50 protein-coding genes and 5 pseudogenes are annotated in these 56,014 nt (G+C 61.2%); 18 read left to right on the top strand and 37 right to left on the bottom strand.

Going from position 1 to position 56,014, the window contains the following annotated elements:
- Positions 1–223: 223 nt before the first annotated feature.
- The 4 genes from RSW2DRAFT_RS14040 to RSW2DRAFT_RS18805 form a co-directional block, all read right to left on the bottom strand.
- Positions 224–1,837 (bottom strand): histidine decarboxylase, encoded by a 1,614-nt coding sequence (locus RSW2DRAFT_RS14040; RefSeq protein WP_198008111.1) that lies wholly within the window; start codon positions 1,835–1,837, stop codon positions 224–226.
- Positions 1,838–1,918: 81 nt separating this feature from the next.
- Positions 1,919–2,212, bottom strand: a complete 294-nt coding sequence (locus RSW2DRAFT_RS17245) for a DMT family transporter (RefSeq protein WP_232209693.1) — start codon at positions 2,210–2,212, stop codon at positions 1,919–1,921.
- Positions 2,213–2,235: 23 nt separating this feature from the next.
- Positions 2,236–2,436, bottom strand: coding sequence for a hypothetical protein (locus RSW2DRAFT_RS18380; protein ID WP_050786823.1), 201 nt, complete (start codon positions 2,434–2,436; stop codon positions 2,236–2,238).
- A gap of 206 nt (positions 2,437–2,642) precedes the next feature.
- Complete coding sequence (locus RSW2DRAFT_RS18805; protein WP_394295242.1) at positions 2,643–2,801, bottom strand: EamA family transporter; 159 nt, start codon at positions 2,799–2,801, stop codon at positions 2,643–2,645.
- A gap of 221 nt (positions 2,802–3,022) precedes the next feature.
- Between RSW2DRAFT_RS18805 and RSW2DRAFT_RS14030 the strand changes: the two genes are divergently transcribed.
- Positions 3,023–4,570, top strand: coding sequence for a winged helix-turn-helix domain-containing protein (locus tag RSW2DRAFT_RS14030; protein ID WP_008032057.1), 1,548 nt, complete (start codon positions 3,023–3,025; stop codon positions 4,568–4,570).
- Between the two features lie 191 nt (positions 4,571–4,761).
- Here RSW2DRAFT_RS14030 and RSW2DRAFT_RS14025 read toward each other — a convergent pair whose 3' ends face one another.
- The 5 genes and pseudogenes from RSW2DRAFT_RS14025 to RSW2DRAFT_RS18575 all read right to left on the bottom strand — a co-directional run.
- Entirely contained in the window at positions 4,762–5,307 is a 546-nt protein-coding gene (locus RSW2DRAFT_RS14025; RefSeq protein ID WP_008032054.1) for an integrase core domain-containing protein, read from the bottom strand.
- Positions 5,308–5,793: 486 nt separating this feature from the next.
- Positions 5,794–6,525, bottom strand: a complete 732-nt coding sequence (locus tag RSW2DRAFT_RS14020; protein WP_008032051.1) for an ABC transporter ATP-binding protein — start codon at positions 6,523–6,525, stop codon at positions 5,794–5,796.
- On the bottom strand, positions 6,522–7,577 hold the full coding sequence (locus RSW2DRAFT_RS14015; protein WP_008032050.1) for a FecCD family ABC transporter permease: 1,056 nt from the start codon (positions 7,575–7,577) through the stop codon (positions 6,522–6,524). Before RSW2DRAFT_RS14015 ends, RSW2DRAFT_RS14020 begins: the two co-directional genes overlap by 4 nt.
- A complete protein-coding gene (locus tag RSW2DRAFT_RS14010) occupies positions 7,574–8,377 on the bottom strand; it encodes an ABC transporter substrate-binding protein (RefSeq protein ID WP_008032048.1) in 804 nt (267 codons plus the stop codon). The genes RSW2DRAFT_RS14015 and RSW2DRAFT_RS14010 overlap by 4 nt, the downstream gene beginning before the upstream one ends.
- 274 nt (positions 8,378–8,651) lie before the next feature.
- Positions 8,652–8,864 (bottom strand): annotated as a pseudogene (locus RSW2DRAFT_RS18575) (copper chaperone PCu(A)C); the annotation flags it as partial.
- A 367-nt stretch (positions 8,865–9,231) separates the two neighbouring features.
- Here RSW2DRAFT_RS18575 and RSW2DRAFT_RS18040 point away from each other — a divergent pair.
- Positions 9,232–9,471, top strand: coding sequence for a hypothetical protein (locus RSW2DRAFT_RS18040; protein ID WP_156790735.1), 240 nt, complete (start codon positions 9,232–9,234; stop codon positions 9,469–9,471).
- 19 nt (positions 9,472–9,490) lie between these two features.
- Here RSW2DRAFT_RS18040 and RSW2DRAFT_RS18375 read toward each other — a convergent pair whose 3' ends face one another.
- Positions 9,491–9,847 carry a DUF2946 family protein gene (locus RSW2DRAFT_RS18375; RefSeq protein WP_008032045.1) on the bottom strand — a complete coding sequence of 119 codons (357 nt, stop codon included), beginning with the start codon at positions 9,845–9,847 and terminating at the stop codon, positions 9,491–9,493.
- Positions 9,848–10,043: 196 nt separating this feature from the next.
- Between RSW2DRAFT_RS18375 and RSW2DRAFT_RS13995 the strand changes: the two are divergent.
- A pseudogene (locus tag RSW2DRAFT_RS13995) lies at positions 10,044–10,331 on the top strand (IS110 family transposase); the annotation flags it as partial.
- Between the two features lie 644 nt (positions 10,332–10,975).
- On the opposite strand, the gene RSW2DRAFT_RS17520 reads toward RSW2DRAFT_RS13995, so the two are convergent.
- From RSW2DRAFT_RS17520 to RSW2DRAFT_RS13970, 6 genes are all read right to left on the bottom strand, one after another.
- Positions 10,976–11,257 carry a M23 family metallopeptidase gene (locus RSW2DRAFT_RS17520; RefSeq protein ID WP_083800704.1) on the bottom strand — a complete coding sequence of 94 codons (282 nt, stop codon included), beginning with the start codon at positions 11,255–11,257 and terminating at the stop codon, positions 10,976–10,978.
- A 287-nt stretch (positions 11,258–11,544) separates the two neighbouring features.
- Positions 11,545–12,414, bottom strand: a complete 870-nt coding sequence (locus RSW2DRAFT_RS13990; RefSeq protein WP_008032038.1) for a CPBP family intramembrane glutamic endopeptidase — start codon at positions 12,412–12,414, stop codon at positions 11,545–11,547.
- Positions 12,415–12,485: 71 nt separating this feature from the next.
- Positions 12,486–14,036, bottom strand: coding sequence for an amidase family protein (locus tag RSW2DRAFT_RS13985; RefSeq protein ID WP_008032036.1), 1,551 nt, complete (start codon positions 14,034–14,036; stop codon positions 12,486–12,488).
- On the bottom strand, positions 14,036–15,466 hold the full coding sequence (locus RSW2DRAFT_RS13980; RefSeq protein ID WP_008032035.1) for a S10 family peptidase: 1,431 nt from the start codon (positions 15,464–15,466) through the stop codon (positions 14,036–14,038). The genes RSW2DRAFT_RS13985 and RSW2DRAFT_RS13980 overlap by 1 nt, the downstream gene beginning before the upstream one ends.
- 49 nt (positions 15,467–15,515) lie before the next feature.
- On the bottom strand, positions 15,516–16,511 hold the full coding sequence (locus RSW2DRAFT_RS17235; protein ID WP_156790733.1) for an SH3 domain-containing protein: 996 nt from the start codon (positions 16,509–16,511) through the stop codon (positions 15,516–15,518).
- Positions 16,512–16,548: 37 nt separating this feature from the next.
- The gene (locus RSW2DRAFT_RS13970; protein ID WP_008032030.1) at positions 16,549–18,492 is read right to left on the bottom strand and encodes an alpha/beta fold hydrolase; all 1,944 of its coding nucleotides are present in this window, start codon (positions 18,490–18,492) and stop codon (positions 16,549–16,551) included.
- A gap of 432 nt (positions 18,493–18,924) precedes the next feature.
- Here RSW2DRAFT_RS13970 and RSW2DRAFT_RS13965 point away from each other — a divergent pair, with 432 nt between their 5' ends.
- The 4 genes from RSW2DRAFT_RS13965 to RSW2DRAFT_RS17230 all read left to right on the top strand — a co-directional run bounded on the left by RSW2DRAFT_RS13965 (position 18,925) and on the right by RSW2DRAFT_RS17230 (position 21,881).
- Positions 18,925–19,215: a hypothetical protein gene (locus RSW2DRAFT_RS13965; protein ID WP_008032029.1), complete on the top strand. Its 291-nt coding sequence runs from the start codon at positions 18,925–18,927 to the stop codon at positions 19,213–19,215.
- Positions 19,216–20,196: 981 nt separating this feature from the next.
- Entirely contained in the window at positions 20,197–20,325 is a 129-nt protein-coding gene (locus tag RSW2DRAFT_RS18740; protein ID WP_008032025.1) for a hypothetical protein, read from the top strand.
- A 10-nt stretch (positions 20,326–20,335) separates the two neighbouring features.
- Positions 20,336–20,800 carry a hypothetical protein gene (locus RSW2DRAFT_RS13955; protein WP_008032022.1) on the top strand — a complete coding sequence of 155 codons (465 nt, stop codon included), beginning with the start codon at positions 20,336–20,338 and terminating at the stop codon, positions 20,798–20,800.
- 121 nt (positions 20,801–20,921) lie between these two features.
- On the top strand, positions 20,922–21,881 hold the full coding sequence (locus RSW2DRAFT_RS17230; protein ID WP_050786821.1) for an SH3 domain-containing protein: 960 nt from the start codon (positions 20,922–20,924) through the stop codon (positions 21,879–21,881).
- A 99-nt stretch (positions 21,882–21,980) separates the two neighbouring features.
- Here the strand turns inward: RSW2DRAFT_RS17230 and RSW2DRAFT_RS13945 are convergent, their stop codons facing one another.
- The gene (locus tag RSW2DRAFT_RS13945) at positions 21,981–22,292 is read right to left on the bottom strand and encodes a hypothetical protein (RefSeq protein ID WP_008032018.1); all 312 of its coding nucleotides are present in this window, start codon (positions 22,290–22,292) and stop codon (positions 21,981–21,983) included.
- Positions 22,289–22,729 carry a hypothetical protein gene (locus tag RSW2DRAFT_RS18035; protein ID WP_198008110.1) on the bottom strand — a complete coding sequence of 147 codons (441 nt, stop codon included), beginning with the start codon at positions 22,727–22,729 and terminating at the stop codon, positions 22,289–22,291. The genes RSW2DRAFT_RS13945 and RSW2DRAFT_RS18035 overlap by 4 nt, the downstream gene beginning before the upstream one ends.
- A gap of 150 nt (positions 22,730–22,879) precedes the next feature.
- Between RSW2DRAFT_RS18035 and RSW2DRAFT_RS13940 the strand changes: the two genes are divergently transcribed.
- Complete coding sequence (locus RSW2DRAFT_RS13940) at positions 22,880–24,559, top strand: tetratricopeptide repeat protein (protein WP_008032016.1); 1,680 nt, start codon at positions 22,880–22,882, stop codon at positions 24,557–24,559.
- Positions 24,560–24,642: 83 nt separating this feature from the next.
- Here RSW2DRAFT_RS13940 and RSW2DRAFT_RS17225 read toward each other — a convergent pair whose 3' ends face one another.
- Positions 24,643–25,626 carry a helix-turn-helix transcriptional regulator gene (locus RSW2DRAFT_RS17225; RefSeq protein WP_008032015.1) on the bottom strand — a complete coding sequence of 328 codons (984 nt, stop codon included), beginning with the start codon at positions 25,624–25,626 and terminating at the stop codon, positions 24,643–24,645.
- Positions 25,627–26,004: 378 nt separating this feature from the next.
- On the opposite strand from RSW2DRAFT_RS17225, the pseudogene RSW2DRAFT_RS18570 reads away from it, so the two are divergent.
- Positions 26,005–26,267 (top strand): annotated as a pseudogene (locus RSW2DRAFT_RS18570) (IS110 family transposase); the annotation flags it as partial.
- 541 nt (positions 26,268–26,808) lie between these two features.
- A complete protein-coding gene (locus RSW2DRAFT_RS13925; RefSeq protein ID WP_008032011.1) occupies positions 26,809–27,075 on the top strand; it encodes a hypothetical protein in 267 nt (88 codons plus the stop codon).
- Here the strand turns inward: RSW2DRAFT_RS13925 and RSW2DRAFT_RS18370 are convergent.
- The gene (locus RSW2DRAFT_RS18370; protein WP_008032010.1) at positions 27,050–27,238 is read right to left on the bottom strand and encodes a hypothetical protein; all 189 of its coding nucleotides are present in this window, start codon (positions 27,236–27,238) and stop codon (positions 27,050–27,052) included. The two genes, RSW2DRAFT_RS13925 and RSW2DRAFT_RS18370, sit on opposite strands and share 26 nt — an antisense overlap.
- 9 nt (positions 27,239–27,247) lie before the next feature.
- On the opposite strand from RSW2DRAFT_RS18370, the gene RSW2DRAFT_RS13920 reads away from it, so the two are divergent.
- Positions 27,248–27,847, top strand: a complete 600-nt coding sequence (locus RSW2DRAFT_RS13920; protein WP_008032008.1) for a DUF3489 domain-containing protein — start codon at positions 27,248–27,250, stop codon at positions 27,845–27,847.
- Between the two features lie 15 nt (positions 27,848–27,862).
- Here RSW2DRAFT_RS13920 and RSW2DRAFT_RS13915 read toward each other — a convergent pair whose 3' ends face one another.
- Entirely contained in the window at positions 27,863–28,465 is a 603-nt protein-coding gene (locus RSW2DRAFT_RS13915; protein WP_008032006.1) for a DUF1989 domain-containing protein, read from the bottom strand.
- Positions 28,466–28,850: 385 nt separating this feature from the next.
- On the opposite strand from RSW2DRAFT_RS13915, the gene RSW2DRAFT_RS13910 reads away from it, so the two are divergent.
- Positions 28,851–33,098 (top strand): RecQ family ATP-dependent DNA helicase, encoded by a 4,248-nt coding sequence (locus RSW2DRAFT_RS13910; protein ID WP_008032005.1) that lies wholly within the window; start codon positions 28,851–28,853, stop codon positions 33,096–33,098.
- 308 nt (positions 33,099–33,406) lie between these two features.
- Here RSW2DRAFT_RS13910 and RSW2DRAFT_RS13905 read toward each other — a convergent pair whose 3' ends face one another.
- On the bottom strand, positions 33,407–37,018 hold the full coding sequence (locus RSW2DRAFT_RS13905) for a DEAD/DEAH box helicase (RefSeq protein WP_008032003.1): 3,612 nt from the start codon (positions 37,016–37,018) through the stop codon (positions 33,407–33,409).
- Positions 37,019–37,933, bottom strand: coding sequence for a hypothetical protein (locus RSW2DRAFT_RS13900; protein WP_008032001.1), 915 nt, complete (start codon positions 37,931–37,933; stop codon positions 37,019–37,021).
- A gap of 643 nt (positions 37,934–38,576) precedes the next feature.
- Between RSW2DRAFT_RS13900 and RSW2DRAFT_RS13895 the strand changes: the two genes are divergently transcribed.
- Complete coding sequence (locus tag RSW2DRAFT_RS13895; protein WP_008031999.1) at positions 38,577–39,893, top strand: phospholipase D-like domain-containing protein; 1,317 nt, start codon at positions 38,577–38,579, stop codon at positions 39,891–39,893.
- A gap of 56 nt (positions 39,894–39,949) precedes the next feature.
- Here RSW2DRAFT_RS13895 and RSW2DRAFT_RS13890 read toward each other — a convergent pair whose 3' ends face one another.
- The 6 genes from RSW2DRAFT_RS13890 to RSW2DRAFT_RS13865 form a co-directional block, all read right to left on the bottom strand.
- On the bottom strand, positions 39,950–40,462 hold the full coding sequence (locus RSW2DRAFT_RS13890; RefSeq protein ID WP_040672267.1) for a hypothetical protein: 513 nt from the start codon (positions 40,460–40,462) through the stop codon (positions 39,950–39,952).
- Positions 40,463–40,768: 306 nt separating this feature from the next.
- Positions 40,769–41,425 carry a hypothetical protein gene (locus RSW2DRAFT_RS13885; protein WP_008031997.1) on the bottom strand — a complete coding sequence of 219 codons (657 nt, stop codon included), beginning with the start codon at positions 41,423–41,425 and terminating at the stop codon, positions 40,769–40,771.
- Positions 41,422–42,372: a helix-turn-helix domain-containing protein gene (locus RSW2DRAFT_RS13880; RefSeq protein ID WP_008031995.1), complete on the bottom strand. Its 951-nt coding sequence runs from the start codon at positions 42,370–42,372 to the stop codon at positions 41,422–41,424. The genes RSW2DRAFT_RS13885 and RSW2DRAFT_RS13880 overlap by 4 nt, the downstream gene beginning before the upstream one ends.
- Positions 42,369–42,761, bottom strand: a complete 393-nt coding sequence (locus tag RSW2DRAFT_RS13875; RefSeq protein ID WP_008031993.1) for a hypothetical protein — start codon at positions 42,759–42,761, stop codon at positions 42,369–42,371. Before RSW2DRAFT_RS13875 ends, RSW2DRAFT_RS13880 begins: the two co-directional genes overlap by 4 nt.
- Positions 42,758–42,997: a hypothetical protein gene (locus RSW2DRAFT_RS13870; RefSeq protein ID WP_008031991.1), complete on the bottom strand. Its 240-nt coding sequence runs from the start codon at positions 42,995–42,997 to the stop codon at positions 42,758–42,760. The genes RSW2DRAFT_RS13875 and RSW2DRAFT_RS13870 overlap by 4 nt, the downstream gene beginning before the upstream one ends.
- Positions 42,997–43,254, bottom strand: a complete 258-nt coding sequence (locus RSW2DRAFT_RS13865) for a helix-turn-helix transcriptional regulator (protein ID WP_008031990.1) — start codon at positions 43,252–43,254, stop codon at positions 42,997–42,999. Before RSW2DRAFT_RS13865 ends, RSW2DRAFT_RS13870 begins: the two co-directional genes overlap by 1 nt.
- Before the next feature lie 585 nt (positions 43,255–43,839).
- Here RSW2DRAFT_RS13865 and RSW2DRAFT_RS13860 point away from each other — a divergent pair.
- Positions 43,840–45,123, top strand: coding sequence for a tyrosine-type recombinase/integrase (locus RSW2DRAFT_RS13860; protein ID WP_008031988.1), 1,284 nt, complete (start codon positions 43,840–43,842; stop codon positions 45,121–45,123).
- Between the two features lie 25 nt (positions 45,124–45,148).
- Here RSW2DRAFT_RS13860 and RSW2DRAFT_RS13855 read toward each other — a convergent pair whose 3' ends face one another.
- From RSW2DRAFT_RS13855 to RSW2DRAFT_RS18025, 4 genes are all read right to left on the bottom strand, one after another.
- Positions 45,149–45,748 (bottom strand): hypothetical protein, encoded by a 600-nt coding sequence (locus tag RSW2DRAFT_RS13855; RefSeq protein ID WP_008031985.1) that lies wholly within the window; start codon positions 45,746–45,748, stop codon positions 45,149–45,151.
- 422 nt (positions 45,749–46,170) lie between these two features.
- Positions 46,171–46,593, bottom strand: a complete 423-nt coding sequence (locus RSW2DRAFT_RS13850) for a beta-N-acetylhexosaminidase family protein (RefSeq protein ID WP_008031983.1) — start codon at positions 46,591–46,593, stop codon at positions 46,171–46,173.
- Between the two features lie 369 nt (positions 46,594–46,962).
- Positions 46,963–47,172 (bottom strand): hypothetical protein, encoded by a 210-nt coding sequence (locus RSW2DRAFT_RS13845; RefSeq protein WP_008031982.1) that lies wholly within the window; start codon positions 47,170–47,172, stop codon positions 46,963–46,965.
- Positions 47,173–47,199: 27 nt separating this feature from the next.
- Entirely contained in the window at positions 47,200–47,436 is a 237-nt protein-coding gene (locus RSW2DRAFT_RS18025; protein ID WP_008031980.1) for a hypothetical protein, read from the bottom strand.
- Positions 47,437–48,032: 596 nt separating this feature from the next.
- On the opposite strand from RSW2DRAFT_RS18025, the gene RSW2DRAFT_RS13835 reads away from it, so the two are divergent.
- Positions 48,033–48,227, top strand: coding sequence for a hypothetical protein (locus tag RSW2DRAFT_RS13835; protein WP_008031977.1), 195 nt, complete (start codon positions 48,033–48,035; stop codon positions 48,225–48,227).
- Positions 48,228–48,496: 269 nt separating this feature from the next.
- On the opposite strand, the gene RSW2DRAFT_RS13830 is transcribed toward RSW2DRAFT_RS13835, so the two are convergent.
- The 4 genes from RSW2DRAFT_RS13830 to RSW2DRAFT_RS13810 all read right to left on the bottom strand — a co-directional run bounded on the left by RSW2DRAFT_RS13830 (position 48,497) and on the right by RSW2DRAFT_RS13810 (position 53,298).
- The gene (locus RSW2DRAFT_RS13830; RefSeq protein ID WP_008031975.1) at positions 48,497–48,685 is read right to left on the bottom strand and encodes a hypothetical protein; all 189 of its coding nucleotides are present in this window, start codon (positions 48,683–48,685) and stop codon (positions 48,497–48,499) included.
- A gap of 687 nt (positions 48,686–49,372) precedes the next feature.
- Entirely contained in the window at positions 49,373–52,063 is a 2,691-nt protein-coding gene (locus RSW2DRAFT_RS13820; RefSeq protein ID WP_156790728.1) for a sensor domain-containing protein, read from the bottom strand.
- A gap of 445 nt (positions 52,064–52,508) precedes the next feature.
- Positions 52,509–52,829 (bottom strand): H-NS histone family protein, encoded by a 321-nt coding sequence (locus tag RSW2DRAFT_RS13815; RefSeq protein ID WP_008031971.1) that lies wholly within the window; start codon positions 52,827–52,829, stop codon positions 52,509–52,511.
- 205 nt (positions 52,830–53,034) lie between these two features.
- Entirely contained in the window at positions 53,035–53,298 is a 264-nt protein-coding gene (locus tag RSW2DRAFT_RS13810) for a hypothetical protein (protein ID WP_008031969.1), read from the bottom strand.
- Positions 53,299–54,142: 844 nt separating this feature from the next.
- On the opposite strand from RSW2DRAFT_RS13810, the pseudogene RSW2DRAFT_RS17515 reads away from it, so the two are divergent.
- The 3 genes and pseudogenes from RSW2DRAFT_RS17515 to RSW2DRAFT_RS13795 form a co-directional block, all read left to right on the top strand.
- A pseudogene (locus tag RSW2DRAFT_RS17515) lies at positions 54,143–54,337 on the top strand (integrase core domain-containing protein); the annotation flags it as partial.
- A gap of 200 nt (positions 54,338–54,537) precedes the next feature.
- Positions 54,538–55,449, top strand: coding sequence for a lipid A-modifier LpxR family protein (locus RSW2DRAFT_RS13800; protein ID WP_008031967.1), 912 nt, complete (start codon positions 54,538–54,540; stop codon positions 55,447–55,449).
- A gap of 184 nt (positions 55,450–55,633) precedes the next feature.
- Positions 55,634–56,014, top strand: a pseudogene (locus tag RSW2DRAFT_RS13795) (Hint domain-containing protein); the annotation flags it as partial.

Genomic DNA, 56,014 nt, shown 5'->3' with positions numbered 1-56,014 from the left:
TACCTCAACGCCACCTCAACGTTTGACGAGTCCCCCTTACGCGGGGGCCTTTTGCGTTCCGGCAGTGTACGAACAGCGTGTCGGCATCTTGTGGTGATCGAGTTCCGCGCCATCTTACGACCATCCCGAGCTCCCGCTTTTGCCACGGATTAGCTCGAGGCCCGGGCATGGTGTCGAACATGCCAAAGCAACGCACTGCATGCCCTGCGTAATCTCTTGCCCACTAAGTCGTAAGTTTGGCCCCTTGAAGCATGTATGCCGATGGACTTGATTTGTGACCTCCTGTGACCCTCTGATGCCGCCACCACGCCATATAGGCATCTAGAAACCGCTGCACTTGCTCTTCACCAACATTAGGCATGATGATCGCGTGTGCTTGGCCTGCCACGCATGACAGCTGGTACCGCATCACGATTGCCGCATCGGGTTCGGGAAAAAGGACAGTCAGCGAGGAGGGGTTGTGGAGCACAGGGACGCCCTCGAGGCGCATCGATGTGGCGAGGCCGCTTGCCCGACGCAGGCAGGCGTGCACGTCACTCCGAAAGCCTTCGATCCCATGGCCCATCAGCCGAGTCCACAGTGCCAGCACTGCATGGCCATTGCGCGAGCCCATAAGAGTGGTGTCGTCCGATCGAAGGTAGGCGATCGCATTGGCGACCCGTGCGACATGAGCACGGCGTGTGATCAGCACACCACACGGCATGGGCGTACCTATCATTTTGTGGCCAGAGGTCGACATACTGTCGATCCCGTGGCGGAATGTCGGACGCAGTCTTTCCGGCACGTCGTCAAGGAACGGAAGCACCATGGCATTCAACGCTCCATCCACATGAACGAACCGGCGCGCAGCGTCGAAGCCTGCACTTTGAAGCCGGATCATCGCGCCAGCGATATCGTCATGTGCGCCCTTTACCGTCGTGCCACATGTCAGCGCTAGGATAACCCCCTTCTTGCGATTGAGACCTTCGAGAGCGACGGATAGGACATCCGTGAGGATTGTGCCGTCTGCGTCGCAGGACACGCCTATCGTCGGGATCCGCAGGATACGCGCGGCCTTTGGTATAGAGTAATGCGCCTCGGCGCTGTGGACCAGCACCGCCTCGGGTAAGGCCTCGCGGGCAAGATAGAGAGCCCAGAAGTTGCCTTCCGTGCCGCTGGCCCCGACCGATCCCCACCAGTCGTCCGGATTGTCGCACTCCCAAAGGCGCATCAGCCAGGCAACCACCTCGCGCTCCAGGTCGCAAACTTCCGAGCCGTAGCGCGATCCGACATAGGGATCGCCAAGATTGTTGATCAAGTAGTTTGCAAGAATGGGCGGCGCGCTGGCGCGGCATGTCAAATTGTACGGATAGCCCAAGTGATCGTCATGCGCGGCCTGCATCCGACGTTCGACGGAGTTCAGCACCGAAGCCATACGTTCCGCGGGATGAGGAGCCCATGTGAATACGGAGGACGCGGAATACTGCTGCTCGGTAAAGATGCGACGGTCCTCGTCAAAGACGGTTTCGGTGATATAGCCGCGACGGTTGTGGAGAATGCGGTTCGGTCCCATGGTTGGCCTCATTCCAGATTGAAATCGCCTGGCGCTACCGGGCTTGCCAACAAAGGTGCAGGTGGGGAGGAGGAGAGTCCTGAAACGGTGCTGAAAAATTGCCGAAATCAAGCCGAGGCTGCTCGCGGGGGTTTGTTCCACCACCCAATACTGTTGAAGCGCCTGATCGCTTTGCCAAATGGGGTCAAGAGGGGCGCACAGTTGCGGCAGCAAGTCTTCTGGCTGAGCATTCAGGCAGGAATGAATTGCGTCTTTCGGGCTTTCGGCAAACAGTGGCTTCGCCAACACCAATGCTAGCAGCATGCAGATTAGAGCAAATATCCGTATCAAGTCATCTTCTGATCCGATGTGGATGCGAAGCGGTCGTCATGTCAGGGCCCCGGGTACTGCGGCATGTTTCGGATTACCGGCAAATGCCAAATGGAAAATAGCCGCAAGAATCAAAGCGGCGCCAAGCATTGCCAAAGGCGTGACCCGTTCGCCCAGAATAATCGCGGCGGCAAAGGTGACGAACGCTCCTTCAACACTGACAATGACGGCCGCATGGCTCGCAGAAGTATAATGTTGTGCGATCGTCTGAAAGCCAGAGGCCAGAGCCGTCGAGCCGATGCCGAGAAAGGCAAGCTCCGGCGAAGCCGCCCAGACTGATTCAAACGACAACGTACCCCAAAGGCCCCCGATCGCTAGGGTGATGCCGCTCGCCACCAGAATTGAAAGCTGGCAGTTAGAACGGGCTGGCCAAAAACCTGCAGGTGGCGACCCGGATCCAACATCCAGACCACATAGATCAGGGTCGAGACCAGCGCGGCAAGATCGCCCTGACCAAAGGTATTCACACCCCCGCACAGCAGATACACGCCCGCCAAGGCCAGACCAGCCGCCATCAAGACCCGCAACCGGGCCGCTTGCCGAGCACCAGCCAGTCCAGCAAGGGGGTCAAGATGGCTGCGATGTTTACCAAGTACCCCGCATTGGTGACCTTGGTCGACGAATAGGCCGCCTGCTGGACGATCAATGCTGTAGCAAAGATGACCGCCACACGCGCGGCGCCAAGCAAGAATCCGGGGCCAATGGCGACATCGCGCGCGCGTCAAACCAGTGGCAAGACCAGAATCCCTCCAATCAGGCAGCGCAGACCAACGGCGCTGAAAGGGTCCAGATGCACCAACTCTGTCTTTTGAGCGACATTTCCGAAGCCCCACAAAAGCGACGCGTCAATCAACAACAGGTTGGCATGACGGCGCGACATCGGTCCCGGCCTTGATCCGGGTGCAAAAAAGGTATGCCTGAGCATGCCTTGGCCTAAGTTGTTCCGTCCTGAAAGGCGGCTGAAATAGTTCTAAAACTGCGGGCCGCATTGCCCTTGCGGATGGCGCTAAACTTCGCCTGTGGAGTTCTGGGTCGTACATTGACAGGTTGGCGCAAAACCATGTTACCGTATCATCGGGAACTTTGGGCGAGGGTCCTTTAGTGGATGCTGGTACATTTGTGGTACAGTTTGCCGAGGTGACCCTGGATATGGGGCGCGGGCGGCTGATAGGGCGCGATGGTGACGTGGCGCTGCGCCGGAAGTCCTTTGTCCTGCTTTGCTATATGACTCAGCATGCAGGTCAGGTCCTGACCAAAGAGCGGCTGATGTCGGCGGTATGGCCCGAAGTCACGGTGTCGGACGACTCACTCACACAGTGCGTGCATGACGTGAGGCGCGCCTTGGGCGGTTCGGGCGCGTCAGAACTCAGAACCGTGCAGGGCCGGGGCTACTTGCTGGTTTTACCTAATCAGGGCGGCAATCGGCCCATCGCCGCCCCGACCAATGGTATGGTACCGACCCAGCTGCGGCCCGGCAGCGTCGCCGTTCTGCCGTTTGCCTATGACCCTGCGGTTCTGCCGGATGAACGGATCTGGCTGGACGGGGTCGTCAACGATGTGATCAGCCAGCTCGTGCGGCTGCGCAGTCTTGACGTCATTGGACGCGACAGCGCCTTCGCCCTGCGGGACGTGTCTGGCCTGCAGGCTGGCGTGACGCTTGGTGTAGCTTATGTGCTTGCTGGATCGGTTTTCAGAGCCGACCGCGACGTTGTTCTGCGTGTCGATCTCGTCGCCACGCGGTCTCAAAGTATTGTCTGGACTGACGAGTTCCGGACTACCGGGCTTGAGATCGCAGGCTTGATCACAGTGCTTACCGACCGGATCCTTTCAGTCGTCCTGAACGGAATAGATTGGTCCGAGCGCAATCTGGCCCGGGCGGTTCCGGATCATGCCCTGACGGCATGGCAAGCCTATTTCCGCGGTCTGGACGCCTTTGCCCAATACGGCGAAGAACCCCTCCTTCGCGCGCGACACTATTTTGCGCTCGCCACAAGGATAGACCCTTCCTTTGTGTCGGCTTTTGCGGCTCTTGCAGAATGTCAGGCCACAATCGCCCGGGCGCCTTTCTGTCAAGATCAGCCGGCCGAGCGCGCGGCGGCCCAACGCTCGGCTGAACAGGCTCTGCATCTGGACGAAACGGCCCCGGCTGCGCATTTCGCTTTTGCGCATACCCGCTGGTTGCTTGGCGACGTCGACGCAGCCTTTCGCCATGCAAGGCGCTCGGTGGAGCTTGGGCCAGGTTATGCGACGGGCGTGGCCGAAGTCGGTTTTCTTGCGGCCTTGAACGGCCCCCCCGACGAGGCCCTGCACAACTTAGCCCGGGCCGAGCTGCTCAATCCAGTCAGCCCGTTCCTCTCCTCGCTATACATCGACCGTGCAACGGCTCATTTGCAGCGCGGCGAGCTGGAGCAGGCGGCCCACTGGGCCCAAATCGCTGCCGCGCGGCCCGGCGGCTATGCGCTTTTGTGGGTGGCCTGCGCTATCCTGCTGGCAGCATCCGGCAAAGTCGACGCGGCCAACCGGATCGTCGCGACCTTGCGCAAGGACAACGCGCCTCATGACTGGATGCGCTTTTTCAACCCACCCTTCAATGTGCAAGGTCCAGCGCGGCATAGAATGCTGGATGCCTTGGCGGTTCTGGACCTTTAGCTGCGCCGTGACGGAAGGTTGCTGCCGGTCAGACTGTCAATTCACCTCGGGCCACTCCCGGGGAAATTTGATCCCGTCGCCAATTGGTCCCTGGACTCATCGGGAGGCTTGCGCGGGAGCACCACCAACGGTCGCAATGCCATTGGCGGCACGGCAATCCCCCCATTTTTGGTGGGGTGCATTCGTAGAACTTACGCGGCCATTTTCAGTTTCCGTGCGGGTGTGATGCCGCCTATGCCCATTTTCGGGCGGTCGTTGTTGTAAGTCCACAGCCATTGCGTGGCTTGATCTTGGTCCTCCTTGATGGTCTCGATGATGTATTGGTCCAGCCATTCGTGCCTGACGGTGCTGTTGTGGCGCTCGATGTAGGCATTCTGTTGGGGCTGCCCGGACTGGATATGCAGGAGGATAACCCCATGTTTCTCGGCCCATTTCATCAGCTTTTCACTGATGTATTCCGGGCTATTGTCAACCCGAATGGTGCCAGGCTTGCCGCACCATTCGATGATGCGGTCGAAGCTCCGGATCACGCGCTCGGCAGGCAGCGAGAAGTCGACCTCGATGGTCTTCATCTGGGTGATCAGGGACGCATCCATGCCCCCATACATCGCCCGCCATTTGTAAATTGAGGCGTTGCTCATGCCATGCTCGCGGCACAGTTCGGCCACCGGCACACCGCCTTCGGTCTGCCGCAGGATCGCGATGACCTGTGCCTCAGTGTGTCTGCTTGGCTTCATTCAAAATCTCGTCGCTCATCTTGCCGAGAAAATTCTACCTATGCAGCCCCTTGCTTTCAGGGGGGATTACCGTCCGACGCGAGGGCCCTTTCGGGAATTCCCACCAACGAATTGAACGCAATTCTGGCGCGTAACGGCCAAATCGTGGCTCTGTGCTTCGATTCCCTTCAGTTGCCGGTTTGCAGCGTGACGGTAAGGCGCAGCGCGCCGTGGTTTCCGTTCTGAAAGGCCGGAGTGTCGGAGCCTGCGTGTCTCTGACCGGGGCCATGTGGTCTTCAAATGCGGTCAGTCTCTGAGGCGCCCGGCGGGCAATTTCGCCAGACGATAGCGGGCTGCAAGCCAGTCGCTGACGGCGTGGCGGCTCTTTTCGACGTTGCGGAGAATCAAGAAGATCAACGTCGTCGCGGCCCCCTCGGTCGGAAACCAATCCCGTTTTAACAGCGCCTTGCGCATTTGGGGGCAGGACAGGTTTCTGTTCAGGCGCGCTCAGTGTGGAACGATCACGCAAAATCCATCCCGTGCGCGCAAAAGCTCCGGCGTTATGTTCCACGACTCCGTGATCTGCCGCGATGTCAGCACGGTTTCGTTGTCACCGATCACAAGCCTTTGACCCTTGTCAATCAGCAACAGCCGGTCGCAGAACCGCGCGGCCAGGGTCAGGTCGTGCAGCGCCAGTGCCACCACCGCGCCTTTGTCTTGGGCATAGGATTTCAGGTGCCGCAGGATGACAAGCTGGTGGTGCAGGTCCAGCGCCGATGTCGGCTCGTCCAGCACCAACAGCCGGGGCGCGCGCAGGATGCGCTGCGCCAGCAGGACCATTTGTTGCTGGCCGCCTGACAGGCGATCCATGCTGCGCCCTTCCAGATGCGCCAGCCCAAGGTCGGCAAGCACGGCGCCAGCAGCCTCCAGATCGGCGGTGGCGATGCGCCAGCCCAGGGCCTCGCGTTTGCCCAGCAGAACGGCTTCCAGCACCGACAGTCTCGCGTTCATCTGAAAGGCTTGTGGCATATAGCCGATCTGCCGGTGTGAAAGCGGTTGGCCGTTCCACCGGGCGTGCAGGACGTCGATGCCGGCAAGGCTGCGAAGCAAGGTGGATTTCCCGGCACCATTCGGTCCGATGACACCCAGAACCTGGCCTGCGGGGACGGCGATCTGCATCGGCTGCAGGATCTGGCTGCGGCCCTTGAACACAGGCGGCAGGTCTGCGGTCAGGCTCATCGCGCACCTGTGGGTTTCAGGGTCAGGATCACGGTCAGCAGCATCGGAATACCGGCAATCGCGGTGATGATGCCGACCGGGATCACCGCACCGGGAGAGATCAGCTTGCCGATGACCGAGGCCGCGACAAGGATCACCGCCCCCATCAGGGCGGCTGTCGGCAAGGCAAAGCGGTGATCTTCGCCAACGGCGGCGCGGGCGATATGCGGGGCGATCAGGCCGACAAAGCCGATGGTGCCGGTAAAGCACACAGCACCGGCCGTCAGCGCCGCCACCAGCAGGAAGCTGCGGCGGCGCAAGCGGTTGACATCCAGCCCCAGGCTGGCGGCATTGGCATCGCCCATCCGCAGCGCCGTCAGGTTCCAGGCATCGCGCAGCACGAAGGGCAGGCAGATCAGCAGTATGGCGCCGCAGACCTGCACCGAGGTCCAGCTTGCCTTCAGCAGGCTGCCGAACAGCCAGAACACGATCTGCTGCAAAACCTCGGGCGAGGCCATGAACTGCACCAGCGACTGCAGCGATTGAAAGAAGAACAGCACGGCGATGCCCGCCAGCACCAGCACCTCGGGGATGGCACCCTTGGCACGGGCGATCAGATAGATCAGCGCGGCGGCGGCAAGGGTCATGGCAAAGGCGGCAAGCGGGGTTTGCAGCCATTGCGGCAGCCCCCAAAGCCCGCCGAACAGGATCGACAGCGCCGCGCCAAAGCCTGCCGCAGCGGAAAAGCCCAGGGTGAACGGGCTGGCGAGGGGGTTGCCAAGGATGGTCTGCATCATCAGCCCGGCCAGACCGAGCGATGCCCCGACCAAGGCCGCCATCAGGCTTTGCGGCAAGCGGATTTGCCACAGGATCGCCGCCGCCGCACGGTCTTGCCCGGCAGGTCCAGCCCAAAGGGCGGCGTTCAGATCGGCCAGCGACATCCCCGACGGCCCGGTGACCAGATCGGCGGCCAGCAGCAGGCCAAGGGCAGCGGCGGCGGCCAGCACCGCCGCCGCGCGCGCCCTGATCCGGCGGGCATAAAGCCCGCCAGAGGTTTGGGCTGCATCGGTCATTGCAGCTTCTGCACGAAGATGCCGTCCAGCGGGATCGGCAGCCATTCGGCATAGTAAGCCGCGAGTTCGGCCTGCGGATCGACATCGGCAAAGGCGGCGGGGTGCAGCACCTTGCCCAGATAGCGGGCAAACACGAAATCCGAAAGCGACCGCGCGCCGCCGTGATAGATCGCATGCACTTCGCCCGATGTGACGGCGGGCAGGTCGGCCCAGCCGGGGCGAGTCAGGTAGGCGGCCATCTTTTCCTGCGCCGCTGCGGCATCGGCGCCAAAGCCCACGCGCACCGCCTCGGGGGCCGACAGCCATTCCGAACCGGCCAGCAGGATCACTTCGGGCTGCTGCGCCAGCACATATTCCGGTGCCAGCGGCCCCCAGTTCTCGATCTGGCCCTTGGCGATATTGGCGCCGCCCACCAGGTCAATCACCCCCGCCCACATGCCGTTGCCATAGGTGTTGCCCACCTCGGCCGGGCCTTTCTTGGCCAGCTCGACATAGACCTTGCGCGGAGTATCGCCCGCCGCCGCGACCCGCGCCATGGTGTCGGTGATCTTGCCTTCATACAGCGCGGCCAGTGCCTCGGCCCGGTCTTGCGCGCCCATCAGCGTGCCGATCACCCGGGTTGACGCAAGGTGCGCCTCCAGGGTCTGGGCGTTGTAATCGACCACGACCACCGGGATGCCCGCGGCCTCCAGTTGCGCCACGCCTTCGCCCAGCGCATCGAACTGCCAGCCCGCCAGCAGCGCCACATCGGGGTCGGCGGCAATCGCGGCTTCGACGCTGAAGGTGCGCCCAACCGGCAATGGCGACAGTGCCGTGAACCGAATTCGGGGCCACGGTCAGCGGGGCCTCGGGCGTGTCGAACTGCGCCTTCAACAGGGCCTCGATATCCGTGACGGCATCGCCTGTGGCGACCGGTGCGGCATGGCCGGCATCGTGGCCCGCCGAATGGCCCATGGCGGAATGGTCCATCGTGGCGTGATCAACCGACCCCTCCGCCAGATCGACCATGAATTCGATCTCGACCCGCCCGCCATGTTCGAAGATCAACGTGGCGGGCATCATGTCGCCGACCTCCAGCGAGCGGGTCAGGCCCATCAGCATGATGTGATAGCCGCCCGGCTCCAGCATCACCGTGTCACCGGCGGGAATATCCAGCGCCTCGACATGTTTCATGCTGGCCACGCCGTCGGCACTGAATTCAGTGGTGTGCAGCATGGCCTCGGCTGCAAAACCAACCTCGACGCCCAAGAGCCTGTCGGCTTGGTCGCCTTCGTTGAAGATCGCCATATACCCCGCCGCTACCTGGGCCTGGGCCACAGGTGCGGGAATGTTGGCATGGATGATCTGCAGATCGCCGACCCTGACCTCGTGGGCAAAGGTGGAACTGGCCAACAGCAGGGCGGCGAGAGTGACAAGGGAACGTTTCATGTCGTTATCCTCCGGTGAAAGAAAAGTCCCCTTCGGCAAGGGCGCCGAAGGGGAAGTGCGGTGCCGTTCCGCGGCAACGCGAGACGGCACCGGCAATGGGTGCAGGTGCGGGACGCCTCCTGTCCTGCCCCCCAAAGAATGGCGCTGGTGACCGCACCCGATCGGCCCCGGCAGAACCGTTTGCGGGCCAGGGGTCGGAAAAAGCGGGATTGGTCAGGCAAGCCGGATGGACCACCCGACAAGGGCAGCTGCTGTCTTCGGCTTTGACACCTGCGGCCTTGATGAAAATACCTTGCTGGATTTCCGCAGTGGAAAGCGGCTTGCTCACGATCTGACCGGCAAAGCTGGCAGTCACCGCCCTGTCGGCCAAGGCGGAGAGTCGGCAAAAGCCGTAGCGAAAGCGATGTATGTCATGGGCTTACCCTCGGGAAATGCCGACGCACATTGGCGCGGCAAGTTGGATTGATCGTTGGAAATTCAGGCGATCAGGCCAGAGGGGGGGCACGCACCGGTGTGGCGGGATTGGTGGTGCGGCCAAAAACGCGCGCCTGGGCTGGCACAAGCACGACTGCGGCATAGCGCAGTTCAATGTCGACAGGACTTGCGACAGGCTCGGGAAGCATGACCGACGATACAAGGTGGCAGGCCGGGCAATCGCCCATGCTCATCCCGCCGCCCTTTTCGCCCGGCTCGGCGCAAAGATCGCTGGCAGCCAATCCCATGCTGCCAAGGTATTCTGCCTTCGCAAGATCGGCGCTGCTCACGGCCGGGCGATGAGAAAAACCGAGTGTCAGGAGGCTTGTCACCACCAGCAAGACCATTGCGGTCTTTGCAAACGCCAACAGGATGCTCCTGACCATGCGTCCTGATATCAGATGAAAAAACCTGAGGCAAACAGATGTCGATCGCACCGGGTTGAACGCCCGAATATCTATTTCCGAAGCTTGACATCGCATCGGCACTGATGATGTGACCGCCCCCCCCGACGGCATCAATGTGCCAAGATGGGTTTGCGGGGATCCACAAAGGAGGACGATCATGTCTGAGATTACCACGGTCGGGCTCGACCAGGCGAAGTATTTGTTTCAGGTCCGCGGGGCTGACGGGGCGGGTCAGGCGGTGCTGCGCAAGAAGCTGAGGCGGGATCAGGTTCTGGCGTTCTTTAGCAATATCCTACCCTGTGTCGTTGCCATACAAGCCCGCGGCGGCGCGCGCTTCCAGAGCCGCGAGATCGGCAAGCTTGGCCACGATGTGCGGGTCATTCCACCTGCCGACGTCAAGCCCTTCGCCAAGCGGCAGAAGAACGCCACTGAGGATGCCGGGGCGAGACGCAAGGACTGGCGGTTCCAGTGGTATGGCCGGACTGGCTGGAGATTGCAGCACCGGTCAGTGTGGCCTTGACCCGGCCGCTGCTTATCCCCCGGCCCGCTGGACCTTCCTGACCGACCCGGTCAGCTTTGTGCGCCGCCACCAGAGCCTTAGCAGCGCCAAGGCCATGTTTCTGCTGCGCAACGTTGAACCGAAGGTTTGATCTTGCCGGATAGCAGCGGAACCTGCCGACTCCGGCGTCAGGATGGCAAATGGAGGATAAGCCATTATATTAAATATATATTATTTTTGCAGCCACATCCGAAAGCCCCTTCGGCGTCGCGTTTGAGACAGCGTTTTGCGGGTGGGATGCCGCTTGTGAAGCAGTAGCCAAGAACGGTCACTTTGATCAGCATCCCGACCCAAGAGGTCACTGGCTCCTCTTGCTGTGCGGGGTGTTGATTTTCACCCAGAACTGACCCGGGTAGGCGTATAATTTTCATTGAGATTTGACCCATGTGACCCTTCTCCCGCGCGGTGAGCGACGGGGGGCAACGGAGTGATCCACATGGGACTTTTGAACGTCATTCGAACGCTGCGTTTGCGGCATGGGCTTGCGATCTGCGAGATTGCCCGACGCACTGGCTTATCCCGCAACACAATCAAGAAGCATCTGAAGGCTGGGACGGTTGAACCGCAGCCGGCATGCCGCCGAACGGGGCATTGGGTGGGCCCGGCAACTGGGCGTGCATGTGCAGATGCGGCTCGCTGCTTTCGCCGGAATTGCCAACCTCACCGATCGGTCTGCCGGTGGCGAGGGTGTCACCTACCGCGACCTGCAGCGATCCCTGCCGGAAATGCGCTAGCAGAATGCCGCGGTCACCGCAGCGCAAGAGCACGTGATTGCCTGCCGGATAGCGTTCGTCCACCTCCGGGACGGCCATGTCGGGCGGCCTCCCTCGGCCAGAACGACCTGGCCTGCGTAGGGGGCAAGGACCAGCGTGCCGAAGATCAGGTATCGGGCGGGATCGGCGGGCATGATGCCGCTTGTGCAACTGCCGCCGCGTTGAATGGCATTCCCCGACTCTGCCAGAATTGTCCCTGGATTTGCAATGGCTCCAGAAGCGCCATTACATCGTCTCCGGCAGCGTGGCCGATCCGGGCTTGATCCAGGCCACCATAAAGGAACCCGACTTGCTGACGGGGGATAGCCGTATGCAGCAAGGATCTGTCAGCGGCCGATGCTCCACATCGGGGACAAAATCCGGCTACGCCGGATCGCCTGCCAGAGCAGGGCCACTCCGGTTGCGGTGCACAGCAGAAACGCAACGACCGAGGCTTCGACGCCGAACTTGCCGCCCGTCATCAGTTCTGGCCCCTCAATCACGGCTTTCACAAGGCCCGGGGGCATTTCAATGCCGGATACCGTGCCCGAGAAGATCGCAGCCTGCGTAAAGTTCCACGACATATGGAAGCCAATCGACAGCCAGAGACGGCGGGTCACCATATAGGCTGCAGCCAGCAGCACACCGGCCTCGATCGCGATGAACACGGCCCCGATCACTGTTGCATCTTGATTGCCAAGATGGCGAGCGCCGAAGAACGCCGAGGTGGTTATCAGCGCGATCCAACTGCCAAGGTATTCTTCAGTGACGCGGAACAGGACGCCGCGATGGATCAGCTCTTCAAGGAAGCTGGAGCTGATCGCCATCGGGACCATCGGCAGCATGAGGGTCCAGGCGTTCAACCCCTCGATCCGGTAGTGGCCCAGCAGAACAAGAATAAGGATACAGGCTGAATAAAGGCCAAAGCCGAGCAGAAGGCCCAGTCCGAACTCGCCGCCCAGTCCAGACAAGAACAATTCGGACACCTGGCGATTCTCGACGAACCGGACGAAGGCCCAATAGATCGCCAGTGCCAGCGCGACCATCAGCAGGACAAGCACAAGAGCGGTCGGGATCGAGTCCCTGTTGTTCGCCATGAAGCCGTTGCTGATCCCCATGCCCAGAAACAGGATGCCGCCCAGCAGCGGAATCCGGATCAGCGGGAAGTTGAGGATCGCGCGGATGGTCGAAAGGACAGAGCTGGTTTGGGCATTCATCTCGTGGCAATCCGTTGGAGAAGTTGAAGGACTGGAAAAGGCTTTCGGCAGAGTTCGTTGACTCCACAGCGTCAGGGCAGGTCTGGCGGAATGTGCGCGCGAGTCGCCTGCTCGAACGCATAGGCATAGGAAAGAAGCTGCGCGTCCTGCCCCTTCTTGCCGATGAGCGTCACGCCCACCGGTTCACCCGAGTCCTTGCGCCCGATGGGGACAGTGATCGCCGGATAGCCCGCTGTCGCGTAGAACACCGAATGCAGGTTTGCCATGCTGACCAGCACCTCTACCCCGCCATGCGCGGCAAAGGCGGCGTCGATCGCCTCGGTCATGACCCTGTGCATGTCGGCGGTCAGCTTTGCATAGTCTGCGGCGGAAAGTTCGGCGGTCATTGGCGCGAACTTTTCCAGCATATCCTGGCCAAAAGGCATGCGGCGCTTTGGATCTTCCTTGTTGTAGGCGATCAAGTCCTCCAGCGTCACGACAGCCGGGTTGTGCGCGGATACGACGGGCATCATGTCATAGCGCATGCCCGCGCTGAGGTAAGTGAAGAACTGCTGGATGACATCCAGGGGAACGTCCAGGGTGACCGGGGCCGTATCAGCGCCGAGCAACACAAAGGCCGCGGCCGTGCGCGTAATGGCTTCGGTCCCCATGCCAGCATCGGCGATGTCCGCCAGCAAGACCCCCACCCTGACCCCCGTCAGCGCATCAGCCGAAAGGCCCGCGGCATAGTCCACCTCTGCCGTGTCGGCGGCAGCGAGAAGTAGCGCCGCGTCCTGCACCGTGCGCGCGATCGGGCCGGGGCCGTCATTGCTGGCGATCAGCGGCACGACGCCTTCGGTGCTGACCAGCCCGGCCGAGGGTTTCATACCGACGAGACTCATCACCCCGGCGGGCGAGACAAGCGAACCTGCCGTCTCGGTCCCGATGCTGACGACGGAGAAATGTGCGGCGACGCTGATCGCCGATCCGGAACTGGACCCATATGTTGGCCAGGGGCCAAGGGGGTTGACGCCTTGCCCACCAACGGCACCATTGCCGCCCGACGGGTAGCCCGTCGCAAAGGAACCGGCGAATTCCGACAGGCTGGCCTTGCCGATGATGACCGCCCCGGCGGCGCGAAGGCTGGCGACCAGTTCGGCATCGCCCTTTGCGACGCGGTCAAGCAGGATCTCGGCGTTCGCGGTCGTGTGCATCAGGCCCGCGGTGCCGATATTGTCCTTCAGGGTGATCGGGATGCCATCCAACGTCCCAAGCGACTGCCCCCCAGCGCGGCGCGCGTCAGCGGCACGGGCGTCATCCAGCGTGGCGGGATTGATCTCCAGCATGCCGCGCAAGCCGTCATCCAGGCGCTGGATGCGCGCCAGGTGCCACAGGGTCAGCATCTCGGAGGTCAACTCGCCCGCAGCCATCGCGGACTGGATGTCGGCAATGCCTGCGGACAGCAGAAAGGCGTCAAGCTCGGCCGGCGGCTGAAACGCGGCCATGTCCTTGGCAAAGGGAGCAAAATCCAGCGGGCGAAGCCGTTCGATCCGCAGACCCGCGATTTTTGCGGCCACGTCGTCAGCCTGGGATGCAAGCGGCGTCAGCATCGCGAGGGCGAAGGCGAGAACAATCGTGCGCATCAGTTGGCCCCTTCATAGAACTTGCGAACATCGGCAGCGAATTCGGCGCGACTGGCCTTTTGGAGATAGAACATGTGACCGCCGGGATAGACCCCGAAGTAAAGCCGTTCGCGTGCACCCGGTGTGACGACCGACTGTTCCAGAACATACTTTGACAGAAAATAGGGTGTGGCGAGGTCGTGCATCCCGTGGACCACGAGCGCCCTCAGATCCGGGTTCTGCGTCAGCGCAAGCGCCAGGTCGTCCGGTCCGCCGGCCTTGGAACTGCGGTCCCAGGCCAGATTGACCGCAATGCTCAGCGGGATGTAGCTTCGGTCGGTGACATAGCCAAGTTCACCCCGCACATAGTCCATGAAGGGCGGAAGCAGCACCCCCGTCAGGACGGCCAGCGACCGGTCCATGACGTTCAGTCCGGCAAGTTCGGGGATGGGGTTCTCGGACGCGATCGTCCCGTCATAGCGGTCTATCATCAGGCCCTTGTTCTGCAGGATCGTGGTTGCGAAGTCCTGGTCGCCGATGCGGGCCCGCTTGCGGGCGACGTATTCCGGATCAAGACCGATCATCCCGGCAACAGTGTCATAGAAGGCCTTGGTGCTGACCTGGTCCGACCGCCCCAGTCTGACAAGACCGCTTGCAAGCTCGTTCAAGGCGAAACGCTCGAACTCCTCCAGCGCCTCGGTGCCAGTCGGCTCTCCATTCAGTCCGTAATGGGCGGCTATCGCGGCCTGGGTCGGGAATAAGGTGATGGGACGCAGGATCGAATAGCGCGTGTCCGGGATCTCGGTGTGCAGCGCCGGCGAGATCAGGATCGCCATGTTCAGATTGATGCCGTAGTCCTGCGCGAGAATCTGCGACAGGCCTGAGACGCGCTGCCCGCCATAGCTTTCCCCCGCCAGCGCCTTGGGCGAACCCCAGCGGTCGTTCGCGGTCAGCCATTGCCGGATGAACCAGGCGATGGTGTGCATGTCGCTGTCCACCGCATAGTATTTCTCCGGGTCGCCCGGCTGGCCGTCCGGTCCGGGCAGCATCCGGCTGTAGCCAGTGCCGACCGGATCTATGAACACCAGATCGGTAAAGTCGATCCAGCTGTCGGAGTTCTTCTCCAGCGTCGCAGGGACAGCGGGAAAGGTGCCGTCCCCGGGTGTGGCGATGGTCAGCGGGCCCACGGCGGCAATGTGCAGGAAGATGCTCGCCCCGCCCGGCCCGCCATTGACTAGAAATGTCACCGGGCGGGTCGCGGGGTCGGCTCCGTTCTTGATGTAGTCGACATGGAACAACTCGGCATCTGGGCGCTCGGGGTCTTCGCCGATCGGCATCATTCCGGCACTGGCGTTCCAGGTCGGTGCCTCTTGGGCCGTGACTGCGCCGGCCATCCACAGAAAGGCGGCAAGCAGGGCGCAAAACAGACGAGACAAAGGGAGATAGGTCATGGTCGCAGTCCTTGTTATTGCGATGTTTGAGACGGCAAGTTTCGCAGGGTTAACCGCCGGAAATGACAGCCTCGGGGATCTCGTATCTTTCCTCACCGAAGCGAACGGTGAACAGGTCATCGACCTTCTCATGGCTCAGCGCTTCGGGCGAATCTGCCGAAACCGGAACGCCACCTTCGAACAGGAGGGCACGTTCGCGGCCATCGCCCAGCGCGACCCAAACGCCCGCGTTGCCGGGGCCGTCACGGACCACGCCGAACAGGCAGGGCCGCGTCGGCTGGCCTGCGACGGTAGCGCAGGGCACCTCGCCGGTCGCGTCGAAAGGCACGCCATTTCCGACCGGGCCGCCTGTGGGCACCTCGGGTGCGGTTGGCGCAGCGGCCTCGGTCAGGTAGCGGCCGACGACCCAGCCCTGCTGGCCCGACCCGTCAAACCTCACGCTGCACCAGCGGTGCGGACCAGTCATCCGACAACCGCGGTTCTGCGCAAGCTGCCCGTTCGCCGCGCCGATCAGCACCGGATATCGGGTGTGCGGCCCGGAGTGGATGTTGAGCATGCTGCCCTCCTGCAGGCCGGTCACTCGCCACCAGTCAGGCCCCCCAGCCAGCCCGTCGGCGAAATCGCCCCCAGCCAGCCCGATACCTAGCGTATAGGCCGCCGTCTCGTCGCGCCGGGCGGCCGAACGCATGAGATAGACCTGCACCACATAGTCGCCAGCGGCGGGCAGCGTCACGTCGGCGACCGCGCCCGAGGTCGCGCCGATGAACATCGCCTCTGCGGCACCCTTCGGCATGATGTTGAAGTATAGCCCGCCGTTGTCGGACAAAAGATCGACCGACAGGATCTGCCCCGCCACGCCGCTGACGGTGTATTCGGCGCTGTCATCGCCGGTGATCTCTCCCGATAGGACGATCCCGGCTGCGGTGGAGGCAGCGTCGACGGTTTCGGCGCGGATGTCCTCTGCCACCGCAGGCAAGGCGCCGACAAGGAGGGCCGCGGTCAGGACGGGGAATAGCAATCGATAGGGGTGCATTCCTTTCTCCATTCAAGTGGCCTTCCCGGACGTGCCGGGAGCCGCGCGATCAGTCTTTGGGCAGAATGAACTTTGGCCTCAGCATGTCGATGCAGTCGGTCGCCAAGGCATCCCCGGGCCTTTCAACGAAAGCCAGCCCGATATCCTTGGCACATTGCGAAAAGACCAACGCCGCATGTCCGGCCTCGGGGAAGCCGAGCGCGGTTGCCCGGCTCAGGCCCTCGGCGGCCAGCAGCGCCTCTTCGGTCGATGTCTGGGTATCGTTGAAGCCGTAAAGCACCAGCGTGGGGATGTCGCTCGTCACCGCGTCGTGAAAGCCTGGGAAGGGCAACGCCGGGGGGATATAGGGGCAAAGATCATAGATGCTGCCGTCAACATTGTCGGACTTGGCAAGGAACTTGAACTTCAACCCGTCCACAACCTGCTGCATGGTTTCGCGTGTGTTGAAGGGGATATCCTCGGTGCAGGCGACCACCATCAGGTCAAGCATGTCGACGATGGGCTTGTAGAGCGTGCGCGCCTCTTTGGAAACGGCGGCAAAGACCTCGGCCACGTCGCCGTCGGTCAACTGGTCCAGAAGCGCTAGCGTCGGGTCGATGTCTGCGGCCGACAGGTGATCGACGATGAGCGCGCGCAGGGTGGCGCGTTCGGGGGTCTGGTGCGCCAGCGCCGCATAGGCACTGGCAAAGCGCAGCATCTCTTCCTTCGAGCGGGTGGCGACCATCGCGTCGGTCATCATCTTGTCCAGTCGCTTGGCAAGGCTGGTCACATCGCGCGCTGACTTCGCCAGCGAATCCGACAGCGAGGCCAAGGCATAGCCTTTGAACATCTCATCGCGCTTGGCCGCCGTCGCCCCTTCCAGCAACATCCGCGCGATCACGGTCTGATCCGGGGCCATCTTGTCGGCAAAAGGTTTCAGCATCTCGCCCCCATCCGCCGCCCGGGCAGAGGCACCCGAGGACAGAAGGTCATAGGTGCCGGTCTCTCCCCGATCCCATTCCGTAACGATCAGGGGAATATGGCCGGTGGTGTTTGGCCAGTGGCCAAAGGCATTTCGGTCCTCGAACAGTTTGATCAGCGCTGCGACATTGATCTCGGGACGGCCGCGCGCCGCCGGGATCGGGTTCTTCGCCAGCTTCACCGCGACGCGCTGGATCGTGGACTCTAGGTCGGGGAAGGCCGCCGCGCAGGCCGTGTCGGCTGCGCACTGGTTAATGACCTGCTGCACGCCTTCCTGCACTGGCAGGATGTTGGTGTCATAAGCGCGGGCATTGGGCGGAAAGACGCTGTCGATCACCACCGAACGCACGCCCTCGGGCGCCGAGCGCATGACTTCCAGCGCAAGCTTGGTGCCGTAGGAAATGCCGTAGATGTTGTAGGTGCCGTATCCGAGGGCCTGCATGACGGCCCGGACGTCCTTCGCGTTCTGCACCGTGTTGTAGGCCGACAGGTCGCGGCCGTTGTTCTTCAATTCGCCTGTGCACTTGGCGAAAATCTCTTCCATCTTGTTGCCGAGAGTGGCGGGCTGAAACAGGTCCACGATGCTGTCCTCGAAGGTCGAGAAGCAAGTGACCATATCCGATGAAATCCCCGCCGCGCGCTGGTCGAACGTGACGACATCGCGGCGCGCCCGGTGGCCCTCGAAAATCGGCACGACGATGCCCGCCAGATCGCGCACGGCCCCGCCCCCCGGGCCACCGTGCAGATAGATCAGCGGGTCGGGCGCGGGGCTTTGCGTATGCGCCTTCAGGACCGCGAAGCTGAGCGCGATCCGTGGCCCGTCCGGCTTGTCGTGGTTTTCTGGCACATCGATGCGACCGCAGATCAAGGTCTTACCTTCGACCTCGGCGGCGGGAAGTGGGCGAGGGCAGGCCTCGACGGTCACCGGGTATTCGGCCATCGCTCCTCCGGCTGTGATGACCGGAAAGGCCTTATCCGCCGGCTCGGCGGTCAGAAGCGCCAATACCGTGGCGATGATCTGGTCCGGCGTCATTTCATACTCCTTCCAAGGTCGCCAAGGATGCCACCACGCGACGACTTCCGCATAGTGGACCGCCGCATCAGTTCTATTGGACCGACTCTTCAGCCTGAGACCCAGCTCAGGTCATCCATTTTCGTCGGTAGCCTGTCTTCAAGTCGTCTGACCAATTTGGTAGCGCCGAGCGGGTGTCCGGTGCTATCCAGAATGCGAAATTTGCCGCACCTACCGCTTCGGCTGCCATCGAATGATCCGGCCAAATAGTCTCGTCCAGGAAAGCTTGGGCACGGCCTATCTAGCAGACGAAAGGAATCCGAAAGTGCGGCGACGGTTTCGCAGGGGCCCGCGCGAATTCGCATAGCGGATAGTGAACAGTGGCGAATCATCGTATCACCGTGTCTTGGCTGTGGCTCGGCTTCGGCCTTTCCAATGACGGGAGACCCTCGCATGCGCACGATCCTGTTGTCCTCGGCACTTGTCCTGATCACGCCGGCTGCCGCTCTGGCAAAGGTGCCCTTTTTCAATGCAACTTGCGGCGGTGGAATTGAAGTCCATGCCGACGAGGGCGGGCCAGTTTACATTAACGGGAAGGAGGCCAAGCTGAAGATGGTCGGCGACGCCTATGAGGCGAAACTCGGCAACGATTCCATCGACTTTTTCACCAACCCCGATGGAACGGTCACAGCGTCCTGGACTGGCAAGCACGGCGCCAACGGAATCTGCCAGGTGGACGAATAGACCGGACGAGAAATACGCGGCAAGCTGCATCCTGGTGGGGAGGTGGCGCGATCCTGTTAGCTATTTTTTGACCGTGGAGGACACGCTGACCGTTGAGGGAGATCGGATCGGCGTCCGACGGATTGCGCTGTCGCACCAGCGTATCGCTGGCAGAACTTCGAATGTGTAGCGGGCGACCTGCGGGAACCGGCCCGGATTTGGTAAGCCGCAGTCCATCAGCGCCGAGGTGACCGAGCCCACGTCGCCTTGCGACAGGATCCTCGCGCGCACCTGGTCCAGGCGCCCCCGCGCCAGGAATGTGCGAGGCGAAACGCCGTTCCCCGAGCGGCCGGACGGCTACACACTGGACGCGTTACCCAATACTCAACGGCAGGCGCAGCAATCGACAGCGCTTCGTCCGCAAATGTCTGCATGATGCTGCAGGCCAGGCTGACACGCTGGAACTCGCGCTGACCGCCGTAGAACCGCGTCCTGGCGCTTGCCCTCCGGCAAAACGCGCAAGGGAATGGTTCGATTGACTTCTCCCAATGCGCCAAGGGCATCGGCACGGCGTTCATTGAACGCCCGGAGGTCGCGCCGGATGCCACCTGCCCGGCCCATCTGAAACCCAGATTCGTGCTGCCGCAGGGTTCGAAGTGACAGAGAAGCGGTGCGTGGGGCGTTCTGCCACCCCGGGGACTTTTTTTCGGATAGGCGAGATCGCCCTTTTCTGCGGGTTTTCGCGTTTCGGATAGCCGCCCGACATCAGATGAAACACTCTTGTAGGCGCCGTAGTGCTCGCTGCGGCGCGTGCAACCTCTTGTTCCTGGGGGAATACAGATGCGAATTACGCCGATGTTGCTTACTCTCGCAGTCGTTGCCGGGCTGGCAGCACCCAGCCCAGTCCTCGCCAACAGAAATACCGACGCTGCCGCAGCCGGGCTCATCCTCGGTCTGGCGATGAGGTCGGCCATCGACCGCAACCGCCGTGAGCGGGCACAAATGCGAGAGCCTGATCAGGTGTTCTTTCCGGCCGATCTGCCCGGTGTCACCTGCTACACCCGGGCGCAGCAGTGCTACCGCAACGGGCACTATTCGGCGCGCGCCACCCGCGAAGTCTTCTGGAACTGAGGAGAATACCATGAACCGTTTCACCAGATTTTCCGCCCTGGCCCTGCCGCTTCTCGCGACCACCGCTGGTCTTGCCCAAGCCACCGATCCGGTGCCTCCGGCCGTGGCCGCCGACCTTGCGGTGTCGGCCTATGTAACCCATATCGCCGATACCACGCTCAGCCCCGAACAAGTTTCCGGGTTGAAATCCATTGCGCATCAGAAGGCAACGGCTTTCAGTTGCGAGGCCTTCGATATCGACGACGCCAAGTATCAGGAGGCGTTCGCCGCTGTCTATCCGCCCGCGGCCGAGTTTGACGTCAAGCCCGAAGCAGACCAGTTGAAGCTGCACTCGATCGTCATGGTGACTTTGGGCAGTTACATGGGATCACAATTGACACTTGCCTCGATGGACACCGCCGCCTTCTGTGCCAACGCCGAAGAAGAAAGGGCAGATCCCGCAGCACCCGGCCTCATATGGGCTGCCAAGCCCTGAGACCGGATTCTGACCGCGCCCGGCTTTGCCTCGTGTTGGGCGCGGTCAATTTCGCCATTGTCAGAAAGGTCAACAGATGAACGGCTTGAGACAGGCAAGAAGTGCAACTCTGGCTCTGCTGATGTTGCTGGCATCATCGCCAATCCAAGCGCAGGACAGCCAAAGAGTCAGCTTCCCGCGCGGTGACGATGGCGCCACCCTGACCGGTCGTATCCGTGGCTACGAGGATGTGACCTATCTGCTTGGCGCCTCTGCCGGTCAGCAGTTACGGGTCGAAATGTCGACCAGCAACGCAAGTGCCTATTTCAACGTCACGGCGCCCGGCGCGGACGCGGCGATGTTCATCGGCTCGTCCGAGGGTTCCAGCATGACGGCGGTGCTTCCCACGAGTGGTGACTACCGGGTTCAAGTCTATCTGATGCGCAATGCCGCACGGCGCAACGAGGTAGCGGATTACACGGTTTCGCTGCGGATCACCGGGGCGGCTTCGGCGGGTGATTATGCGGACGGCGATGCTGGCGGTCCGGATTTCTGGAAGGTAACCGGATTGGCCACGGGCGACACGCTGAACCTGCGCGCCGGGCCTTCGACCGGCGATGCGGTTCTGGGCCGACTGCTGGCGGGTGCAGTGGTGCGCAACCTGGGCTGCCGCGGCGGCACCGGCCAACGGTGGTGCAAGGTTGAAAGTGGGGGCCTGCGCGGCTGGGTCGCGGGGCGTTATCTTCGCGAAACCGCCAGCCCGGCGCCCGTGCCACCTGCCACCAGGCCGCGCCCTGTCGCAAATGGCGTGCTGGGCAACGGCGAGCCGTTCACCGCCACGGGCAAGGTCCCCTGCGCCATCAATAGAGGCCAGCCGACCGGGCAATGCGCCTTTGGTGTGATCCGCCCCCTGCCAAACGAGGCGAACCTGTGGATCGCCATGGGCAACGGCAAAGAGCGATATATCCTGTTCCAGGGCGGCATCCCTGCCTTCACAGATGCAGATGCTGCGATGACCTATGAAAAGGATGCCGATCTGTTTCTGATCCGCATCGGCACCGAACGCTATGAGATACCCGAGGCCGTGCTCAACGGCGGCTGAGTCTGGCCAAGTTGACCTTCAGGGTCCCCGTTTTGGCAAGACCCATTTTTGCCTTCGGTCTAGCGACGCAGGCGCAGGCCCGGAATTGAGTGCGCGGTGTTACCAGACAGTGCCGCCACCGGGCGAAACTTCTCCTCGGAATTGCCAATAGTGGAAAAGTTTCCGCGCAAGATCGGGTGGCAGATCGAGGCGATCATTGCCCGCCGAAGGCAATGGCACCACCAGCCCCAGATCCATCCTGATTTGTATGATCTGGAACAGCTTCGGCGCAAGCAAAGCCAAGGCGACCTCGCCGGAATAGCTGATTGCGCAAACCTCGGGAAAATCCGGAAAGGTCATCTCGACTGTTTCGCGATGCATGTTGGAGACGTGATAGGGGTAGGATATTCTTGCGGTGGTGTCGGTGTTCATTCCGGTTCCAGTTCTTTCATTCCTGCAGTTTCCGCCTCCCCTGCGAGCGCCGCCAACTTCGCGTCGTCACCGCTAACCCCGCCTTCCATCGATGTAGAGATTCGCGCCATACCTTCGGAAACATCCAACGCCAGCAATTCGACCTGCTGACATGCCGAGTGCGCGCCAATAGATCTGAAATGATCTGAAAGACTACCGAGTGATTGAAACACCCTCTCAAAAAGCCCGTCAATTTTGCCAGGGCTGGATTCTCTCTCGGAACTTGCCTGCAACAATAGTGGTGCATTGGCTTTTCCCGCTCGATCAGTCAGAGGACGCACCCGTTGATAGGTTGAAAACTGCAATACCTGTGACGCGAATGGGGTTTGGAAAGCCGATTGGCATTCTTGTGGCTTGGGGCTATCGGAATAGGGTTGAGAAGGCTTTGGCTCGTCCATGAGATCTAATTCCACGCAAGCGTCGTACGCGAGCAATAAATGCGTCTTGGTTCCCTGTTGCGGAAGCACGTGCAGGTACAATCACAGACGCGCGGGCTGGCCTTCTTGCTGGAAATATGATATATTCAAATAGAATCAAAGGCTTGATCAATGACTGAGATTCTAGAATCGGACAGACTGACGCAGCTGGAAACCCGGGAACAGGTCATGCGCCTTGTTTCCGCTGGGGCATTGTCGCCAGACTCGCGCTCCTTGGCCTTGCTGGAATATCTGCTGCATCACTGGCACACGAAGGGGCCGGGTGTTCCGATCAAGGCCTATGGCATCGCCGTCGATGTTCTGGGGCGCGGAGCGGATTTTGATCCCTCAACCGACAGCATCGTCCGGGTCGAAATCGGTAGATTGCGCAAACTTTTGGCATTTTACTATCAAGGCCCGGGTCAGGGTGATTTGATCCGGATTGGCATCCCGCGCGGCCAGATCATGCCGGAAATCACCCTCCTTAGGGAAATTGCGAAATCCGGTAGCAGCCCGGAAACCGGGCCGCAGATCGTCGCCCGTCTTGGCAGACCCTATCCGTTGATGGCTGCAGTGCTGATCGGAGCCAGCGTCGCGATTGCATCCATCGTGTTTTTGAACAGAGACAGATTGTTCGGGGCGCCCGAATTTCCTCATTTGGCTGTCTCTGCAGTAACCAACCAGACGGTGCATCACGACCTGGATTTCCTGAGCAGCGGTCTGGAAAATCAGCTGATCACAGAGTTGTCGCACTACCGCAGCCTGCGCGTTCTTTACGGCGAATCGCCGCAAATGGCCTACAGATCCGCTCCCGAATATCTGGTTCGGGGCGCGCTGAACCAACGCGGAACGCAGATTGATATGGCAATACATCTCGTCAGGACTGCGGATCAGTCTGTTGTCTGGTCGTCGATATCCAATTTTTCCCCGGATGACCCGGACCTCGCAAGCAATGTCGCGGCTGCCTTGCGCAATATCGTTGTGCAGATCGCGGCACCGTCTGGTGCATTGAATGCCGAAGAGCGCAACCGGCTGGCGACATTTTCGCGGTCTTGGAAAGCTGCCGCACCTGCCGCCTACATCTGCTACCTGCATTGGCAGAGCTTTGATCTGACCAAAGCGCCCGAAGATGAAACCTATGCGCGCAACTGTCTGAAAAAGCTTACAGATGCCGGTTTGCAGAATGGCTCGATCTGGGCGGCACAGGCGTTCATGGTTTTTTTCGACTGGACCCGCAGCGGTGGCGGCGGCTCCGATCCGGCGCTGGAGAAGGCGCTGGCAGCTGCATCACGGGCAATTGCGCTGGACCCGACCAGTTCAGAAACACACGAGGCAATGGCGTCAATCCTGCTGGCGCGCGGTCAGCCGGACGCTGCACTGGAATCGTTGCGCCGGGCGGTGGAGTTCAATCCTTCAAATCCCGAGCTTCGGGTCAAGATCGGGTGGCAGCAGTGCCTTTCTGGCCAATGGGACGATGGTAGCGCGCAGATCCGGAATGCGATGGCGGAACTGTCATCGGAACCTGGCTGGTATCGGATACCACTGGCGCTGGATGCATTCCGCCAGGGCGATTTTGCGACTTCCCTGGCGGAATCGCGGCTTATCGCTGCATCGGGCGATCGGCGTGGGCTGGTGCTGGCGCTGGCGGCCGCGCGCGCCCAGGACGATGCCGAGGCGGAAATCCACTTTGCGGCCGAGCTTGAGAAGATCCGCCTGACGCCAGCAGCAGCGCTGTCGGAAATCCGCGCGGTTTTCGATCAGCCGATGCTATTCACGAAGTACCAGGCCATTCTGGCGAAATCTGATGGCTGATCCGGTGCATCCAGGGCTAGGGACGCCGCCGCAAATGGCAAGCTGTCCGAAAGTACCACTTTTGTTGCCCCGTAGCCCCCCGATCAATTTGCGCGGCGTTTCTGATGGGCCAGAGTTTCGCTCGGAGTCTCGCCGTAGGTTTCCCTGTAGGTTTGAGCAAAGCGGCTGAGGTGAGCAAATCCGCAGTCGAGGGCAATGGTTGTCACTCGAGCATCCTCGGCGCTATCCAGCAGCCGCGCACGCGCCCGGTCCAAACGCATCCGGTTCAAGACAACCCTGGGGCCAGCCGCCCGGACTTGCTGGAACGCAAGCTGGAGGCTGCGCAACCCTACTCCGAGTTCCTGAGCCAGCGCAGCCATCGAAAGATGCTCGTCGCAATGCTCCCGCATGATTTCCTCGGCCTGCCGGACCTTGGCTAAGGCCGACGTGTTGTGACTGCCACCGCCAAGACCATCGTGCAGATCGGCGAGAAAATCGCCAAGCATTTCCTCCAGCAACACTTGGGCAGCACCCACGGCGCGCGGCGATATCTCAAGGTTCTTGCTGCCATGGAAGTCGGCAACACAGGCCAGAAAGGCCGAAAGCCGCCTGATGTGCGGATTGGTGCCGGAAATTGCCAGCGCATCGGGAACGCTGACCCGCGGCTTGCCATCGCGGGCGGCAATGTCCAAAAGCTCAACCACCCGCGCCTGTTGCACCATCAATACCAATGCCTGAAAGCTTCCAACCTGCGGCCGTTCCACCCGCGTGCGCCTCGAGTTTGGCGCGAACAGCACTGCCGACCCGGCCGTTACGCGGAAATCTTTCGCTGCCACCTGGGATTTCACCTGTCCGCTTTGCGGCAGGAGCAGGGTCACGTGAACGTGCTCGGTCAGATCGACCAGATGCCCGGTTGAAGTGACACGGCTGACCCGAGCACCCACGGCTCCAAAATCTGCAGTCTCGACGCGCAACTTGCCGCGCTCTTCCAGCATGGAAAAGCCGCTGGTGACGCTGAACATCTGCGACGGTTGCGAACAACCCTCGGATTTGCTGACGTCATAGATGGACGATCTGATACCAGACATTATTGCTCCGTATTTCTACGCGCGCAACAGTTGCAAATAACCTCAACCCAAATCCCTCAACCACGAGGATAGTGGCACATTCTGTAGGAAGTAAAGAAAAGCCTCGGCCTTCTATCCGTATTGCCTCGAGTTCGCGCAGAAAAAGACCGTTCTGCACTTTTTTGTGCACAAGATTTTTCCTTTGGGTTGGCTTTCGATCGCTTGATCGGGCGCGACACCACAAATGAACTATATCCTGATAGTGCAGTGAGCAATCCGACCATCCGGAGCACCATGTTCTGGTGGCGATTGGTCTGTTCGGATCCGACGATGTGGCCGCCCACTGATGGCACCAATGTGCCATGTTGGGTCGTCGAGGATCCACAAATGAGAGTGGTCATGTTGGAGATTGCATTGGTCGGGCTCAACCTGGTGAAGAATGTACTCCATGCGCACGGAACTGGCTCGTCAGGGCAGGCGGTGCTGCCAAGGAAGTTGCGACGTGATCAGGTGATGGCCATATTCAGCCAGTTACAGCACTGTGTTGTCGCAATGGAAGCCTGTGGTTGCGCCCATTTCGCTGCGTGTACCATCGGATCTGGCGTCGCGAGATTGGCAAGTTTGGTCATGGCATTCGGCTCTTCCCGCCTGCCTACGTGAAGGCCTCGATCACCATGTGGCTTCTGGTCATGCTGACGCCTGTCAATTTCCTGTTCTCGCTGCAAGCAGGGCTGGAGGTGCCGACCGGGAGCATCCTGTGGCTGCTGATTTTGGGGGGCATCATCATGTACTTTGCCCAGCACTGCCTGACCCTCAGCTACGCCGCCGCCGATGCAGCCTTTGTGCAGCCCTTTGATGACCTGAAACTGTTCTCAAACATCCTGATCAGCTGGATCGTTCTGTCCTTCGCCCCGGACACGACCTACTGGCCCGGCATCCTGATGGTCTTTGCCGGTTCCGCTTACCTTTTGTGGAGCGAGCGCAGACCACAGGTCCTGGGTCGGCAGGTTCAGGCGCTGTAGGATTCAGCGGAAGACTCCTTGCCTGCGGGCAAGGGTCAGGTCGATGTAAACCTGTATCCATGTTGAACACCTCGATAAATCAGAAAACACTGATATTGCGTTGAATTACCTTCACTCAGAGCCGCACTGGAGCGATGCTGAATACACGAAAACGATTCAACTCACCCCCGGAGACCCCACCATGACCACCCGCCGCGCCAACGCTTCCAACGGTGAGACCGTGTCAGCCACCGGTTCGAGGAACCGGTCGAACGCCTTTGACGCTTTCATGACCACCAAATTTCAGATCGACGCGATGCTGGAACGGCTGGCCGCCCTGAGCGACAACCACTTCAACGGTCACCCCGACGAGATCGACTGGGGCGATGTCGGCACCCTGAACCATTACGTCAGCCTGCTCAGCCAGATCTCCGACAGCGCGTTCAAGGAGGGCGAACATGCCGCTTGATCCCGCCCAGCGCCGCCAGATCGAACAGGACGCCTTCACCATCGCATGGTAGACCAAACACCTCGGCGCCTACGAAGGGGCCATCGCTCTGCTGCGCGAATTTGCCGATCTGGAACGCGACGACTATGGAGACGTGATCCTTGGGGCCAACAATAAGGGCCATAACGACCTCATGTCGCGCATCACCGCATTCCTTGCCACCCACGACGAGCAAGAGGAAACTGCCGTGACGAAACTCACCGAAACCCAGACTCTTATTCTTGCCGCCGGGACCCAGCGCTCTGGCAACATCGCCTTGCCGTTGCCTAAGGGGCTGGCCGGTGCTGCTGCGAAGATGGCGGTTGGCAAGATGATGGAACGCGGCTGGCTGCAGGAAGTTGATGCCAACATGCACCGGAATGAGCCCCTTTGGCGAGAAACGGGCGATGGGCACGGGACGACGCTGGTGGTCACCGCAGCAGGGCTGTTGACCATCGGGATCACATCGGCGACAGCCAATTCCATGTCAGCCACCCGGGGAAGCGCGAAGACAGAACCCGTGGCAATACCGCCGACGCCGCGCGCGGGCACCAAGCAGGCACTGTTGATCGAAATGCTGCAACGGCCTGATGGCGCTACGATGAAAGAGATCATCTTGGCAACTCAATGGTTGGCCCACTCGGCAAGAGGTGCGATTTCAGGAGTGCTGAAGAAGAAGCTTGGCTTGATCGTCACGACGGAAAAGATCGCAGGACGCGGCACTGTGTACAGGATCGACGGGCCATCATCCTGAAGGCATGATGGCCCGTCAGTCCAAAAGGCGGTAGTGCACCTCGGTTGGCTGACACGCAGCGCCGTTGATCGGGATCATGTCCTGCGGACAGGCGGACATCACCACGATGCAGTCGATGACGGCCCGCAGCACAACATGGTCTCCCGGTTTGCTGAGCGGCTCGCCCCAGGTGATCTTGCCATCAGGGCCGACCGGAATGTTCATCCACAAGTTCAGCGGGGCCGGGCAATCGGCTGCCCGCAGATGAAGCTGCCCAAGGGCGGCATGCAGGTTGTCGGTGCAATTGTCATGGTATTCAGTGCAGCCAAGAGAGGCATAGCGATGCACATCGCAGGCGGCGATTACCGTATCATGGCGGCCCGGTGATGTGTCTTCTTCCAGGATCAGGATGGGCCGCCGCCGGTTTGTCGTCAGAGCATCGCCCTTGGCGGGGAAGATGCCCTGAAGCGCTGCATGCAGGTGCTCCATCGACATGAATTCAGACAGGTCGTCGGCATTGAAGCACCATGTATCGACAACCTGCTGACCATGGGTGTTGATGATCTGGATCGCTTGCCCCTTGGCAAGGCGCACGGCCTGACCCCGGCGCGCAGGCAGAACCTGAAGGTCTGACGTCATCTGTCGCTTCCTTTGCCAATTGCGCTGCTGGATCAATCTGCGGGAAATCTCGCCGCATGAACCGTGCAAGTTCAGCCTTGATGAATGACGATACTGGGTCAAGCCCTGTCGGGGGCCGTCACTTGGATCAGCACCTATCCCACCGCGGTTGCGATGCCCAAGCTCAGGTGCCGCAGCCTTGCGGTGAAATCTTCAGCTTTCGAATCCTGGCGATAGGGTTATCAAAGGCTTGGATGCCGCACTTAACTTTTGGAATTCGGATGCTCGACATTTGACTTTTGACCCCGCCCCATTCCTGTCTTGTTGTGTTTCGGTTGATCTGGAGGTTGATCCAAAGACAGCTTCGGTCTTTGCCATCGGGGCCTTGCGGGGCGAGGCATCTTTGGTGCATCGCACCGGGCCCTGGGCGACGCTGGACGCTGGGCTTGACCGGCTGGAGGCGTTTTGCGAGGGCGCAGCGCATCTGGTCGGCCACAACATCCTGCGCCATGATCTGCCTCATCTGGTGGCCAACCGGGCGCGGCTGGCGGGCCTCGGCGCGGCGCCGGTGGATACGCTGTGGCTGAACCCGCTGGCCTTTCCGCGCAATCCTTACCACCATCTGGTCAAGCATTATCAGGACGGGCGGCTGCAGGTCGGGCATGTGAACGACCCGGTCGAGGACGCGCGGCTGGCGTTGCAGGTGCTGGTGGATCAGATCGCGGCCTTTGTGCGGCTGGGGCAGGATGCGCCTGATGCGGCTCTGGCCTATCACCATCTGACGACGCGGGGCGACGCTTCGGCCGGGTTCGATGCGCTGTTCGCGGCCTTGCGCGGACCTGCGCCCGATGCGGCAACCGCCCATGCCGCGATCCGCCGCCTGCTGGAAGGCCGGGCCTGCCATCACCGGCTGGAACAGACGCTGGGCCGCCTGTCCGACCCGCAGAATGGCTGGCCGATGGCCTATGCGCTGTCGTGGATATCGGTTGCGGGCGGTGAGTCCGTCATGCCGCCCTGGGTGCGGCTGCAGTTCCCGCAGGCAGGCAGGATCGTGCGGCATCTGCGCGACACCAACTGTGGCGATCCGGCTTGTGGCTGGTGCGTCGAAAAGAACAACCCGAACGCGGCGCTGGAGCGCTGGTTCGGCTTTCCGACCTTCCGCCCGCAACCCGTGGACGAGATGGGACGCCCGTTGCAGGAACGCATCGTGGCCGAGGCGATGGCGGGCAAATCCGTGCTGGGCATCCTGCCCACCGGCACCGGCAAATCGGTGTGCTACCAGATCCCGGCGCTGTCGCGGTTCGACAAGACCGGGGCGCTGACGGTGGTGATCTCGCCGCTGGTGGCGCTGATGGCCGATCAGGTGCAGGGGCTGGCACGGGCGGGGATATCCTGTGCAGTCACGGTGAATGGCATGCTGTCGCTGCCGGAACGGCATGACGCACTGGACAAGGTGCGGATGGGCGACGCGGCGATGCTGCTGATCTCGCCCGAACAGTTGCGCTCGCCGTCGATCCGCACCGTGCTGCAACAACGCGAGGTCGGGCTGTGGGTGCTGGACGAGGCGCATTGCATCTCGAAATGGGGCCATGATTTCCGGCCCGATTATCGCTATGTCAGCCGCTTCATCAAGGAGTTCTCGGGCGATGCCCCGGCGCCCGTGCTGTGCCTGACCGCCACCGCCAAGCCCGAGGTGGTGCGCGATATCCGCGACCATTTCCAAAGCCGCGTTGGGGTGGACCTGGTGCTTCTGGATGGCGGTGCGGTGCGCACCAACCTGTCCTTTGCGGTGTTGCCGACGCAGAAGGCCACCAAGCTGACCGACATCCTGTCCGCGATCGCGGAGAACCTGCCGCTGGAAGGGGCCTCCGGTGCCGTGGTCTATTGCGCCACGCGGAGTGCGACGGAAAAGGTGGCGGAGTTCCTGAAAGGGCAGGGGCTGGCGGCGGACTACTTTCATGCCAAGCGCAGCCCCGAGGAAAAGCGCGAGGTGCAGGAGGCGTTCCGCATCGGCCAGTTGCGGGTGATCGCCGCGACGAATGCTTTCGGGATGGGGATCGACAAGCCCGACATCCGGCTGGTGGTGCATGGCGACATTCCAGGGTCGCTGGAGAATTACCTGCAGGAGGCCGGCCGCGCAGGTCGCGACCGCGACCCCGCCAGTTGCGTGCTGCTGTTCGCCCCCGAGGATGTGGAGCGACAATTCTCGCTTTCCGCCCGCTCACGGCTGGCCCGGCACGAGATCGGCGCCATCCTGAAGGCGCTTCGGCGGATGGAAAAGCACAAATCCGGCGAGGTGGTGGCGACGCCGGGCGAGATCGTGCGCGAGGAGAAGGACCAGGAATTCGAGCGCGACAAGACCACCGACGACACCCGGGTGAAAACCGCCGTGGCCTGGCTGGAGGAGGCCACCCTGCTAAGCCGCGAGGAAAACCGGGTGCAGGTGTTTCCGTCGTCGCTGCGCATCCGCTCGGTTGACGAGGCGGCGGCGATCCTTGACCGTGCACAGATCACCGGGATGCGCCGCACCCAGCTTCTGGACCTTGTGCGCCATGTGATGAACGCAGCCCCCGATGCAGGGGTTTCCACCGACGATCTGACCGGGGCTTGCGGCTTGATGGGGCGAGGGGTTGCCAAAGCACTGGCCGACCTGGAAACGCTGGGCATCGCCAGCAACGACACGCCGGTCACGGTCTATGTGCATCTGGGGGTCGAGGATGCCTCGGTGCGCCGGTTGGAACACGCGGCCCGGCTGGAAACCGACCTGATCGCCCTGATGCAGGTGGCGGTGCCGGATATGGAAGGGGCCGAATCCCAACCTCTGAACCTGACCGAAACCTGTCAGGCGCTGCGTGACAAGAGCCACGCACAGGTGCGGCCCGATCTGGTGGAACTGATCCTGCGCGGCATGGCGCAGGATGGCCGCGACCAGGACGGCGGGCGCGGCAACCTGACCCTGCGCAAGGCCAGCCGGAACACGATCTTCGTGCGGCTGGAGCGGTCCTGGCCCACGGTCGCGCGCACCGCCGATCTGCGCAGGCAGGGCGCGCAGGTGCTGCTGGCGCACCTGGCGGGCAGGGCGGCCAAAGGCGCGCGCGGCAAGGACATCCAGGTGGAAACCACCCTTGGCGCGATGCTGGATGCGCTGAACGGCGATGCGCTGCTGCGGGCCGATGTGCGGGACATGACCCGCCTGATGGACCGGGCGCTGCTGTGGCTGCACGAACAACAGGTTGCCACGCTGGGCCGCGGCCTGACCGTGTTCCGCCCGGCGATCACCGTGCATCTGAACCCCAAGGGCGGGCCTTTTACCGTCCAGCACTTTGCACCGCTGGAGGAGCACTATTCGGAAACCACGATCCAGACCCATGTGATGGCGGCCTATGCCGAAACCGGGCTGGAAGCGATGGATCAGGCGCAGCGGCTGGCCGGGGACTACTTCGTGCTGGACCGCGACGCCTTTCTGCGCCGCTGGCTGCCGGGGCGGGGCACCGAGATTCGGCGCCAGACCACCGGCGCCTCCTGGCGCACCATCGTCGATGCGCTGGACAATCCGGCGCAGGCCGAGATCGTGCGCGATGACCGCGAGCAGACCAACGTGCTGGTGCTGGCCGGGCCGGGGTCGGGCAAGACCCGGGTGCTGGTGCATCGGATCGCTTACCTGATCCGGGTGAAGCGCGAAGACCCGCGCGGCATTCTGGTGCTGACCTACAACCGCCACGCCGCTGCCGAGATCCGCGAACGCCTGCGCCTGTTGATCGGCGAGGACGCGGCATGGGTCACGGTCTCGACCTGCCACGCGCTGGCGATGCGGTTGGTGGGGGCCAGTTTTGCGGGCGACGGCGACGGCCCGCGCGATTTCGACGGGATCGTCATGCAAGCGGTGGCGCTGCTGCGCGGCGATGGTCTTTCCCGCCCCGAAGCCGAGGCGCTGCGCGACACGCTGATCCAGGGCTATCGCTGGCTGCTGGTCGATGAGTATCAGGACATCGGCCCCGAGGAATACGCCCTGATCAGTGCGGTGGCGGGCCGGTCGCAGGATGACCCCGACCTGCGGATCAGCCTGTTCGCCGTGGGCGATGACGACCAGAACATCTATGCCTTCGCCGGGGCCTCGATCGCGTTCATCCGCCGGTTCGAGGCCGATTATGCCGCAAAACCGATCTGGCTGACCGAAAACTACCGCTCCACCCGCCATATCATCATGGCGGCCAATGCGGTGATTGCGCCTGCCGCCCAGCGGATGAAGACGGGCCACGACATCACCGTGAACCGGGCCCGCGGCAAAGCGCCCCCTGGCGGCGACTGGGCGGCACGCGACCCGGTGGCGCAGGGGCGCGTCAGCCTGCTGGACGCCGGGTCAGGCGATGCCGCACAGGCTGTTGCGGCGCTGGACGACCTGCTGCGCCTGCAGCGGTTGGACCCGGATTGGTCCTGGCGGCGCTGTGCCGTCATTGCCCGCGACTGGCGACGGCTGGAACCGGTGCGTGCCTATGCCGAGGCGCTGGGGATTCCCTTCGACATGGCCAATGAGAAGCCGCTCAATCTTTGGCGCCTGCGCGAGATGGCTGGATTCCGGCCAAGGTGGCTTCCGAAAAGTGGATTCCCTGGATTCCGCAAAAGAATCCAGCGCACCAAGATCGTGATTTGTTAACACGCTGATTTAACGAAACTTAATCGGCGAGATCGCGCGAAGTTGATTCCGCCTGGATTCCCCGGTGAAAGTGCCTGACGCTAGCGAAACGCCGCGCTGCGCCCCCCCGCATACGTTCAGGGCCGGGGAGGAACCATTGGGAGGGGGTATAGGCGCGGCCTCTGAACGACGTACTCGGCCCAATGCCGCCCCTTGATGGTCGACCATTCAACGTCCGCTTCACGGCGCCCATGGTGGTTATTTCGGCTTACCTAACGAAAGCCCACCATCGTAGACTATTCAGTGGAGAGAGGAGCTACCATCCATGCTTAATCCGCCCGGTGGCGCAGGTACGGCTCACCCCGCACCAAACGGTTGACGATCGATAACTCGAAGCGATAGCGAACCCCTTGGTCGATCCAAGCGTCAGGCAAGTCGCTGTTTGCGACGACATACCCGGCGGGATCGATCCAATCAATTCCGCCGCGGGATAAAAGCGGCATGACGCTCATCTCACGGTTTAGATAATCGGAAGCGGGCCGCGCGAGCCGGACATCGATCGCCAAGTCGACGCTGGATGTGCGCGGAGGCCGGATCGGCCGGCGTTCGTCCAGCCACGCCCGGATCGCCCTTGGATCCAACATTTCGTTGGGATCGACTCCGTCACCGCGCGAGGCATAATAGTCCAGCGCATCGCGTTCCGCTTCTGGCCGATCGACGGCATCGCCCCGTGCCAGCAGGAATGCCGCAACAGGGTCGAGCGTTCCCCAGCTGATTAGCTCCTTAAGCCAGAACGCGATCCACGGCAGTCCGCTACGAGGCCAGTCGTCGATCGTCATTGCATCGAGCGGCTGGCCCGCGGAATCGCGGTCGAGGAGCACGCCAATGATGCTGCCAAGACCCCAGCTTCCCCGGTGGATGAAATTCTCGGACACGAATTTGAACCAGTTGCCCAAGTCCTTTGCTGGTGGCTGACGTGGCAGGCTGGACTTGAACACCCACCAGCGAAGCAGCTTCTCCCATTCCTCGAAGTTCTTCTTGCGACCCAGCGTTCGCCCGATCCGGAATGCCGGAACCTCGGACAGCAGCGCGATAATGGAGCGCACGAAGGCGAACCGGGCTTCCGCTGGCCGCGACGCATAGTCCCGACCGCCGACCAGTGCGCCGCGAATCTCCTCGACGCGGTCGAGCAGGATTTCGCCCGAGCGCGGCGTAAGGCTCGTCTTGTAGAGTTGACGGCGCCGCGTAGGATCAGGATAGAGAGTCGCGATGGCTTGGCCTCGTGCGAGCCAGGTCTGCGCAAGGCGCTCCTCCTCATCGGCCGCGACATAAGCATAGGTCCGCTGCCAGATTTTCTGCAGTTCGCCTTCGATCTCTCCGGGCGCTAGGCCGCGCCCTAGCAGCAGCTCGACTTCCTGCAACGCAGTGATCAGGAGACCGTCGAGCGTGTCGAGCAGCGCGACCACAGCCTCGTCTTCCGCGTCGGCGTCGGCGATCGCTGTGGCATCGAGCCATTCGAGGAACTCATCGTCGTCGTCGCTGTCTGAGATGCTCTCCCAGGCCTCGCGCAACGCTTCCAAAAGGAGAGCCAGCGGACTGTTTGCTTCGCCTTCTTCAGCTGTTAAAGCACCCGAGGCCGCCAGCTCCGTCGCCTCTTCCAGTTGGCGGACAAGCTGTTCGTAACCGTTCCACTGCCGGTTCCACACGGGTTGTCGGCGCCCGCTGCGGCGCTCATACTCGCGTTCCGGCAAAACAACGAGCGTGTTTCCCTCGGTCGCCACTCCAGGGCGGCCCGCGCGCCCGATCAGGTTCGCGAATTCATTGACGGGCATCACGTCGTCGGCACGGCACACGCTCGGGATCAGCAGCGTGTTGACCGGGATATTCACGCCTTCGGACAGCGTCGACGTCGCGATCACGACGCGAACCTGCCCCCTGTCGATCGCAACCTTAAGGCGCCGCGCAAGCAGAGGCGGCATCTGCCCATGGTGCACGGCGACGCCTCTCGACAGCAAGCGGTACTCCGAGGACTTCCGTGTGAAATAGTCCTCGGCGGCGGCGAGACAGCGCTTCCAGTGCGGGTCCTCTTCGTCGATGGACCAATAATCGGGGAGGTCTTCGTCCTCCCACTCATCCATGAGATCCGCGCAGGTCGCGGCAAAAGTACTGACCGATTGGGTCAACGAGATCAGCACGCTTGGTCTGGTACCGTCAGGACGCTCCGCCGCAAGGTGAAGTGCGGCCCAAAGTGTTGGCGCCCGCATTCGTACTTCAGGTCCGGCTTCCACATCGAATCCGCCAGGCATGCGCCCAAATGGCTGCGGCACATAAGGCCGATCATCGGCGCGCTCGTCCTCGAACTCAAGCGTGCGGCCGTCCATTAGGTCGTAGCGGATATCGAATCGCCCGGACCGCGTAACCTCTAGTCGCCCGAGCATTTGGCGCGTGCTGCGGTGTATCGAGGTGACAGGTCCTGTCTCCGCATCGCCCGCGAGCCAAGACGCGATCGCAGGCGCTGCCTTGGCCGCCACCGCAGACAGCGCGATGACCCGAAAGCCCTTCTCCTCCTTGGCCCGCAGCAGCCGCGCGCTCAACTGCTCCAGACGCAGGGATCGTGATGTGCCGTCCGATAGACCTTGGACCCTTTTCGGATCCTGCTCGACCATATGGGCCTCGTCGATCACGACAAGCCTGACCCGGTCGAGAAACAGGACGCCGAGATAGCGAAGCAACGCATCGGCTTTCTCGAATGTGCATATCACCACCGTCGGCTGGTCGACCTGAACCCATGCATCGGTAGGTCCCCAATCGGTCCCACCATAAAGTCCGGTTACCACCACCGGCTCGGCAGCGACGCCGCGCAGATCCTCGGCGAGCCGGGTCTCTACCTCCGCCGCGAGCGCGCGCGATGGCACAAGGTACAAGACGAGGTTCTCGGCAGAAAGTGCATGCACGCGTTCCGCAAAGAGCCCCTGCACTGCGCCGAGCGTCGCAATTGTGGTCTTGCCCGAACCAGTCGGCGTGCACAACACGAAGGAATCGTCCTCGGCCAACCGTCGTATGCCCTCGGCTTGGGCGGGCCACACTAGCGCGCGCCGGTTCGCAAAGGCGGCACGGGCAAACTGGACCAGCGCAGCGTTTGCACGGGGGTTAGCATCGATCGCCAGCCGCTTGATCTGCGGCCACAGGCTGGTCTCGGCGAACACACGCGCCGTGGCAGCTGTCAGCCGCGCCAGTAGATAGGAATAGGGATCACGGCTATGGAGGAAGCCTGCCGCCAATGCTTCGAGCTTTGAGAGCGCGCGTTCGACGAGCGCGTCGTCCCCGGTCCGCATAAAGGCGCAGATCGTGCCGATGCACATCACGACATGCCGAACCGACGCGATCTCCAGATCGACAAGCTGAACGCTACTCCCGTCGATTTCCACGGTCTCGGGCCGCAACGTCCGCTCCAGCCCGAGGTTCCCTTGCTCCACCCAAAAAGTCTGGACCGCCGACAGCGCCGCGGAGAAATCCGCCCGAAGGAATGCGCAAAGCAGCTTCGAAATAGAATCTTCCGCAGGCACATGGCGCAGATGTCCGAGCGCCATCGCCGGGTAGCCAGCCAATTGATAAGCGGCAGCCGACAAGAGATGAGTCGGCGCTCCCTCCGGCCTGAGTGAGGATTGCGACAGCCATTCGAGTATTTCGGCGGCGCGCTTTACCGCCGGTTTCCACTCGCCGCCGCCTGCAGATCGCTCAATCCAGGCGGCCTCAAGCAGCAACATCGCCTCGTCGAGCCGAGCTACCCCTTCGTCTGCGGTGAAGCTTGCCAGGCCGTCCCGGCCCATGTCCCGACGGATGCGCTGGCTGTAGAGCTTGGCTTGCGGGGGCGAAAGCCGACTCCCTGCCAGTGAGCCCCGGATGTCGCGGGCAAGCGCGAGAGAGGCCTCGTTCGGCACCTAGGCTCTCCGATACAGGATGTCGACGAGGCCCTTGAGGTCCTCGAGCTGGAACTCCATGGCTTCGAGCCTGCGTTTGGCCGTGTAGGATGGATGCGGCGCCGCATGCGGAAGCCAGCTCACCCTGGCCGCCGGTTTTACCGGCCAATGGCCCACCGTATAGGACAGCCCGTCGCTGCGCTTGGCGGTGCGAAACCCCTCGCTGTAGAATGCAATCAGCCGGGCGACCCACTCCTGCGCCTGCGGGCTGTCATATTCGGAAAGCAGAGTGATCAGCTCACGCACCCCGCTCGGTCGGCGCTGCCCCGCGGAGAGCTTCTCATGCGCATCCTGAATCGTCGCCGCGTTGCTTGTGGTTAGGCACTTCGCCTCAAGCGTTAGAACGTGCGTGATCTTGCCGCTTTCGTCGATGCGAAACGCGATCGCGTCGTCACCGGTCCGTCCCGGTCGCCGCTCGGACACCGCGTCCGGAACGTGCGACTCCTCCATCAGCAGGCGCTCGTTGATCAGATCGAGATGTTGGAACTCTGTATCGTGAAATCGGAAAAGAAACGCGGGAACATGCCAGTCGGTATGGCCGAAGGCGCCAAAATGCTCGACTGCCAGGCCCGCCAGTGTCTCGCCGAGATAGCCCTGGAGCGTGATGCGATTGAGCATCGCAGGAAAATGCACCGCAGGGTCGTCGGCGGCGCCCTTAAATGGCGATAAATCGTCTTCGAACCCTTTTCGGATTCGCCGTCGCGCATCGTCAAGCGCTTCCTGCGCATAGGCGATCAACTCTTTGCGAACCGGCGAGAAATTGCCGTTCACCTCACGCCACACGCGCAGGCGATACCGAGGCGGAGCTGTCGGCAGGGTCTGGGCGGCTAGCCAAGCTTTGAGCGGTTTTAAGGTGACGCGAAGAAACCTGATCATGAGCTCTAATACCGCGTTGTGGCGGCCCAAATCGGAACTAGTTCAGGCATCCAAGTGCACCCTTTCTTATGCTAGCCTTGATTTCAGCGGGCTCACAAGTGCATTAGCGCCTTATTGGGGATAATCGTCGTCAGCCTCGTAACGGCACTGGCGCCACGCTTCGCTTTTTAGATGGCGATAGCCGACAGCGGGCTTGATAAGTTCAGGCACCCGCTTTCCAATATTTTGCTCTTGACCGGTCAAGCGACAGCAGGCATCGAACCGGCCACTCAGTCCTACTGCAGCGAACGACTGCTCACCGCCCTCTGCGATGGTCAGGCTTGTGTCGACGTTCTCGGCCCATTGCCGCCTCTCGCATCATTGAGTGCTTCGCTCCGAAGTAGCCACTCGGGCTCACCGCAGCGACAGGGCCGAGCAAGCCCTTTGCTGCCCTTCGCTAGGCGCCAGTGCCGCAGAGCTGCTCGTCCTACAGCCCAAGGACGGCGACAGTCACATGTCATGTAGCGTGCGGTCGGAGGCAGCCAAACACGCTGATCAATCAACGGGGATGTCGTCGCACGTTGCTTTCGAAAGCCGTTTCACACGCAACGACAGTTCGGTAGTGTAGCGACTAAGCGTTAAATTAATAGGGGTTAACTCTGCAATGGCTCTTTCAGAACTCTACGCAAACACGGGCGCAACAGGTTTCACCATAAATTTCTTCATGAATGCAGGGCCGCACCCCAGATCAAGCTATTTGGCTGCTCCGTTTTTCACGACGAACGACCCAATCAAAGCTCTGACCGACAAAGGAGCGGAGGTCCGGCTGATCATCCGCTTTTCCCCGATCACAACGCCACAGGCACTGCGGTTGGCGTTTGGGAATCCTCGGGTCAAGGTCCGTTATTTTACCGATTCCAAGTTTCACACGAAGCTCTATATCATCGACGATATAGCGCTCGTCGGGTCCGCCAACCTCACTCATGACGGCCTTCAGGCAAATCGGGAATTGTCAGTCCTATTGAGACAGGATCGCGATGAGGCCTTTAACGCGCTGCGTGGCCTCTTTGATGAGTTGTGGAACGACGCAGACGTTTTGAACGAAGAAGTGCTCCGTGAATATGAAAAGGCGTTTAAATCTAAAGGAAAGCCGCAAGATGAGAGCGCCTTCGAGAAGTTCATCCACACATTCGTAAAGCCTGCCGCACCCAAGAGCATCGTCGTTGGCAGCGAAAAGAAATCGAAAGAGCGCACTTTCATCCAAGAGTTTCGCAGAAAATATGATGAAATTCTGGTGCCTGCGCACCATGAAATCCTTGAAGTCGCCCAACAGCACGGCTTTGGACGCCCAGAATATGCAGGGCAAGACCCTCAGATTGAGATGGGAAGGTTCCTCGGGTGGCTGCGCCTGACACAAGGCAGCGGCGATGGCTGGCGAGAGACATCTTTGCTTAGCGACCCGAAAAACCGAGCCAAGCGGATCGCGGAATATGTGCAGATCTGGCAGTCTACAGACAATACCGTGAAAGGAGATATGTATCATGCATCTGCAGAGATCGAGAACATCGCGAACATCCGGACCTACCTTTGCGATCCAAACGAGTTAGCCCATTTGAGTTTTAACGACCTATTCCGATACCTTGCTGGCTGCCACGCCTTTTTCGAACGTCTTCGCTTTGTTTCCAAGAATATCGGGGCAGACCTGTCCGGCCTCGAACGGCTACGCATCGACTTCCAGACGAAGAACACCTTAGACGCGGTTGTCCGAACCGTTCGCTATCTTCTGTCAGGCACCGGCGATGCGATTGAGCGTGCCTATGACTGCGTATACGGCAGCTATAAGCTCTATGGATTCGGCGAAGCGTGTGTCATGGAGTTGCTTGGCTGGGGCGAACCGAAACGCCCTCCGTTCAACAATCGGTCAATTCGTGGTATCCGCTTGTTGGGTTTCGACGTGGAGCACTTGGTCGCTGGCGAATAGGGTAAACATGTGGCTATTTCCTGCGCCTCCAGTCACTCCGGCTGCGCACTTCTGCGTCAGCGGTCGTCCCGTCGAGACAGCAACTGATTGAGGCAGGTCCAACAGGAGTCACCCACACCGATTTCAAAGGCATCTTGAATGGCCGCTATCGGAATGTCCCCAATGTGGGCCCCTTCAACCTCAGCCATGAACCGTCTTGAGGAGTCCATTTTCTTCCAGAGGGCTCGAATCTCCCTTCCTGACTTAAGGCCTTCCCGCACCATTTCAGAGTCAATTCGCAACCAGATTGATCGCCCCCAAGAGCTTTTAAAGGGGATGAATTCTCCGATCGAGTTTAGTTGAACATCGGCTTCGTAAATCTCAAAATTAAAGCTAGATGGAAAATCGAAGAGGCTTACACCACCAAGAGAGCGAACAAAGGGCATACCTCCATATCTCTCGGCTTCTGGCAGAGGCGGGTCAACCATAATAAGCCCTGATCTGATAATGCCCTCGAAGCGTTCGCTAGACGTCGTGTGCCAGAAGCTACCTAAAAGATACTGCTCGATAAAGCCTTGAGCTGAAACCATCAAACACCTCCTTTGAAAGCTAAACTGCGCTGCTCTCTCAGCTTATTGGTAGTGGGAATCTTTTCCGTCAAGCACCATAATCCTGGCGCTTTAGATGGGGCTTCTACCATGTCCACGCTTAACTCCGCGTGGTTCGGGTTAACTGCTTCGGTCACTGTCCGCCAGGTCGGCGGCGCAGTGACCGCCAGCTAACTGCGCATCGCTTCGCTCCCGGGGCGCGACGCGAATGGCTGCTATCGCTTGTTTCTGCGGATGCGATGCCGCAGCCTCACAGACCGCTCTCCGCCCTTACCGACCAGTGCGACGCTATAATCCAACCCCCCACGGCCGTACCTTCGGCATTGCTCCCGTCACATCTACCTCCCTCAGCATCCCGCCCGCCTTCAGCCCGTCCCGCACCCAGTCCAACGCTTGCCACCAATCCTCGTAGCCACGCCGTGCCGATGCAATCTGCTCCGGGTGCGGCCGCCAGGTGACCGGGCAAGCGAGGACCTCGACACTGCGCCAGCGTCCCCGATGCAGTACGCGTTCGACGCCCACCACGATCGTCGTGGACCGTTCGCCATGCTGATTGCGCTTGGTTTCCACCGGCACGCAACGTGGCACGGCGCCTGGCAGCCAGTCCGGTGTCATTCCACCACGGGCGATCTCTGCGACGTAGATTGCCATGCGCTTGCCGCCCAATCTGTCGGGCATTCCGGCAAGGGTTGCGGCCACGACTTCGGCATCGGCATGGGTGTAACTGCCCATCTTGTGCTGTCCACCATCCACCTTGCACCCCAGGCGGGCACGCTGGATCAGCACGTATTCCATGCCAAAGCCAAAGCCTCCCCCGTCGACATCCCGCCGAACCGGCAGCTCGAGTTGAGCCTTTTCCACCCGGAACGCCCATTCCAGGATCGCCTGCACGCCCAGCGCGCGCTTTGAAGACGCACTGTGACGGATCGGTCTTTGCAGGGTCATCGCACCCCCCGTTCGCGCAGGCGTTCGGCGGTAACCAGCCCCCGGCCCAGCATGGCATCGCGCATGGTGTTGTTGATCGCGCTGACCGGCAGGTATCCGTCCGCGTTGACGATCTTGGCGTAGAATGCGGGCAAGTCGGTGATCGGCTTTGCCGCCGGTGCCGGTTCGGATTTGCGTTTACGCCGTTTCTGCCCGGCTGCTTCGACCTTGCGCTGGGCGGCGCGCTGCATCGCCCGGTCCAGCGCCTTCGGCCCATCGGGCGGTGCAGGATGCTCCTGGCGGGACGCCTCAGCCACCGTGACGATTTCCGCCTCCGTCAGCCCCAGCTCGTCGCGCCAGCGCTGGACATGCAGCCGGGGCGGCCAGCCTTGCCACCAGCCGGGCAGGGCGGCGGGGTCGAGGCCCAGCGCTGCCAGCACTTCCCCGAAAAACTGATCAGAGATCGCCGCGCAGGCTTGCGCGCCCTCCTCCTCCTTTACAGGTTTACTTAGGGGTTCTCTTACAAGGTTAGTCTCCGGATTCCGGAGATGGCTTTGGGCAAAATCCGGAGATGGCTTTACCGAAAATCCGGAGATGGCTCCATGTCCGGATTCCGGAGTTGGATCGCCCCCTCGTTCCCCGTCGGTTCCTTCAAAGCCGTCTCCGGTTTCCGGAGTTGGCTCTGGTGGAAATCCATCCTCGAACCCCAGGATGTAGCGTGTGGCCTGACGCTTGTGGGTGCGGGGATCATGGACTCGGACCCGGTGGATAAGGCGCGATTCCTCGAGCCTTGCGAGGTGTTCGTTCAGCGCCGAGATCGACATTTCCGCATCGTCGGCGAGGCGCGCCTGCGTCGGAAAGCAGCCGAAGTCCGGGTTGTGCCGGTCGCAAAGGAACCAGAGCACGATCTTGGTGGCAGGTTTCAGCCCGCGCTGCTGGATGGCCCAGACGGTGGCTTTATGACTCATGGTGCCGCCCTCCGCGCCGGGCGGACACAGCTGGTGAAGCCATGATCGGCCAAAGCGCCCAGCGCGTCGTCCAGGCTGCGCACCAGCGCCCAACCGAAACCCTGTGCCAGCACGCCATCGCGGAATGCTTCCTGGTCGGGGCGCAATCGACCCTTGGGGGACTTCAGTTCCAGAAACAGGATGCGCCCGTCGCAGATCACCATCAGATCGGCAAAACCGGCATGCACGCCCATGCCAACGAGGATTGCCTGACGCTTTGCCCCGCGGGGGCCGGGTTCGGTGACCTCGTTGGCGCAGTGGTGGATGATGGCGGTGCGGGGCAGGGCGACGCGCAACGCCTGCACCACGGCGCGCTGAAGATCGGCTTCGGGTGTGCCACGACGCGTCATCGTGCGGCCCTCCCGTTGTCTTCGCGCTGGGCGCGCCGCACCGGACGCCGTGCGTCGATCACAATCAGCAGCACGCGGGCGTCCTTGCGCTCGGCAGCGGTGTCCCCATGGGTTGCCAGGACATTGCAGGCCAGGCGGATCAGGTGGTCGCTATGATGGGCGACATCGGCGATGACGGCGCGGGCCTCGGCAACACGGTCAGCGGGCCAGTCGGATTTGCGGGGGTGCAGATACATCACCGGCGCCCTCCGACACGACGGCGACGCGGGGCGGCCTGCTCTTGCTCCTCCAGCCATTCCTCGACGGCGGCGCGACGGTAGTAGACCTTCCGCCCGGCGCGGACGGAAGGAGGACCGGTGCGCTGGGCCTCCCACCGGCGCAACGTGTCAATCGACAGGCCGAGTTCCACGGCGAGATCAAGACGGCTGATCCAGCCGACCAGCAGCGTTCGGGGTTTGTCCTTCGGGTCTGGCATCGATCCAAGGCGTGGCATTGGGGTCTCCCTGTTCCAGGCCCCTTCGACGCTGTGCGTCGGGGGGCGTTTGCAGAGAGCAGTGAGCGCAGGGCCGAAGGGGTGGCGGGAAGGCGCAGGGTGGCGCAAAGGAACGCCCCCTCGCGCCACCCCTTGTTTTATTGGGTTTTGCGCGTCGGGCGGCGTAGAGGGCGGCCGGGCGGGCAACCGTGGCCGACAAGCCAAATGGACGCCAAAGCTGCAAACACCTGCGAACACCCGGATTTACAGGTGATTGACCAGCATTGGCGGGCAAAGAGGGGGTGGCATCCGGCACGGCACCCCTGCCACCCATTGATTTGCTTGGGGAATTTACAGGTGCGGCATGCCTTACATCGGCGATTCCAGCCTAGCGGACGGCATGTCGGGCACCGGAGAGGCCGAGGGGTAGGGTCGGGCGCGCCGATGATCGGCCCCGCCAACGCTGAATTCTCAACAAAACAAGGGGTGGCGTAAGGAGAGCGTCCTTTCCGCCACCCTGCGCCTTCCCGCCACCCGAGCTGCCATGCTTGCCTTGATAGTGCGGCGGAACCACGCCTCATGTCGGATGCAAGAAGGATCCAACGCATGCCCGAACGCATCAAGCTGCCAGTTCGTTCTAAACTCACAGAAAAAGTGCTCCGCGAGGCCGTGCCCGTTGTCGGGCGCGACTATCAGATTTTCGACACCGATGTGCGCGGGTTTGCCGCCTGCATTTATCGTGGCGGCGGGCGGGCCTTCACCCTCGATTATCGCCATGCCGGGCGGCAGCGCCGCATGACCTTCGGGCGCTGGCCGGAGTGGTCGGTGTCGGCGGCGCGCGAGCGAGCCAAGGAAATCCGCCGCGAGATCGATGCCGGTGCTGACCCTCTGGCCCAGCGCGGGGCGCTGCGCGAAGCGCCGCGTGTGGACGATCTGATCGAACGCTACTGCGCCCAGCACCTGCCGAAGCTGGCCGAGCGCAACGCGTCTGATCAGAAGTCTGCGCTGGCCAAGATGGTGGCCCCGGTCTGGGGCCGGAAACTGGTGACGGAAATCACCTCGACCGACGTCGATAAGCTCTTGAACAAGATTGCCGAGGGTCGGCCCCGGCCGCACAAGGAAAAGCCCAATAACCGCGCCAAGAAACTGCAGCCCTCAAAGCCAACGCCAGTGCGCGCCAACCGCATCGGGGAGGTGTTGCGCAAGATGTTCACCTTGGCGGTCGAGTGGGGGTGGTGCGAGGACAACCCTGCCCAGCGCTTCCATCGTCGGATTGAGACAGCGCGGGAGCGGTTCCTTTCGAAGGATGAAATCAACAGCCTCGCCGCAGCCCTCGATGCTGCCGAGGACCGCCGCGCTGCCGACATTATCCGCATGTGCATGCTGACCGGCGCTCGTCTGGGCGAGGTGCGGCAGGCCCGGTTCGAACAGTTCAACCTTGAACACATGAGCTGGTCAAAGCCGCCCGCCATGACCAAACAACGCCGGGTGCATCGTGTGCCGATCTCGGACGAAACCGCCAGCATCGTGCGCCAGCGCCAATTGGTGGTGCCGCGCGGCACGCCGTGGCTGTTCCCCAGCGACACGCCCGGCCAGCCGGTGCAGGAGGTGCGGCGGTTCTGGGCGCAGATCCAGCAGGAGTGTGGGCTGCAGGAAGTCCACATCCACGACCTGCGCCACACCTTTGCATCCCTGCTTGTCAGCGGTGGCGCTTCACTGGAAATGATCGGCAAGCTGCTGGGCCACAGTCAGATGCAGACGACCCTGCGCTATGCCCACCTGATGGACTCGCCCCTGCGCGCCGGGGTGGACGCGGTCGCCAGCGCCTTCCGGCCAAAGCCCCGGTTGGTTCACGATGCCGATGATCAAGGTGGCCGAAAGACCGCGTGATCCGGACAGGCACGGACCGAGATCATCAAGCGTCCCCGCGTTGCAACGCTCTCCATATCGGCGTGATCCGCCGCCGGATGCTGCGACTATCGGGCATCTTCTTGCCGTCCGACCGGTCCGCGAACCACTCCTGCATCTCGGCAACCAGGTCGGCTTGGGTGTCGGGCAGACCGTGATCGAAAATGCGCACGATCAGCGCGATGTTCATCCCTTCCCAATCATAGGAAGTTGAAACTCCGGGCCCGGCCGCCACACGTCGGATCATGTCGTTCTCGTCCTCGAAGGCGTGAACCTCTTCGGCCATGATCACCATATCAGCCACCGCCACCGTTATGCCGCACACTGGATCGGTGATCAGCAACCAATCCTGACGCCCGGCAGGCTGAATGCGCCGCATGATCCCTTCGGAAGGCCCCGTTCCGCAACGCCGGAAAAGCGGCATCAACTCCATCGGCGACAAGGTAACCTTGCCTGCGATGACCTCGTCGCCACAACGGACCGCGGTAATGCCCGTCAGGATGCGGAACCTGCCTGCATCGGCCCACCCCGCGACATCTGCGATGTTGCACCCCCATCGCGCTGAGGTTTCGTGAAGGGTCAGATAAACGCGGGCGGGCAAAGCCATCACTGAAACATCCTCTAATGAACCGAGGATGATGTGTGCTCAAACCGCCTGCAGTCCGCGCCTCGACGGTGCGGGGTAAGTGACCGGACACAACGACATAAGAGGCGCTGTCGCGCCTTCAGCCGCTGAAACTGCTTTTTCCGATAGACCTGTTTTGCTTTTGGTTGAGGACTGCTCTCCCCAACGCCGAAAGCCCCTGTGGCAGCAGAGCGCCATGATCGAGTTCTGATCCCAAGATCCGGTTGGTCGCAGCAGTCCGGCTGGCCGCTCCGCCGCAGGCCGAGAGTGTCGGATGGTGTACACGATCGAAAGTGGACACGATGGCAATGGGATGTGCCGAGCGACCCCGAGCCTTCTGCGGCCATAGCGGAACCGGTGGCGCAGACCTTACGGACCCAGTGGATTGAGTTGATGCCGATCCGTCAAACCACTTCTGTCGCCATCCACTGCGACAGCGTTGCCTCTGGGCGTGACGCGCATGAAAGTGCTTCGGCCTCTGTGTAAACGACCCGCATCCTTATCCTGCTTGAAAAATCCAGGACCTGCTCGAGCACCCTGGCCAAACCAAACTGTACGTCGTCTCGAACAAGGACGACGCTGAGGGCTTCGGTGTCGAATTTCCGAAGCAGGGAGCTTACGCTCTGCACAGCAGCGAAAATCTCGGAGAACGTTGCTTGGGCGACTGTGACCCCGCGGGTGTCCACCAGCATGACATATTCGGATCGGAACAGCTCGTGCTTGACATACTCAACGAAGGACTGGCGGCAATTCGCGACGTTCATTTCCCCGACGAACTGAAACAAGGCCAAGCGCTTTTCTGGGAGGATTGTCAAACTGTAGCTCATTTCGCGGACAACCTCTCCCGATACTATCGAGCGGAGTTAGTCTTGAAGCCTAGCCACACTCCAGAACTCCTCCGACGCCGATCTAGCCCTGGGCCACACGATCCTGAGCCTATGTCGAATCGATGTTTCCCGAGATTGGCGCTTCGCGAAACAGCATTTCCTGCTCATGCCCGCGAATTGTAAGCCTTGTGACTTTTCGGGCGAAGACCGGTCAGAGTTTGTCCGGTCAGGGTTGAAACGGATTTCGCCAGACAAGCTGGCCGTGTCCAACGTTCCGAACTGACCAGGTCCACGGAAAATTCTGCTGCCAAGGTCGGCCAACCGAACCGCATGGGAGCCTAACGCTTCCAAGCAAAGGTAGTCTGAAATTCAGGAGTTAGGCGCTTGGCGCCCACCGGCAGGACCGCAACGCGGGGGAAACGGGAAGGCAATAACATTCCGGGATGCATTGTCGGTGAGGTCTTCGGCCGCGATGCTCCGCGCGGCTTCGATCGCCACCGCAATCCGATCCAGGCCGTTCAGCTTGGAATACTTCGCCATTTCTTGCAGCATGTCGCCAAGCCAGTCATGTGCTGCCATAGGGAGTCCCCGTATTCTCTTGAGTTTCTAACGCTGCTGGAATGCCACCAGGTCGCCAGTCGGCTGCCTGTCCGATTGATCAGCGGTCTTTGGCTCGGAACGACAGAACGGCAGGATACGACCGGGGATGGGCTTTGTCGTTTTCAGCTCGCGGGCGGCGGCTTCGAATGCCTTTTCCAGGATCGGGTAGAGGTGGGAATGACCGTTTTTGGATGCATGGGCTTCAAGCTCGGTCAGCAATTCAACTAGCCAGTCATCTTTCACGACGTCCTACTCCCGGAATGCCAGCCCGCACAGGGCGACCTGTGTGAAATGACCTACCGGAGCAAGGTTAATCCATTCTTAACTGTCGATTTGTGACTGATCGTTTTGTGTTCAAAGCGCAATTTGTCGCAACGCGATCGCCAAAATAGCTGGATGTTCCGTCAAAGGTACGCACATGCAGGGATGCCGCGACTTCAATCAGCGCGTGTGCCGTATCAAACCGACCGTCATGTTCGGCGACCATCGCCGCGATCAAAGTCCTGTGGATGTCATTATTCGTGTGCACGGGTAACCTCTTGCCAATAGGTTACCTTGTGCGCTGATTCCCTTAACAGCCGGTTAACGGACGGCGCGCCCACTTCAGGTAGCAGGACTTGTGGCAAGTCGTCGCATATATTGTGTGATGCACCGAAGAGGATTCTCCACCGCACCAACTGGAAAATCGTGCGTTCGGTGCGCAAGCTATCAAAGGTAATTGCGAGGGGGCCATGCATCCATCAGGTTTGGTCGATGAAGCTTTCCTGCCTTGCTCCTTGGATAACCAGTTTTCCGCAGCTCAGTAGAAGGGCATGTGCATGTCTCACCAGGATCAACTGATGGTGCTCGAGCTCCAGATGATCGAGGCGCGTAATTCGGCCGCAGTGCTGGTGCTGGACATCGCCCGTGCGATGGCCACGACGCCTGCGCGACGCGCTGAACTCAACGTCATCCTGGACCAATCCATTGCATCTGCCAGCCCACCGCAGGCTCGCCTGGCGCGCCTTGTGACTGAGGCATTGCGTAGGGAGTAGATGGAACACCAGCCGCTGCGTGTCGCCAATCGTTGCCATGTCTCTGTGGCGGAAATATGGGACGTGAGTGCTGGTGTCGTCTCCGGATTGGGCCGTTCAGTGGCGTCTGATCGCATCGTCGCGCGACAGAACAAGGTCGCAGACGCCCACGTTGTCAGCAAGGAACTAAATGCCCGACAGGTTTGCACGTCGGCATCCGTGGCGCCAACCCGCTGTGCAAACGCTTCTGACGCGCACGCCCAAACTGCCGCATTTCTTTCAGCTTCAGTCTACCGTGCAAGGTCAACGGGAAATTCCAGAGGTTGCGGCCCTGCGCTGATGGCGGCAAAGTTCTGGTCCGCCCGCTTTGCAGAGCCCGACAGTTCATCACCCGTGATAGCATCGATGTGTCCGGCGTTCAGGGCAACGTACCGCGTCATGTCATACAGCACTGCGTCGATCCAGGTATCCGTTTCCATGGTCAGTTCTTCCCGGTCAGGCCCCCAACCACTCTGGTGGTAACCCGCTAACGTAAACCGATGATGAATCCCCTCCGCAAGACATCAACCCAAAGATGTATTGACCTGTGGCCAAGAAACCAGCCGGGTTCGAGCTGGGTGGGTCTGTTCATTGGCCTCAGCTTGACCAGAGGTCGCCCTGTTCGTTTTCTGAGCCAAAACCTGCGCGATCTTTGCCGCGGCGAACTGGACCAGGATGACAATTGAGTGGCGGATCAAGAGGCGTCCTGGTCGGGCCGTGTTTCAGTCTGATCCTTTGTCGTATGCCGACCAGCGACCGACTGGAGGGCATCCGCAAGTTCGATCAGTGCTTTCGCAGTATCCGGGTGTTTTTCGCACTCGGCAACCGCAGCTGCATGTCGGAGCTTCCTGGCGTGTTCGATCAAATCCATTGTTCTGCCCCACTTTTCACTGATGCCCTCGCGAACATTGGAAAACTCTAATTCAGGATTTTCTTGACGTCGTGGTCGCAATGCAATGTTCGGCGGATTGCTGCCAGAATAAGACCCGAGGAAAACGCGTTCTCCGTCTTTCGCATTAGCCCGATTGGGAGGACCGCTTGCCTCGGGATCAGTTGTTGTACCACCGGGGGTCGGCCTGCAGTTCAGCAGCCTTTGCCAGGAGGCTTAGACCCGATCAGGAATTCAGTCAGTGCTTCGTCATCATGAAGTTGGCGGTAAACGCGTCAACGCTCATGCCTGCACCAAACAGAAATCCCTGAACTTCATCGCAGCCCTGGTCCTGCAGCCATTCCCGTTGAGCCTCGGTCTCAACGCCCTCGGCCACGGTGCGCAGCCCCAACGCACGCGCCATTGCCAATATCGCGCGCACAATCGAGTCCGAGGCACCAACGCCCGCACCCAATCTGGCAATGAAGCTGCGGTCGATCTTCAGTTCTCGCAGCTGGATGAGGTGCAAGTAACTGAGGGAGGAGTATCCTGTGCCAAAATCATCCGCCGAGATGTCGAACCCTTCGGCTAAGATCGATCCCATATTGGCCTTGCTTGTCGGGCTCATGTCCATGAGCGCACTTTCCGTCAGTTCAATCAGAACGTCGTCGGGGCCGATCCGGTTTTCATGGAAACGCCTGACCAGCGCATCCCCAAATCCACTCCACCTGAGGCTTTCCGACGACAGATTGATCGACACACGAAGGTCGATGCCTTGCTGCTTCCAGGCCGCTTTGATCCCCCCCAACATATCCACGACGCAGAGGTCGATGCTTCGGACAAGGCCTGCCTGTTCCGCAACCGGGATGAACTCGCCTGGGCCGATCGACTGAAGCAGGGGGTCATTGCAGCGCAAGAGCGCCTCCGCGCCAGACACCCTTGCTGGCTCGTTGAGGCTGAACTTCGGCTGCAGGACGAGAGAGAAAGTCTTGTCGCGAAGCGCCCGTTGCAACGCCTGCGTGACCTTTGCTTGCTGAGACATCTGCGCCCGCAGCGACGATGAGAACACGACGTGCTGGTTTCTGCCGTTGCCTTTTGCCTGATACATCGCGAGGTCGGCATTGCGCAGCATCTCGTCCGCATCGTTGGCGTCTCTTCGGAAGATGCTCACACCAAAACTCACCGTCAGGTAGACCTGACCACCATCGATGAGGAAAGGCCGTTCCAGCTCCTGAACCAGTGGGTCGAGAACCTCAGCAGCGCTTTCACCGGACTGCAATTGATGCAGGAAAGTGAACTCATCACCTCCGATTCTGGCCATGGTGTCGGACGTGTTCTGGTGTGAGGCGATGCGGTGCGACAGTTCCAGCAAAAGCTTGTCGCCATTGAAATGGCCATAGGTGTCATTGATCTGCTTGAAGTTGTCGATGTCCATGAAAACGAGCATCAACTCGATCGTGTTGCTGTTGGCCAGACGAATGGCGGCTTCAAGGTATTCACGGAAGAGTTCGCGGTTTGGCAGGCCAGTCATCTGATCGTGCAGGGCTGCGTATTGTGCTGCTTCCGCCGCGCGGGCCAGAGAGTGCTGGAATTCGGCCTGTGCCGTTATGTCGGTCACCGAACAAACGACGCGTATGGGACTATTGGTGTCCAGAATCGGCGCAACGTTTACCGAAATGATGCGGTTCCTGCCGTCTGGCCTGACAATCCTCAGGCGAATATCCCGGAAAGCTATCCCCTGCTCGACCGCCCGAACAAACGGAAAGTCATGCTCGCCGAGTGGAGAACCATCCGGCGCCGTGATCTTCCATGATGGGTCATCATGAGTGCGCCCGATCATCTGGTCTGTTGTCAGGCCGAGAATGGCTTCGGCCTCTTTGTTCACGAACAGAACCACACCGTCACCATCAAGGGCAAGGATTCCGGAAATGCTGGTCTCAGTCAGTCGCAGAAGAAAATCCCGTTCGTTCTGCAAATCTTTTTCCAACGATTTTCGAGCGGATATGTCTCCGTGAACGCCAGACATGATCACCGGTTCGCCGGAAGCCGAGAAGCGAGTCACTCGCCCCCGCGACAGGACCCAGACCCAGTGACCGAGACGATGGCGCATCCGCAATTCATTGGAAAAGAGGTAATCTCCTACTGAGAATTGGGCTTCATGGGCAGATTCCATGCGCTGCAGATCATCCGGATGCAAAAATGCGCGCCACTGTTCAACGGAAACCGGATCAAGTTCTTCCTTCGTATAGCCGAGCATTTCTGCCCAGCGTTCGTTGATGTGGATTACTTGCGCCGGAAGGTCGAAACGCCATGTCCCCAACTCGCCACCCAGAATGATCTCCTGGAGTTGCTGGGCGATGTCTTTCTGTTCGGTCACGTCCAAGGCAACGCCGACCACTTGGCCTGGTTCATCCGGGTGATCGGCAATGACCTCCGAGACAATCCGGACCCATCGATATTCGCCGTCATTTGCCAGAATGCGGCACGTGGTGTCCTGTACGACCTCGATAGGTTCATCTGTGGATTTTACCCGGGCGTCAAAGGTTGGCAGATCCTCCGGATGCACGAGCTTCCTGAGCTCGGCGTGTCGAAAATCCATTTCCGAATTCAAACCAATTTGCTCAGCGAGCCGACCCGACAGATGGACGCTCTCGCCACCGCCGTGTGTGGATCGTTCCTCCCAAACTCCACCGCCCGCGGCATCGAGTGCAAGACGAAACCGCCGTTGGAGTTGAAGGGTTTCCCTCAGTGTCTGGTTGATCCGTCCCCAAGCGTAGCTCAAGATAATCCACAGAAACAATGAGGTAATTGCCACGAACGCCCAGCCCTTGTAGGTCTGGAGCAGCTCATAGTGGGCATACGAATCCGCAACCAGGACCAGGAATCGATCACTGGCAAAGATATAGATCGTGCTTATGGCGGCATAGGCGCCCGCGACGACTAAGGGCATCGAAACTGCCGATCGGTACTTCTTTCCCACCGAAACCCTCACTCGCCGCTGCGCTGGCAGGTCGGTAACACGGATGCTCAATTCATGAGTGCAGCAAACTTGAAACCAGACCTACTCCGGTAGCTGGTGTGACGCATTGATCGCACCGCCAAAAGGACAGTTAGTCCGGTGGGGTCAGCGGGACAAATTCTCGGGTGGTGCTGGACAGCTTTGACCTGCCCCTGTCGAGGGCACGCCATCTTTGCCAAGTGCAGGTTGCCGTTTGCTTCTTTCTTTCGCGGCGCCACATCCGGAAACGAGGACGCAGGTGCCAATCACAGGCCTTGTTTGAACACCGATGCAGGGCCGGAAACCATGACCGGATTCACCAGTAATCGGCTTCGGCGAGCTTGTTGCGTCCACATTCCGAGGCTAGTGACGCAGAGGCATGACCTCGCCCGTCCCGTCAGCCGACCACCAGATCCTCGGCCTTGCGTCCGGCTTCGATCGCCTCGACGAACCAGAGCGGCCGCCGCCCACGCCCGGACCAGGTGACGCTAGGGTTTTCCGGGTGCTGGTATTTCGCGGCGGCGGGATTGCGCGTGGCCTTGACCTCGACACCTGCGAGATCGGAAAGGCTGAAGCCCAATTCCCTTGCGCGGGCTTCGAGCGCCACGCGGGCTTCGGCTTTCTTCCGGTCCTCGAAACCGGAAATCGCTTTCGCGACATCCTTCTGCAATTGCTTCAGGTCCTTGAGCGACAGTGCGTTGATGTTGAAGTCAGCCATTTGGGCCCCTTATCCAAAAAGTTCTGCCGGGAAATAATCGCCACATTGCGGACTTGCAATGCCCGGCTGTCAAATCGGCGATGCGGCGGCAATGGAATCTTCCGACCAACTGCCGCCGCGTTGAATGGCATTCCCAGACTCTGCCAGAATTGCCACGAGATTTGCAATCGTTCTGGCAGCGCCATCACCAGCAAATGCAAGATATTCACGGTGCCTGCAGCCGGGAACACACCCGCGCCTGATCCCGCAGCACGGCATAATCCGCCAGCCATTCGCCGATCACGGCGTCCTCCGGCAGTGCCCCAACGTCATCCGCCGCCCGCGCCTGCTCTGACCGGCTATACTCCACCACCGGCGGACAGACCCCAGTGCCGGGATCAAAACCGCCCGTCGCGCATCCGCTGAGCCAGAGCATCAGCATCACGAGGACGACGGCTGGCGGCCTCCAGCATCCGGCGTTGAATGTCATGGGTTCTCTCCGATGTTGAAAGACGTTCACCGACATCGCCTTCAGCGAGGGCGAATTCGCCAAATGATACGGACCCGCATCAAGCAGGCCCCGCGATGGCGGGGCTTGCTTGCGTAGGAGGGGCGGTAATCTGCGCTTCGGTGAAACGGCTTTTCCTCATCTCGTCTGCTCCGTCAGGTTGGGCAGACTCTACATCAGACTGAGGGAACTTCCGGGGGGCAGGTCAGCCGGCATTGGCGGGCAAAGAGGGGGGCATCCGGCACGGCAGCCCTGCCACCCGTTGATTTGCTTGGAAATTTGCAGGCCTGGCGTGGCTTACAGCACCGATTTCCAGCTGGCGGGCGCCAGGTCGGTCACTGGAGAGACTGACGGGCAGGCTGACGCGCGCCAAGGATCGGCCCGTGCAGCGCTGAATTCTCAATGAAACAGTGGGTGGCGCAAGGAGGGCGACCTTTGCGCCACCCTGCGCCTTCCCGCCATCCTCGCATCGAATACCCGCCCGTCGGCCTTTGACACCGAACTTGTGAAGGATCCCGCCTGTGGGATTGTTCAGCCGCCCGGCCCCGACCAGGAAGTCAATGAACCTGGCAAGTGCGGTGGCCGCCTGCTGAGCGTGCAGGGCCAAGACGGCCGGACTTGGTACCGCTGCGAGCATTCCGAGCATTGCGGCAATTTCCTGCCTGCCTGTTCCGAATTCGGCGCAGCACTTCCGCAGCGGGAAACGGGTGCGCCGCAAGCCAAGTGCAGTTGTGGGAAAGCGCACCCCGGTTGCCCGGAATGTGCTGATGGTTGGCTTGTCGAACGAACTGGCGGACCATTCGACAGCGCGGCGCGACCCCTTCACCAACCCCAGCAGAACGCCCACATCGAACGCTTTAACCGCATCGTCAGGCTTGAATGGCTCGACCAATACATCATCGAAAGCATCGAGGAGGCCCAATATCACTCCACACAATGGCTTTGGACGTACAACAACGACCGCCCGAACATGGGCACCGGCGACATTCCCGCCGCCCAAGAACGGAAAATGGCCGCGTAAGCTCTAAGAATGCGCCCCGTCAAAAATGGGGGAGTTACCTGAGGGGGCTTGCGCGACGACTGAATGAACCAAGTGAAATCAGTGGGCTGGTGAAGGGGCTTGTGGAAAATTAACCTGGATTGCGTGATTTTACTGGCAGACCGCTGCGGCCCTGCGTTAAGATTATCAAAGGCTGGGGGGCCTTTTGTTCGGGATTGCACATGTTCAAAATTCTCCTCGCCGCGCTTCTGGCTGGCACTTGCATGGTTGCGCCGGTGGCGGCACAAGAGCGCACAACGCTTGGCACTGTGCGCCTGTTTACCAACGACGCGTTGGGGGATGGCCACGACCGCTGGCGCTCGGGTTCCTACAGTATCAGCAAACTTCGCGGTTCTGGCTGGACCGGCAGCCTGCCGGGCACGCCCGGTGACTTGCTGGAATACCGGCTGCGCAGCGAAATCATCTCGCCCACCGATCTGGTGGCGCCGCCGCCGGGCGACCGGCGCTATGTCGGCGCGCTGGGCCTGGGGCTGTTCACGCATTTTGCCTGGGGCGCCGCCGAGGTCAGTCTGGGCGGCGAACTGGTGTTGACCGGGCCGCAGACCGGCATTGGTGGCTTTCAGCGCACTGTCCACAACATGTTGGATCTTGATGCGCCGCAAGTGCTGGGCAACCAGATCCCGAACGGCTTTCACCCCGCAGCGCAGGCCGAGATCGGCCGCAGCTTCGCGCTGGGCGACAGCGTGACGGTTCGGCCCTTTGCGGCGGCACAGATCGGGGTGGAAACGCTGCTGCGGGTCGGCGGCGATGTGGTGATCGGCGGTCTTGGCCGGGGCGGGCTGTTGGTGCGCGACAGCGTGACCGGCCAGCGGGTCGAGGGCATCGGCGGCAGCGATGGCAAGGGGTTCAGCCTGACGCTGGGCGGCGATGTGGCGCAGGTATTCGACAGTATTTACCTGCCCGACGGCGGGGCTGCCGAACTGGCCGACAGCCGCAGCCGGTTGCGGATGGGGGCGAACTGGCAGGGCGAGAAATCAGAAGTGTTCTATGGCGTGACCTGGCTGGGCCATGAATTTGTCGGCCAGCCCGACGATCAGGTTCTCGGCTCGCTGAAGTTGCGTCTTCGATTCTGACCGACTGTTGCCCATCTGCCATAGCCAATCAAGCCTTCGCCTGTTAACGTTTCTGATGAGGCGGATAACCGTCCGAATACAAAAAGAATAAACGAGCAGGCAAACAGGCATGAAAACGGGCTCTCGCGGCACGTTTGTCATATCTTGGTCACAGACAGAAACAGACGGCCTGCGGGCTGCACCTATGGACGTGCTGAACACCGGTGCCACCTGGCGTTGGATCGGCGAGGCGCTGAAGGTGGACGGGTTGCAGGGCCCGCTGATTCTGGAAGGGGCCGAGGGGGCAGCGGATCTTCGCAGGCGGGCGGCGCGCATGGTGCGTCGGCTGGTCGGCATGGCCGTGGGCCAGGGCAAAGACGCGCCCGAAGGCAGCCCCGACACGGATGATGACGGCATGCCCGAGCAGGGTTTCATCGTCACCGACGGGCACCAAAGCTATCAGGTGACGCTGATCGACGTGCGCGACACCGGCGCGCGGCTGGCGATGTTCGTGGATTCCGTGCCGCCGGCGGATATCGACCTGTGGGTGGTGCGCGCCTCGATCGACCGTGGGCCGCGCGGTGCC

Source organism: Rhodobacter ferrooxidans (assembly GCF_000176015.1).
Lineage (GTDB): Bacteria > Pseudomonadota > Alphaproteobacteria > Rhodobacterales > Rhodobacteraceae > Pseudorhodobacter_B > Pseudorhodobacter_B ferrooxidans.
The sequence above is the reverse complement of the archived record's forward strand: the minus strand, read 5'-3'. Positions and strand labels throughout refer to the sequence as shown.

Bases quoted from the DNA above. Each gene is read 5' to 3' on its own strand.
- RSW2DRAFT_RS18380 (WP_050786823.1), bottom strand. From the start codon at position 2,436: ATGGCGGCTGGTCTGGCCTTGGCGGGCGTGTATCTGCTGTGCGGGGGT.
- RSW2DRAFT_RS18805 (WP_394295242.1), bottom strand. From the start codon at position 2,801: ATGTCGCGCCGTCATGCCAACCTGTTGTTGATTGACGCGTCGCTTTTG.
- RSW2DRAFT_RS14025 (WP_008032054.1), bottom strand. From the start codon at position 5,307: ATGAAGCCAAGCAGACACACTGAGGCACAGGTCATCGCGATCCTGCGG.
- RSW2DRAFT_RS14020 (WP_008032051.1), bottom strand. From the start codon at position 6,525: ATGAGCCTGACCGCAGACCTGCCGCCTGTGTTCAAGGGCCGCAGCCAG.
- RSW2DRAFT_RS14015 (WP_008032050.1), bottom strand. From the start codon at position 7,577: ATGACCGATGCAGCCCAAACCTCTGGCGGGCTTTATGCCCGCCGGATC.
- RSW2DRAFT_RS18040 (WP_156790735.1), top strand. From the start codon at position 9,232: ATGGACCACCCGACAAGGGCAGCTGCTGTCTTCGGCTTTGACACCTGC.
- RSW2DRAFT_RS17520 (WP_083800704.1), bottom strand. From the start codon at position 11,257: ATGGCCGTCCCGGAGGTGGACGAACGCTATCCGGCAGGCAATCACGTG.
- RSW2DRAFT_RS13990 (WP_008032038.1), bottom strand. From the start codon at position 12,414: ATGAATGCCCAAACCAGCTCTGTCCTTTCGACCATCCGCGCGATCCTC.
- RSW2DRAFT_RS13985 (WP_008032036.1), bottom strand. From the start codon at position 14,036: ATGCGCACGATTGTTCTCGCCTTCGCCCTCGCGATGCTGACGCCGCTT.
- RSW2DRAFT_RS13980 (WP_008032035.1), bottom strand. From the start codon at position 15,466: ATGACCTATCTCCCTTTGTCTCGTCTGTTTTGCGCCCTGCTTGCCGCC.
- RSW2DRAFT_RS17235 (WP_156790733.1), bottom strand. From the start codon at position 16,511: ATGGAGAAAGGAATGCACCCCTATCGATTGCTATTCCCCGTCCTGACC.
- RSW2DRAFT_RS13970 (WP_008032030.1), bottom strand. From the start codon at position 18,492: ATGACGCCGGACCAGATCATCGCCACGGTATTGGCGCTTCTGACCGCC.
- RSW2DRAFT_RS13965 (WP_008032029.1), top strand. From the start codon at position 18,925: ATGCGCACGATCCTGTTGTCCTCGGCACTTGTCCTGATCACGCCGGCT.
- RSW2DRAFT_RS18740 (WP_008032025.1), top strand. From the start codon at position 20,197: ATGCGAGAGCCTGATCAGGTGTTCTTTCCGGCCGATCTGCCCGGTGTC.
- RSW2DRAFT_RS13955 (WP_008032022.1), top strand. From the start codon at position 20,336: ATGAACCGTTTCACCAGATTTTCCGCCCTGGCCCTGCCGCTTCTCGCG.
- RSW2DRAFT_RS17230 (WP_050786821.1), top strand. From the start codon at position 20,922: ATGTTGCTGGCATCATCGCCAATCCAAGCGCAGGACAGCCAAAGAGTC.
- RSW2DRAFT_RS13945 (WP_008032018.1), bottom strand. From the start codon at position 22,292: ATGAACACCGACACCACCGCAAGAATATCCTACCCCTATCACGTCTCC.
- RSW2DRAFT_RS18035 (WP_198008110.1), bottom strand. From the start codon at position 22,729: ATGGACGAGCCAAAGCCTTCTCAACCCTATTCCGATAGCCCCAAGCCA.
- RSW2DRAFT_RS13940 (WP_008032016.1), top strand. From the start codon at position 22,880: ATGACTGAGATTCTAGAATCGGACAGACTGACGCAGCTGGAAACCCGG.
- RSW2DRAFT_RS17225 (WP_008032015.1), bottom strand. From the start codon at position 25,626: ATGTCTGGTATCAGATCGTCCATCTATGACGTCAGCAAATCCGAGGGT.
- RSW2DRAFT_RS13925 (WP_008032011.1), top strand. From the start codon at position 26,809: ATGACCACCCGCCGCGCCAACGCTTCCAACGGTGAGACCGTGTCAGCC.
- RSW2DRAFT_RS18370 (WP_008032010.1), bottom strand. From the start codon at position 27,238: ATGGCCCTTATTGTTGGCCCCAAGGATCACGTCTCCATAGTCGTCGCG.
- RSW2DRAFT_RS13920 (WP_008032008.1), top strand. From the start codon at position 27,248: ATGTCGCGCATCACCGCATTCCTTGCCACCCACGACGAGCAAGAGGAA.
- RSW2DRAFT_RS13915 (WP_008032006.1), bottom strand. From the start codon at position 28,465: ATGACGTCAGACCTTCAGGTTCTGCCTGCGCGCCGGGGTCAGGCCGTG.
- RSW2DRAFT_RS13900 (WP_008032001.1), bottom strand. From the start codon at position 37,933: ATGATCAGGTTTCTTCGCGTCACCTTAAAACCGCTCAAAGCTTGGCTA.
- RSW2DRAFT_RS13895 (WP_008031999.1), top strand. From the start codon at position 38,577: ATGGCTCTTTCAGAACTCTACGCAAACACGGGCGCAACAGGTTTCACC.
- RSW2DRAFT_RS13890 (WP_040672267.1), bottom strand. From the start codon at position 40,462: ATGGTTTCAGCTCAAGGCTTTATCGAGCAGTATCTTTTAGGTAGCTTC.
- RSW2DRAFT_RS13885 (WP_008031997.1), bottom strand. From the start codon at position 41,425: ATGACCCTGCAAAGACCGATCCGTCACAGTGCGTCTTCAAAGCGCGCG.
- RSW2DRAFT_RS13880 (WP_008031995.1), bottom strand. From the start codon at position 42,372: ATGAGTCATAAAGCCACCGTCTGGGCCATCCAGCAGCGCGGGCTGAAA.
- RSW2DRAFT_RS13875 (WP_008031993.1), bottom strand. From the start codon at position 42,761: ATGACGCGTCGTGGCACACCCGAAGCCGATCTTCAGCGCGCCGTGGTG.
- RSW2DRAFT_RS13870 (WP_008031991.1), bottom strand. From the start codon at position 42,997: ATGTATCTGCACCCCCGCAAATCCGACTGGCCCGCTGACCGTGTTGCC.
- RSW2DRAFT_RS13865 (WP_008031990.1), bottom strand. From the start codon at position 43,254: ATGCCACGCCTTGGATCGATGCCAGACCCGAAGGACAAACCCCGAACG.
- RSW2DRAFT_RS13860 (WP_008031988.1), top strand. From the start codon at position 43,840: ATGCCCGAACGCATCAAGCTGCCAGTTCGTTCTAAACTCACAGAAAAA.
- RSW2DRAFT_RS13855 (WP_008031985.1), bottom strand. From the start codon at position 45,748: ATGGCTTTGCCCGCCCGCGTTTATCTGACCCTTCACGAAACCTCAGCG.
- RSW2DRAFT_RS13850 (WP_008031983.1), bottom strand. From the start codon at position 46,593: ATGAGCTACAGTTTGACAATCCTCCCAGAAAAGCGCTTGGCCTTGTTT.
- RSW2DRAFT_RS13845 (WP_008031982.1), bottom strand. From the start codon at position 47,172: ATGGCAGCACATGACTGGCTTGGCGACATGCTGCAAGAAATGGCGAAG.
- RSW2DRAFT_RS13835 (WP_008031977.1), top strand. From the start codon at position 48,033: ATGGTGCTCGAGCTCCAGATGATCGAGGCGCGTAATTCGGCCGCAGTG.
- RSW2DRAFT_RS13830 (WP_008031975.1), bottom strand. From the start codon at position 48,685: ATGGAAACGGATACCTGGATCGACGCAGTGCTGTATGACATGACGCGG.
- RSW2DRAFT_RS13820 (WP_156790728.1), bottom strand. From the start codon at position 52,063: ATGCCCTTAGTCGTCGCGGGCGCCTATGCCGCCATAAGCACGATCTAT.
- RSW2DRAFT_RS13815 (WP_008031971.1), bottom strand. From the start codon at position 52,829: ATGGCTGACTTCAACATCAACGCACTGTCGCTCAAGGACCTGAAGCAA.
- RSW2DRAFT_RS13810 (WP_008031969.1), bottom strand. From the start codon at position 53,298: ATGACATTCAACGCCGGATGCTGGAGGCCGCCAGCCGTCGTCCTCGTG.
- RSW2DRAFT_RS13800 (WP_008031967.1), top strand. From the start codon at position 54,538: ATGTTCAAAATTCTCCTCGCCGCGCTTCTGGCTGGCACTTGCATGGTT.